Source organism: Streptomyces sp. NBC_01077, from assembly GCF_045162855.1.
Classification (GTDB): Bacteria; Actinomycetota; Actinomycetes; order Streptomycetales; family Streptomycetaceae; genus Streptomyces.
Map to the genome: position 1 here is coordinate 1,552,978 of NZ_CP108669.1, position 57,671 is coordinate 1,610,648.

Consider the following 57,671-nt stretch of genomic DNA (forward strand, 5'->3'; position numbering starts at 1 on the left):
GCGTCCACGTGCTCGTACTGGACAAGGAGGCGGAGCCGACCCGGCAGTCGCGCGCGCAGGGCCTGCACGTGCGCAGCATCGAGGTGATGGCGCAGCGCGGTCTGCTGGAGCGGTTCCTTCCGCTCGGGCACCAGATCACGGCCGGTGGCTTCTTCGCGGGGCTCGCCAAGGCGTGGCCGGACGGGCTGGACACGGCCCATTCGTATGTTCTCGCCATTCCGCAGCAGGTCACCGAGCGTCTGCTGACCGAGCACGCGACCGAGGTCGGTACGGAGATCCGGCGGGGCTGCGAGGTCGTCGGGCTCAGCCAGGACGAGCTGGGGGTGACCGTCGAACTGGCCGACGGCGAGGAGCTGCGCGCGCGGTACGTCGTCGGCTGCGACGGCGGCCGCAGCACGGTGCGCAAGCTGCTCGGCGTCGACTTCCCCGGTGAGCCCGCCCGGGTCGAGACGCTCCTCGGCGAGATGGAGATGACCGTATCGCCCGAGGAGCTGGCCGCCGTGGTGGCCGAAGTCCGCAAGACCCAGCTGCGGTTCGGTGCCATGCCCCTGGGGGACGGGGCGTACCGCGTCGTCGTACCCGCCGAGGGTGTGGTCGAGGACCGTGCGACCGCGCCGACCCTCGACGACTTCAAGGAGCAGCTGCGGGCGGTCGCCGGGACGGACTTCGGTGTGCATTCGCCGCGCTGGCTGTCCCGCTTCGGCGACGCGACCCGGCAGGCCGAGCGCTACCGGGTCGACCGGGTGTTCCTTGCGGGCGACGCGGCGCACATCCACCCGCCGACCGGCGGGCAGGGGCTCAACCTCGGTATCCAGGACGCGTTCAACCTGGGCTGGAAGCTGGCCGCGGCGGTCGGCAGCTGGGCGCCGGAGGGGCTCCTCGACAGCTACCACGCCGAGCGGCACCCGGTGGCCGCCGAGGTCCTGGACAACACCCGCGCGCAGATCCAGCTGATGTCGACCGAGCCCGGTCCCCAGGCGGTGCGCCGACTGCTCGCGGAACTCGTGGAGTTCGACGACGTCAACCGGTACCTGATCGAGAAGATCACGGCGATCTCGGTCCGCTACGACTTCGGCGGGGAGCACGAGCTCCAGGGCAGGCGCATGCGGGACCTGGAACTGAAGCAGGGACGTCTCTACGACCGGATGCACGAGGGCCGCGGACTGCTCCTCGACCAGACCGGCCGGCTCTCGGTCGAGGGCTGGGCGGATCGGGTCGACCATGTCGTCGAGGTCAGCGAGGAACTGGACGCGCCCGCGGTGCTGCTGCGGCCTGACGGCCACGTGGCCTGGGTCGGTGAGGACCAGCAGGACCTGATCGAGCACCTGTCCACGTGGTTCGGCGCGGCCACCGGCTGAGCGTGAAGTGCCGTTCCGGGGAGGCCGCGAGGCCTTCCCGGGACCGGTCGCGTCGGCCGTCCGTCCGAGGCGACCCGCGCGACCGGCAGAATGGTGGCATGACCATGGAGATCACCCCCGTGCGGGTGCTGCGCCCCGGCGACGTGCCGGAGTCGACCGTTCTGCCCGTCACGGACGGGACGGTGGCGCTCTGGCTGCTGCCGGTGGCGGAGGACCCCGCCGCGCCCGCCCTCCTGGACGCCGAGGAACGGCGGCAGTGGAAGGCACTGATACGGGAGGACCACCGGGCGCGGTATCTCGCCGCGCACGGGGGGCTGCGGCGTCTGCTCGGGCACTACCTGGGGATGCGGGCGGACGAGGTGGTGTTCGTCCGGGAGGACTGTCCCCTCTGCGGAGGGCCGCACGGGCGGCCGGCCGTGCGGGGCGGCGGGATTCACTTCTCGCTCTCGCACAGCGGGGACCTGGCGTTCGTCGGTCTCGCCGCGACGCCCGTGGGCGTGGACGTGGAGGTGCACCCGGAGGCCGAGGTGTCGGCCCTCGTGGCGGACAGCCTGCACCCTCGGGAGCGGGAGGAGTTCGCCCTGCTGCCCCTGGAGGACCGGCCGGCCGCCTTCGCGCGGTGCTGGGTACGCAAGGAGGCCTATCTCAAGGGCACGGGGGAAGGGCTGGTCGGGGGGCTCGATCGGACGTACCTGGGGATGGGACCGGAGCCGGCCACCGTACCGGGCTGGTCGCTGGCCGACGTACGGGTCGCACCCTCGTACGCGGCGGCCGTCGCCCTCTCACAGCAGTGACCGGACGGGACCACCTCTCGACGACCCCGGCGTCGTGGTGCCGAGCTTGACCTTGACACGGTGACAAGGTCTTCACTACGGCCAAGGAGGTGGTCCCGATGACCTTGCCCACACAGGGCACGGATGCGACGCCCGCTCTTCGGGGGCTGGAGGACAGCCGCTCGTCGGTGAGGCTGCGGGCAGCGCTGGCGGTCGGCACGACGCCCGACCCGCGGTTCGTCGGCACGCTCGTCGAGCGCTGCGCGGTCGAGCCCGAGTTCTACGTACGCGAAATGCTCACATGGGCCCTCACCCGGCACGCGCCTTCCGTGACGGTCCCGGAGCTTCTGCGCGAGGTCCGCTCGGAGCGGGCGCAGGCACGGAGCCAGGCGTTGCACACCTTGTCCAAGATCGGGGATCGGCGGGCGTGGCCGGGGATCACCCGGGCGCTGTTGTCCGACGCCGACGACGAGGTGGCGCGGAGCGCGTGGCGGGCAGCTGTCGTGCTCGTACCCGAGGACGAAGAGGCCGAGCTGGCCGATGTGCTGGCGGCACAGCTCGGGCGCGGCGGGCGTGACACGCAGTTGAGCCTCAGCAGGGCGCTGATCGCCCTCGGCGAGGTCATCATGCCGACGCTGCGCGCCGCGACGAGGGCACTCGACCCGCGTGTGCGGCAGCACGCGATCGCCACGGAACGGCTGTTGCGCGACCCGGACGCCGGATTCGAGCGCGCGATCGAGGAGGCGAAGCGCGTCGTCGCCCTCGGCGGGACCAGCCAGGAGGGGGGCTGAGGCATGTTGATCGGTGATGTGGCACGACGGTCCGGGGTCAGTGCCCGCATGCTCCGGCACTACGAATCGCTGGGCCTGGTGCGGCCGACGGGGCGCACCGGGGCCGGCTATCGCGAGTACTCCGACGAGGACATCCGGCGGATCTTCCATATCGAGAGCCTGCGGTCCCTGGGGCTTTCGCTGCGTGAGGTCGGGAGCGCGCTGGACGATCCCGGCTTCACGCCCTCGGAGCTCGTCTCCGACCTCATCCGGGGGGCGCGGGAACGCATCGCGGCGGAGACGGCGCTGCTCACGCGACTCCGTCGGATCGGCGCCGCGGAACCCGCCGGCTGGGAGGAGGTCCTCCAGATCGTCGCGCTCCTCCATGCCCTGGGGTCGGAGAGCGCCGGCAAGCGGCAGCGCGCGGCCCTGTCCTCGGTCGAGGAGATTCCGGTGCCGGTGGAAGCGCTGGTCGAGGCGGCGTTGAGCGAGACGGACCCGAACGTCGCCGGAGCCCTTCGGTGGGCTCTGGCGCGATCGGGCGACGGCGTGGCGATCGCGCTCCTCGCGGAGGGCCTCGGCTCACCGGAGACCGAGGTACGGGAACGTGCCGTGCGGGCCGTCGCCGAGATGCCGGACGACGAGGCGACCGCACTGCTGCGGGACACCCTCGCGCACACCGACATCGTGGTCCGCGGGCGCGCGGCTCTCGCGCTCGGGGCACGGGGAGTGGTCGAGGCGGTCCCGACACTCATCGACATGGTCGTGGAGGAGACGAATGACGTCGACGCCGCCGATGCGCTGAGCACGCTGGCGAGCCGCCCCGCATGGGCGGAGCAGATCGCCACGGGGCTCGTCGACCGCCTCGCCCACGACACCGTCGCATCGCCCGCGCGCCGACGGCTGGCACAGGCGCTGGCGGACATCCCGGGCAGCACGGCATCCCGCGCTCTGGCAGATCTGTCCCAGGACGAGGACCGCGCGGTCGCGCTCACCGCCGCGTACATCCTCACCCTGCGCGACGAGACCTAGGTCGTGTCCGGAAGGTCCCGTCCGGCCCCAGCGGCCGAACCTCAGGAAGACATCGCCGCGTGATCGGACTCGCTCCGGAGGACACAGAACTCTTTCACCACGGGCTCTGGGCCGGGTCAGTCGCGTCAGCCGGTTCAGCAGTCCACGGCCACGTCGCCCGGCGGCCTGCCTCGATGAGACCGATCATCCGGAACGCGGCGTCCGTGAGGCCGCCGAAGGTATGGCGGTGCGGACCCGTGGGAGCGTGCGCGGGCCGGTACCCCGCCAGGTTCCAGGTGTAGACCGGGATGTCGGCCGGAACCGGTTCGGCCGGGCCACCGGGGTCGTAGGCCGCGGCCTGCTCGTCGGTGACGATCAGGACGCGTTCGTGCTCCCGGTAGTGGGTCCGCACCGCCTTCGTGGTGTGGGTGCCCCCGAGCTTGCGGAACCTTTTCACGACCTCGAGTACCGGTTCCCCCTGCGTGAACGGCACCTCTCTGCTCGTCCAGCCGTACTCCACGAGGTCCGCCTGCTGGGCGCGCAGGGCCAGCGCACAACCGAACACGGCCGCCGCGTCCGCCCGGGTCAGTTCGGAGCGCTCGGAGACGGTGTCCCAGAACATGGAGTCGGACCGGTCCACCAGGATCAGCGTCCGGCCGGGCAGGGCCGGCACGTTGGCCAGGGAGTGGCCCAGTGCCTGTTCCAGCGCGGCCGCCCAGCGCCGCGACGGCGCGTGTTTGCGCGCGGACAGGTAGCGCATGGGGAACTGCCGGGACCTGGCAACCTCGTCGGCGTCCGAGATCCTGGCCGCGACCCTGCCCGCGGCCTCTGCCGAGATCTTCGCGGCGTCGAAGTTCCGCAGGTTCCGCAGCAGTGCCATCGGGCCCATCGCGGGGATCACCGCCTCCCACACCGCGGCGTCCAGCGGCCCGTGGAGCCAGCCCGCCAGGGCCTCCCACGTCAGGCCGGCCGCGGCCAGCCGCTCGCTGCCGTCCGGCCCGGTCACCACGGCCCGGCGCTCGTCCACGGGCAGTTCCATGAGGGCCCGGTGCGCCGTCAGCACGGTGTCGGAGGCCGGCGGAACCGCCGTTTCCGGGTGGTGACGGCGGTCCAGGGCGTACCGGAAGAGCGCGCCCTGCCACGGCTTGGCCGGGTCGGGGGAAGCGTGCACCAGGTTGAGCACGTCGCCGAAGCGGAACCCGTGGGACGCGGTGTCGTACTTCAGCAGGGACCGCGACGAGTACAGTCTGCGCACGGCGTCGGCGATGCCCCGCTTCACGGGTTGCGGCACGTTCCGCCCGTACGCCGAGGTCCAGTGGGCGAGCAACTCCCCGGGCTCGTCGGCCCGTTGGAGCACTGCATCGACCACGGAACGGTTGGAGGGGCCGCCGGAGGCCTTCGCGTCGAGCCGGGCCCGTACGTACGCGGCGGCGCCCACCAGGGACGCCGTACGCATGTTGCCCTCGCCGCGCAGCCAGCGCAGCAGACCGGCCGTCCATTCGGGGTCCTCGACGGCGAGTCGGCCGACGAGCCGGACGTACCGTTCGTCGCGCTCCGCGCCGCTCTCGTAGAAGGTCCGCTGCGCGACGAAATTGCCGACGGCCAGCAGGAAGAGTTCGTCACGGGGTTCCCGGACGAAGGCCGGTCCGCCCTCGTACGTGTGGAACTGCTGCGGGGTGGGCGCGTGGCGAACCGGCGGCGGCTGAGGCATCGCGCGGGCGGCCGCCGAAACGTGCGGGGCCACGAGCATCTCGGACCAGACTTTCGAGACGCGTCGGGTGTAGCGAGGCAGTGAATCCCCCCGGATCCAAAGGAAAGGGACAGAAGGCCCCGGGAAGAGTCCACCTGGGCCGAGGCGGCCGCGCCCACCGAGATCAGAGGTGGCGGCGGCGTCACTTGGTTTTCGGAAGAAGTAGCCGCAGCCGAGCGCATCGGAGGCGCGGTCGCGGGATCAACTTATGCGGGCCGATCCGCTACGCACCACCTATTAAATACCTCGGGCCCCCTCAGACGTCCTTCACGAACACGACGCCTTCGATGTCGGCCAGGTGCACCGGGTCGAGCGGCGCGTAACCGAACCAGGGGGATACGCGCGGCGCGGGCAGGGAGTGGCCGAGGGTGGCGGCCAGATCGCGGGCGTCGACGACCGAGCACTTCTCCGGGCCCGCGTACAGGAGTCCTTCGACGGTGTCCTGCCGCGGGGTGTCCACTCCCTGGTGCCGGATCGTGCCCAGTGCCGTCGCCAGGAAGGCGTACTCCTCGCCCAGTTGGGCGCTCACGATCGCGCCCGCGCTCCACCACTCGACCGGCAGGCCGCCCATCCGCATCGTGCTCTTGTTCCGCTGGAGATGGCCGTTGTGGGCGTGGACCAGTACCGGGGCCCGGTCGACGGGGGCTGCCGAACCAACGGCCCCGGCCGCAGCGGCGTCGGCGTCGACACCCGCGACAGCCAGGAGGTTGTCGGCCATCATCCGGTCCCGCAGGCTCACCAGCCGCGTCATGCGGCTCGGTGAGGTGTCGGCCATCCAGTAGTGGTACCGGAGCAGGCCGGTGGCCGTGCGGCCGTACAGGCGCGCCCGGTCCCAGTCGTCGCGCGAGCTCGTCGCGATCAGGTGCGGCCTCTGCCCGTCGAGCAGCGCCACCAGGTCGTCGGCGAGCAGGCGCAGCTCCGTCGCATCGGCCGACTGCCCCACGGACCGGGACGGGTCCATCATCGCGGCGGGATGTGTCCACCGGTCGTCAGGGCCGAGCAGGCGGTCGAGCGTTTCCACGGTGCAGGTGACGTCGAGCAGGTCCGTCTCCACCCGGCTGGAGAGGTAGCCGTGGAGTGCGGTGAGAGCCTCCCGGGGGCTCTCGGCGCCGGTGATCTCCAGCGGGCCGTCGAAGCCCGCGAAGCGGAGCCGGTCGGCCGCCGGGCGGCCGTCGTTGAAGGCGCGCATCCAGCGGACGAGGTCGCGGTTGGCAGCCGACGCGCCCCAACCGTGGCTGAATCCCTCCTCCATGACCTCGTCGAGGGTGCCTGCGCCCGTGGTGACGTAGTCGTCCACGAGGAGACCCCTCAGGCAGTCGCTCTCGATCGTGATCGTCCGGTAGCCCTCCTGCTCGACGAGTTGCCGGAACAGTTCGTTGCGTACGTCGAGGAGCGCGTCCTCGCCGTGCGTGGGCTCGCCCAGGGCGAGCAGCCGCGGCCTGCCCCGGAGCAGGCCCATGACAGCGGCGGCGTCGACGGCATGGGTGACGTCCTTGATGTCGGTAGCCATGCCTTCAACGGTATCGTTGAACACTCGGTTGAGACTTTTGCACGATATCGGCGAGATCATGGGACGAAACCTTCAAAGCGTCGTACAGCTTCGGCCCGTCGACCTGGCGCGCGAGCACGGTCTGTCCACGCAGGCGATCCGGAACTACGAGGAGGCCGGCGCTCTTCCGGCCGCCGCCAGGACGCCCTCCGGATACCGCAGCTACACCGCGCTGCACGCGGCCGCGCTCCGCGCCTTCCTCGCCCTGCTGCCCGGCCACGGCCACCGGACGGCGACGGCGATCATGCGGGCGGTGAACGAGGACGCGGCCGAGGAGGCGTTCCGTCTCATCGACGAGAGCCACGCCCTGCTCCTCGACGACCGCCGGACCCTGCGGGCCGTGGAGAACGCCCTCCGCGACCTTGAACCCACCACCGTCACCGCGACCGAGCCCGGCGGCACACCCGTCGCACCGGGCGCCACGTTCATCGGCCCCCTCGCGGAGAAGCTCGGCATCCGGCCCGCGACGCTGCGCGCCTGGGAGCGCGCCGGGCTGGTGCGTCCGCGCCGCGATGCGCTCACCGGCTACCGCGTGTACGACGAGGCCGACGTACGGGACGCCCGCCTCGTCCACCAACTCAGGCGTGGCAGCTATCTGTTGGAGCAGATCGCCCCGCTGATCACCCAGGTGCGGGCGGCCGGTGGTCTCGAGCCGTTGGAGGCCGCGCTCGGCGACTGGCGCGACCGGCTGTCCGCGCGCGGCCGGTCGATGCTGGCCGGGGCCTCGGCGCTTGAGGCGTACCTGCGCGAGCGTGAGCGCGACTGAGACCTCGACCGCAGCGAACACGGGCCATGGCCATGGGCCATGGCCCACCAACCGGCCGGGTGCCCTCACCCGCGCCCTACGGCCGGCGCGTCGCCGCCACCCGCCACGTAACGCCGCAGCCCCGCGACCGACACCTCCTCCAGGCTCTCCGCGAAGATCCGCCCCGGCCGGGCCGGCACGGGGAGCATGGACGGGACCACGAGGACCGTGCAGCCCGCCGCGTCGGCCGAGGCGGCCCCGTCCGGGGAGTCCTCGACGGCGACGCAGGCCGCGTCCGGTACGCCGAGCCGTCGGGCGGCCGCGCGGTACGGGTCGGGGTGCGGCTTCGTACGTACGGTGTCGTCGGCCGAGAGGGTGAAGGCGAAGGGGACGTGCGCGAGCGCGCCCCCGATCACCGAGTCGACCACCGACCGCGGCGACGCGCTCACCAGCGCGAACGGTACGCCCTCCGCGGCGAGTTCGGCGAGGAGTCGCCCCGCGCCGGGACGCAGCGGCGCTCCCCGGTCGACCCGCTCCTGGAAGGCGGCGGTCAGGGCCGTCGCCACGCCGTCGGCGTCCGGGGTTCCGGTCACGCGTACGAGGTGGGCGGCGGTGTCCTCGACGGCGCGTCCGACGACCTCGGGTGCGTCGGCGTCCGTCAGCCGGTGGCCGATCCGCGCGGCGATCTCCACCGTCGCGTCCCACCAGAGGACCTCGGTGTCGACCAGGGTGCCGTCCATGTCGAAGAGGACGGCGGCGAGTTCGGTCACCGCTCCGCCCTCGGCGCGACGAGCGCGGGGTGCGGGGCGAGGCCGAGCGTGACGCGTGCGCCGGGGGTCAGCGTGGTCGCCTCCCGCGAGGACAGGTCCGCCTTGACGCGCGTACCGGCGTGGTCGAGGTGGACGCGGGTGACGGAGCCGAGGAAGGAGGTGGAGACGACGGTCGCGTCGCCGTCGGCGGCCTCGGTCACGGTGACGTTCTCGGGGCGGACCAGGACGTCGACCTCGCGGAGCTTCGGGGCCTCACCGTCGACGGGCAGCCGGGTGCCCGCCACCTCGACCTGGCCGGAGTCCGTCAGGACGCCGGGGAGCCGGTTCATGGTGCCGACGAACTCGGCGACGAAGGGCGTCGCCGGGCGGCGGTAGAGCTCGGCCGGAGCGGCGCACTGCTCCAGTCTCCCGGCGTTGAGGACGGCGACGCGGTCGGCCATGGACAGCGCCTCCTCCTGGTCGTGGGTGACGAAGACCGTCGTGATGCCGAGGGAGAGCTGGAGGCGCCGGATCTCCTCCCGCAGGCTGAGCCGGACCTTGGCGTCGAGCGCGGACAGCGGCTCGTCGAGGAGCAGGACGCGGGGCCGCAGGGCGAGCGCCCGGGCCAGTGCCACGCGCTGCTGCTGGCCGCCCGACATCTGGTGCGGGTAGCGGTCGCCGTGCTGGGGCAGGTCGACGAGGTCGAGGAGCTCGGCGGCCCGGGCGCGCCGTTCGGCCGCCTTGACCTTCCGTACGCGCAGGCCGAAGGCGACGTTGTCGGCGGCGGTGAGGTTGGGGAAGAGGCTGTACGACTGGAAGACCATGCCGGCGTCACGGCGGTTGGCCGGGACCTGGGTGATGTCGGCCCCGTCGACGAGGACGTCGCCCGCGTCGGGTCGCTCGAAGCCGGCGAGGACGCGGAGCGCGGTGGTCTTGCCGCAGCCCGACGGGCCGAGCAGGGCGAGGAGTTCGCCCGGTTCGACGGTCAGGTCGAGTCCGTCGAGGGCGGTGGTGCTGCCGAACGTACGGCGCAGGCCCCGGAATTCGACGCGTGCCCCGCCGACCGCGACGGGCTCCGTCCGTTCCGCTGTTGCTGTGGACGAGGACATGGGTCAGGACTCCTTGGGCGAAGTGCGGGACGTACGGGAACCGCGGGGCTTGCGAGGGGAACTCGGGGTGCCGGGCGTGCTCGTCGGCGCCGTTCCGGCCCGGGAGAGGGCGAGCAGCAGGAGCCAGGTGATGACCAGGCTGAGCAGGGACACGGCCACCGACATCCGGGCGTGGGCCCCGGAGATGGACACGATCCACACCGCGAAGGGCCGGAAGCCGAGCAGCGAGGCGATGGTGAACTCGCCGAGGACCAGGGCCAGGGTGAGGAACGCGGCGCCCGCGAGCGAGGAGCGCAGGTTGGGCAGGATGACGCGGAACATCACGTACGGCCAGCTCGCCCCGCAGTTGCGGGCGGCCTCGACGAGGGTGGGGACGTCGACGGCGCGCAGTCCGGCGTCGAGGGAGCGGTACACGAACGGCAGGGCCATGACGGTGTACGCGAGGACCAGGACGAAGGGGAAGCTCTCGTTCTGCACCGCGAGGAAGGTCTGGTAGAGCGGGGTCCGCGAGAGGTGGTCGGGGCCCCAGCGCAGGACGGTGCTGATGCCGGTGACGAGCGCGATCGGCGGCACCACCAGCGGCAGCATGCACATCACCTCGACGACCGGCCGCAGCCGGGGCGCCCCGAGTCGTACGGCCACCAGGGCGGGCACGGCGAGCACCAGCGCGAGGACGATCGTCGCGGCGGCGAGGCCGAGGGAGAGCAGGAGGCTCTCGGTGAAGCCGTCGGCGGCGAGGAGCGCGGTGTACGCCTCGAAGGAGATTCCCTGGCCCGGCGTGTGCACGGTGAACACGAACGAGGCGATCAGCGGGATCAGGAAGTAGGCGCCGCCGAGGCCGAGGACGACTCCGCGCCAGACGCGGGGCCGGCGCCGCGTCCTCGTGAGGGCGGCCGGCGGGGCCGTATCCGTGTCGGGCTTCGGTGCGGCCTCCCGGGCGGTGGGGGTCATCGCAGCCATCGGGCGCTCCTGCGCTGGAGGGGGAGGTAGACGGCCATGACGAGTCCGGCGATCAGGATCATGTCGAGGCCGAGGGCGAGGGCGACGTTCTCCTGGCCGACGAGGACGTTCCCGGAGAGGGCGTCCGCGATCTTGAGGGTGACCAGGGGGACGGAGCCGCCGACGAGCGCCGCCGCGGTGGCATGGGCGGCGAAGGCGCTGCCGAAGAGCAGCACGAACCCGCCGAGCAGGGAGGGCGCGAGAACGGGGATGCCGACGTGACGCCAGTACTGCAGACCGCCGGCGCCCGCGTTCTGCGCGGCCTCGCGCCACTGGGGCCGCAGTCCGTCGAGGGCGGGGAGGATCACCAGGACCATGAGCGGGATGAGGAAGTACAGGTAGACCACGGCGAGGCCGGTGAACGAGTACAGGTTCCAGCCGAGGCTGCTCAGGTCGGCGAGCTGGGTGACGACGCCGGAGATGCCGACGGTCGCGATGAACGCGAACGCGAGGGGGACGCCGCCGAAGTTGGCGAGGACCCCGGAGGCGGTCAGTACGGCGTTGCGCAGCGCCTGGGAGCGGGAGGTGACCACGGCCTGGGCGATGAGGACGCCGAGGACCGAGGCGATGAGCGCGGTGAGGGCGGAGAGCTGCACGCTGCCGACGAGAGAGCCCAGGTAGGGGCCCTGGAGCGAGCGGCTCAGGTGCTCTCCGGTCAGGGCGGTGGCGCCGGTGTCGGGGTCGGTGCGGGTCACGGCGCCGTACAGGAGGGCACCGAGCGGCAGCCCGAAGCACAGCCCGGTGAAGGCGATCAGGGGGAGGGCGGCGAGCCAGGTGCGCGGGCCGCGCCGCCGGCGGCGGGTGCCGCCGGCGGTTCCCTGGGCGGGAACGGTCCCCGCGGGAGTGGTTCCCGCGGAGGGGACGGTTCCCTCGGAGGGGACGGTTCCCTCGGTGGGGGTGGAGGAGGCGGAGGGCATCAGGAGACGGCCTTGTCCCACTTCTCGGCGAGGGTGGCCTTGGCCTTGTCGAGCTCGGCGGAGGCCGGGAAGGCGGGGGTGCCTGCGACGGCGGGCAGCTTGGCGACGAAGGTCTTGTCGGCGGTGCCGTCGGCGGTCATGGCCGGGAGGAGTACCGGACGGGCGTAGCCCTTGAGCCAGAGGTTCTGGCCCTCGGCGCTGTAGAGGTACTCCATCCACAGGCGGGCGGCCGCGGGGTGCGGGGCCTCCTTGTTGATGGCCTGCGAGTAGAACTGGGCGTACACGCCGTCGGTGGGGACGGCGACCTGCCAGTCGACGCCCTTGTCCTTGAACTGGTCGGCGTAGCCGGCGTTCAGGTAGTCCCAGTCGATGCTGATGGGCGTCTCACCCTTCTCGACCGTGGCCGGGGTGGACTCGACGGGGATGAAGTTGCCGCTCTTCTTCAGCTCGCCGAAGAAGTCGATGCCGGGCTGGATGTCGGCGAAGGAGCCCTTGTCGGCGAGGGCGGCCGCGTAGACGCCGCCGAAGGCCGAACCGGACTTGGTCGGGTTGCCGTTGAGGGCGACCTTGCCCTTGTACTCCGGCTTGAGCAGGTCCGCGAAGGTCTTCGGGCAGTTCGGAACGCGCTTGGCGTCGCAGCCGATGGAGACGTAGCCGCCGTAGTCGTTGTACCAGCGCCCGGCCTCGTCCTTCTGGGCGGCGGGGATCTTGTCCCAGGCCTCGACCTTGTACGGGGCGAAGAGGCCCTCCTCGGCGCCGCTGCGGGCGAAGGCGATGCCCAGGTCCAGGACGTCGGGGGCGCGCTTCTGGCCCTTGCGGGACTTGACGGCGGCGATCTCGTCGGCGCTCGCGGCGTCCGGGTTCTCGCTCTCGATCTTGATGCCGTACTTCGCCTCGAAGGCCTTGATCAGTTCGCCGTAGTTGGCCCAGTCCGGCGGGAGCGCGATGACGTGGAGCGCGCCTTCCTGCTTGGCCGCCTTGACGAGGGCGTCCATGCCGCCGAAGTCCTTGACCGACGCCGCGGTGGCCGCCTTCGCACCGTCGCCGGCGGCTCCGGCCGCACCCTCGGGTGCGGCACCGCAGGCGGTGACGGTGGTCAGGACGGCGGCGCCGAGCAGCACGGCGGCACCGCGGAGGGGGGTTCTGCGCACGGGTTCTCCCAGAGGCGAGTGAAGGAACTTGTCTGAACAAGCCGCCCTTAGTTCGCCCTTACATCCTGTCCGCGAAGTGAACGGAACATGTCCGGCTCCAGGCGCCTCCCGGAAGAGCCGGGTGCGGTGAACACCAGGTGAATGCAGTGGACTTGGAGCTTCGCGCGAACTCACCGCGAAGCCGTTCGGTCGGGTTAGGCTGACCCCCGCACAACACACGCTGTGACCAGCTGCGCACAGCCACACACGAAAAGGGGGATGCCGTGACGGCGCTCTACGTGGAGATCGCGGAGGGACTCCGCCGCTCGATCCTCAGCGGCGAGTACGGCGTCGGCTCCCGCCTGCCCTCCGAGAGCGACCTCGCCACCCGCTGGGTCGCATCACGCGGCACCGTACGCCAGGCCGTCGCCCTGCTCACCTCCGAAGGGCTCATCGGCTCCCGCCAGGGAGCCCGCCGCATCGTGCTGCGCAGGGAGCGCCGGCACAGCTTCGCCGAGCTCCACAGCTTCGCCCAGTGGGCCCGGACCATGGGCTACCGGGCGACGAGCCGCTTCCTCCACCGCGAACGCCGCACGGCCACCCCCGAGGAGGCGCGCCGGCTCGTCCTGCCGGAAGGGGCCGGAGTGCTGGACGTCCTGCGCCTGCGACTCCTGGACGGCGAACCCGTAATGGTGGAACGCACGGCGTACGCGGGCTGGGTCGCCCCCACGGTCGAGGCGCTTCCCGTCGACTGCGCCTCGATCATGGACCGCATGGCGGAGGACGCCGGAATCGTCGCCCACTACGGCGAGCACCTCATCGACGCCGTCCCCGCCGGCAGCGACGACGCCCGACTGCTCCGGGTCCGCCGGGGAAGCCCGCTCCTGCGTCAGCGCCATCTGACCAGCAACCCGGACGGCCGCCCGATCGAATGGACCGAGGACCGCTACCGCGCGGGCAGCGTCACCTTCAACGTGAGCAACTCGGTGGGCACGGCACCGCTGGTCAGGGACCCGGGCTCGCTGCTGATGTGAAACGACGAAGTGGTGGCCGAGATCGCTCTCGACCACCACTTCGTACGACGATTCGTCGTGTCCGAGGGGGGACTTGAACCCCCACGCCCGATAAAGGGCACTAGCACCTCAAGCTAGCGCGTCTGCCATTCCGCCACCCGGACAGGGTGTGCGTCGCGGTGAGTGATGATCACTCGCGGCGACAAGATGAAATATATCAGGGGTCCGACCTGCGATTCACCCCTGTTTCCCGTGGTCAGCGGCTCGGGGCCCTTCCAGGGAAAACGACCACGGAGAGTCATCGAATACACGCGCAGCGCGGTCGCGGGTGCTTCACTGGCGGCATGCCATTCCAGAGCTACGGCGTGCTCGCGGGAACCCTCGACCGTGCCTACCGGGACGACCCGGACGACCAGGGCCGCTGGTTCCACGTCAATCTGAAGGTGGACGCGCCCGCCGGGCAGTACCACTGCGCCGTCGACGTCGACAGCCACAAGTCCAACGTGGGGGTGCAGTGGAAGACCTTCACCCTGAAGGCCTCCGTCGTCGGGCCGGCCGCCGCCCTCTACCCCGGCTTCCACGACCTCGCGCCCTCCCCCGACTCCGGCGCCATGGACTATCTGCGCCATCCGGAACTGGTGGACCGCACCGGCGTCCTCTTCGAGCGCCGCCCCCCGTCCTGGCTGCAGGAGCTCCTCGACCTGCTGGGCTCGCGGCCCTGGCAGGCGGGCACCAACGTGGACGCCGCCGACGCGCTGGAGCCGATGCTCGTGCCGGGGCGGCGCACGCTCGTCTTCGGCGAACCGTTCGTGAACGATGCCGAGGGAGACATCGGCATGCACAACATCCACCAGAACCAGGGGGACCCGTTCGGCTCCCAGTGGTGGCCGGAGAACGGCATCTGGCAGGACGGCGCGACACTCACCCAGCGCCCCGACGGCCGCTACGACGTCTTCCTCAACAAGTTCTCCAGCCAGGCGGCACGGACGGACATCGCGGGGCACCCGGTCGGATGAGGGAGCGGACGCCGGTACCGCCGGCGGGCCCGGCCCCGCCCCCCGGCCTCAGCTGCGGGCGAGTTCTCCGCTGAGCCTGCCGTGCAGGGCCGCGCTCGGGCCGTTCAGGCCGGTGATCTCCACGGTCTTGCCGCGCTGGGCGTACTTCGTCTCGATCGCGTCGAGGACGGCGACGGACGAGGCGTCCCAGACGTGGGCCGCCGAGAGGTCGATGACGACCCGGTCCGGGTCGGTGGCGTAGGCGAACCGGCCGACGAGTTCGTTGGCCGACGCGAAGAACAGCGCGCCGGTCACCCGGTAGACCACGGTCGTGCCGTCGGGATCGGTCACGGAGGTAAGCCCGGCGTGGTGGGCGACCCGCCTGGCGAAGATCACCATGGCGGTGACCGAACCGCCGACCACACCGACGGCGAGGTTGTGGGTGGCTACCACGCACCCCACGGTGATCACCATGACGGCGACCTCCCCGACCGGCATCCGCTTGAGGGTGCCCGGGGCGATGGAGTGCCAGTCGAAGGTCGCGAAGCACACCATGACCATGACGGCGACCAGGGCGGCCATGGGGATGTCGGAGACGACCGGCCCGAACAGGATGCAGAGCACCATCAGGAAGGCGCCCGCGAGGAACGTGGACAGCCGGGTCCGGGCGCCGGACACCTTCACGTTGATCATCGTCTGGCCGATCATGGCGCAGCCGCCCATGCCACCGAAGAAGCCGGTGACGATGTTGGCGATGCCCTGGCCGATGGACTCACGGGCCTTGTCGGAGCGGGTGTCGGTGATGTCGTCGACGAGCTTGGCGGTCATCAGGGACTCCATCAGACCGACCAGCGCCATGGCGAAGGCGTACGGCGCGATCGTCGTCAGCGTGCCCAGGGTGAACGGAACGTCCGGCAGGCCGGGCACCGGCAGCGAGGACGGCAGGGCGCCCTTGTCCCCGACCGTGGGTACGGCGATCCCGGCAGCCACCGTCACGACGGTGAGGACCACGATCGACACCAGGGGCGCGGGAATCACCCGGGTGACCTTCGGGAGGAACACCAGAAGGAGCAGGCCGGCGCCGACGAGCGGATAGACGGCCCAGGGGACGTTCCGCAGCTCGGACACCTGGGTCATGAAGACCAGGACAGCCAGCGAGTTCACGAACCCGACCATCACCGAGCGCGGGATGAACCGCATCAGCTTCGCCACCCCGAGCGCGCCCAGGACCACCTGGACGACACCGGCGAGGATGACGGCGGCGATCAGGTACCCGAGGCCGTGCTCACGGTTGAGCGGTGCGATGACGAGCGCGACGGCCCCGGTCGCGGCGGAGATCATCGCCCGGCGTCCGCCGACGATCGCGATGGTCACGGCCATGGTGAACGACGAGAACAGGCCGATCGCGGGATCGACCCCGGCGATGATCGAGAACGAGATCGCCTCGGGGATCAGCGCGAGGGCGACGACCAGACCGGCCAGTACCTCGGTGCGCCAGACCTTCGGATCGGTCAGCCAGTCGGGGCGCAGACGCGCGACGGAAACACGGGCGGGCGAAGAGGACAAAGGAAGGGGAACCTGTCACGCGTGGGCACGCCCCACGGTGGACGGTCCGGGGCATGGTTCTGATCTACGCCGGGAGCGCCATCGGCCCCGACACGACAACGGCGGGGCGGCAGTCTGCCTCCCTCGCCGCCGGCAACTCTACCGGGGCACCGGGTACGGACAGGGCCGGGGCGCATCGCCGCCCCGGCCCCGTCGGCCCGTCGACCGGTCGGACGGTCGAGTGGCCGAGTGATCGTTACGGTGCCATCTCGTACGTGCCCGACAGCGCTTCGACGCGCTCCCAGACCCGGGCCGAGCGGGCCTCGTCGACGACCGGGCGCCGTACGGCCCCCAGCGCCCAGAGCTGCTGCTGCTCGGTGGCGGAGTCCTTGCCGTGCAGCTCGACGGCGTGGGCGGAGAAGTCGCGTACCAGCACGGCGAACAGCTCGTCGAGGACGTCCTCGTCGAGATCCGTCAGGCGCGCCTGCTCCAGGACCAGCTGGCCGTGGACGACCAGCGCGAAGAGCTGGCCGACGGCGAGGAGGAGGTCGAGGTCGCGGCTCTGCGCCTCGTCGGGCGCGGCGGTGCGGACGAACTCGCAGAGGGCGTCGGCCTGTTCGCGGAAGCGGGCGACGTTCGCGACTCCGGCGTACGCGTCGTAGGCCGGGCGCCAGTCGTGGAAGCGGACGGATCCCAGGCCGCGGGCCGGTCCCTGGCGGAAGAGGAAGGTGTCGTCGGCCGCGTCCAGGCGGGTCGGAACGGGCTCGTAGCCGGCCGGGTCGAGCAGGTGGTTCCGCATGAACTTCAGGATCAGCGCCAGGTTGACGTGGACCGTGCCCTCCAGCTTCGGGAGGCCCCGGATCTCGACGGCCGCCTGGGCGAAGTAGTTGTCCTTCTCGAAGCCCTTGGCGGCGATGACGTCCCACATCAGGTCGATGACCTTCTCGCCCTCCGTGGTCACCTTCATCTTCGTCATCGGGTTGAAGAGGAGGTAGCGGCGGTCGTCGGGACCGGCGGAGCGGAAGTAGTCGACGGCGCGGTCGCTGAACAGCTTCATGCCGACGAGCCGGACGTACGCGTCGGCCAGCTCGCGCCGCACGTGCGGGAAGGCGGTGACCGGGCGGCCGTAGAGGATGCGGTTGTGGGCGTGGGTGACGGCCTCGTACATCGCGTGTTCGCAGATGCCGATCGAGGCGGTGCACAGGTTGAACTTGCCGACGTTGACGGTGTTGAGGGCGGCGTCGAAGGCGGCGCGGCCGGTGTGCAGGACGTCCTCCGCCGCTACGGGATAGTCCTCCAGGCGGAACTCGCTGACGTACTTCGAGGAGTCGACGACGTTCTTGACGAGGTGGTACGCCGGGTGGCGGCTGTCGGCGGCGAAGAAGACGTAGCCGTCGGGGCCCTCGATGTCGGTGCGGCGGCCGAAGACGGAGACGAGTCCGGCCGCGTTGCCGTTGCCGATGTAGTACTTGGAACCGGTGGCGCGGAAGCCGCCGTCGGCCTCGGGCTCCAGAAGCATGTCGGTGGAGTAGATGTCGGCGCCGTGGGTCTTCTCGGAGAGGCCGAAGGCGAACACCTCGCCCTGCGCCAGGAGTTCGGCGGCACGGGCGCGGGCGGCTGCGTTGTCGCTCTGCCAGACCGGGCCGAGGCCGAGGATGGTGACCTGCCAGGCGTACCAGTAGTCGAGCCCGTAGAAGCCGAGGATCTCGTTGAGGGCGGCGATGCGGGCGGTGTCCCAGCGCTTGTCCTGCTGCCCCTCGGGGGCGTCGGCGGAGGGCGTCAGGAAGGTCTCGAACAGGCCTTCCTTGGCGGAGAAGGCGAGGAAGTCCCCCAGCCAGGCCCGGGTGCGGTAGTCCTCGATCAGCCGGCGCTCGCCGCGCTCCTCGAACCAGTCGACGGTGGCGCGCAGCAGCCGCCGGGTCTCGGGATCGAAGTGCGCGGGGTCGTAGGTGCGCGGGTTGAACAGCAGCGAGTCGGCCATGTGCTCCATCTTTCGGTCCGGTGGACGAGGGGGGTCGTGACGGTTCGGGGGCGCGTCTCAGCGCGCGGCGGCGAGCCGGTGGAGGGTGGCGAGGACGTCGTCGAGCCAGGCGAGCGTCATCCGCTCGTACGCGATGCCGCCGCGCAGCACGACGTGCTGGAGCTCCCGCCCCGCGTCGAGCGGGCCGTCGGGAGAGCCATCGGGAGGGCTGCCGAGAGCGCTGCCGGGCAGGCCGTCGGCCGCGCCGGGCGCCTCCGCCCTCGCCTCCGCCTCCGCTCCCGTGAAGTCGCGTTCCTCGCCGGCGAGGTAGTGGGCGAGCCGCTCGGCGTGTGCGCGCCGGTGCCGCTCCACCTCCTGGATCAGCGCGGCCGGGTCGTCGAAGGCCGCGCCACGGATCTTCACGGCGAGGTCGTGCCGGATGCTCTCGGGCTCGACGGGTTCGTGCAGCCAGGACGACAGGGCGGCCCGCCCCAGGTCCGCGACGGAGTACTCCTTCTTGTCCGGGCGGCCGTGCTGCGGCACGTCCCGCACGTCGACCCAGCCGTCGTTCTCCATCCGCTTGAGCACGCGGTAGATCTGCTGATGACTGGCGGTCCAGAAGTACCCGATGGACCGCTCGAAACGCCGGGCCAGCTCGTAGCCGGATCCGGGCTTCTCCAGCAGGGACACAAGAATCGCGTGTTCGATCGCCACACCCGGAATCCTTCTATGCAACTCGTTGCATAGGCAAGTCCACCCGCCCGGGTGAGACGCGGCTCACCGCGGGAGGTGGCCCGCTCGCTACGCCGTGGTGCGTTCGGCTCCGGACCCCGGTCAGCTGCGGGCGGCCGCCCTGTCGAGTTCCTCGTCGAGGGCCATCGCCGCGGTGATGAGGGCGAGATGGGTGAACGCCTGGGGAAAGTTGCCGAGTTGTTCGCCCGTGGGACCGATCTCCTCCGCGAAGAGGCCGACGTGGTTGGCGTACGTGAGCATCTTGTCCATGGCGTAGCGGGCCTGTTCGAGGCGGCCCGCCCGGGCGAGGGCCTCCACGTAGAGGAAGCTGCAGAGCGAGAAGGTGCCCTCGGAGCCGCGCAGGCCGTCGGGGGACGCCTCGGGGTTGTAGCGGTAGACGAGGCTGTCGGTGACGAGCTCGCGGTCCATGGCGTCGAGCGTGGAGAGCCACGAGGGCGCCCTCGGGGAGATGAAGCCGACCAGTGGCATGAGCAGCAGGGACGCGTCGAGCACCTCGCTGCCGTAGTGCTGGACGAACGCCTTGCGCTCGGGATTCCAGCCGCGTTCCATCACCTGGACGAGGATCGCGTCCCGTTGCGCGGTCCAGCGGGTCAGATCGGCGGGGCGCGCGTACTGGGTGGCCAGGCGAATGCCTCGGTCGAGGGCCACCCAGCACATCATCCGGCTGTACGTGAAGTCCTTGCGGCCGCCGCGGGTCTCCCAGATGCCCTCGTCGGGACGGTCCCAGTTCTCGGAGAGCCAGTCGAGGAGTGCGGCGAAGCCCTTCCACCCTTCGTAGCCGGCCAGTTCGACCAGGTCCGTCGAGTGGGTCATCGCGTAGGCGAACTCGCCGTAGATGTCGAGCTGCAGCTGGTCGGCCGCCCCGTTCCCCGCGCGCACGGGAGAGGAGTCACGGTAGCCGGACAGGTGCTCCAGGATCTCCTCGGTGAGGTGGGGATCGCCGTCGACCCGGTACATGATCTGCATCGGCTCGCTGCCGGGCGGGCGGGGCACGCGCAGCCGGTCACCGAGCCAGTGGCGGAAGGCGTCGGCCTCCTCGACGTAACCGAGGTCGAGCAGGACACGCACCGAGAAGGACGCGTCGCGGATCCAGGTGTAGCGGTAGTCCCAGTTCCGCTCGCCGCCGATCTGCTCGGGGAGCCCCATGGTGGCGGCGGCGATCGGCGCGCCGGACGGGGCGTAGATCAGCAGCTTCAGGGTGATGGCCGAGCGGTTGACCATGTTCTGCCAGCGGCCCCGGTAGCGGCAGCGGCGGATCCACCCGTGCCAGAAGACGCGGGTCTCCTCCAGGGCCGCCTCCACCGCCTGCGCGGTGACCGGCTCGGGGGCGGCGGCTCCCGGCGAGGAGGTCTCCAGGACGATTCCGGCGGTCTGCCCCTGCCGGAGGGTGACGGTGGCATGGACGTCCTGCCCGTCGGCGTCCAGGGGGACGCTGCTCCGCAGGTGGACGTCGAGGCCGGGGCCGTGGAAGGTGGCGGCGTCGCCGTCGAGCGTGAGGGTGTGCGGCGCGCGCCCGTAGTCGAATCGCGGCCGGCACCGCACGTCGAAGGTGAGGGTCCCGCGCACCACGCGCAGGACCCGCACGAGGCGGTGCCGGTCGGTGGGGACGTCCGGCCGGTCGTTCACCGGCATGAAGTCGACGACCTCGCCCACCCCCTCCGGGGTGAGGAACCTGGTGATCAGGACGGCCGTGTCGGGCAGATAGAGCTGGCGGACGGTCATGTCGTCGTGGGCGGGAGCGATCGTGAAGTGGCCGCCGCGCTCCTGGTCGAGCAGCGAGGCGAAGATGCTCGGCGAGTCGAAGCGGGGTGCGCAGAACCAGTCGACCGCGCCGTCGTCGGAGATCAGGGCGGCGCTCTGCAGGTCGCCGATCAGTCCATGGTTCGCGATCGGGGGGTATTCGGGCACCAGCGACCTCGATTCTCCCGCAGCGCCGGACCTTCGGTGCCACTCCTCGGGTCCACGCAACCCGTAGCGGGCCGCTTCGGCAACGCGAAGGGACCGACCGGGCGAACCCCGCGTACACCCCGTCCCCCGCGCGCACTCCCCTCTCTGTAGTCCGACCGGTCGGTATGTCGCTCGTGACTGCCGGACGCCCGGCCGGCGGGCGCCTCGCGGAAGCGCCGCGGGGAGCGCACCCCACCCGCGCAGCCCCCGGCTATGACGGGAACCGGACACCCTGCCCGCCCGGACGGAGGGCGCGATTCCGGCATTGAGGGGCGTCCGCAGCTGGACCACGACCCCGTGGGCGCCCTTCTCGCCGCAACCGGAGGGACACTCGCACGGCCCGGACGCCATCCGAGACCGCGACCGGATCTGTGCGCGCGCCACTCCCCCGGCGAAGATCCCCGGGGTCCGCCCGCCGGGCTGCCGTTCCGGCGGTGCGCAAGGCGCGGAAGCGGGAGGTTCCGGCGGGTTGAACTGGGGAATCGGTAGAGACCCTTCCGGTTTCTCGGCCGGACGGTTCCTCATCGACTTGCGTCGCACAGGCGGCATCTAAAGGGGTGTCAGCAAATTTCCGCAAGCGTTTGCGTGACCCCACCGGACCGCTCCGGCCACGACCTCCACTCGGAGCGGATGGACACCTCTCGACCCTTGGACCACCTGAACGCGCGTAGATAGGCCGAAAGGCGTTCTTGCCGCGAGGCCGCCCGGATTCGAGGATTCCCCTGTCGAGATTGACAGGTCCATGGCAACCACAACTCCCCTGCCAGGACCTGCCCGCTCGGCACCGACGGGATCGCCCACCCAGCGATTCCCCCACTCCCCCACCGGAGGATCCAGTGAACCTCAAGCGTCTGTCCCCCCTTGGCGGCGCAGCCAAGGGCGCACGGCTCGTCGCCGTGGCTTCCGCCCTGCTCGCCGCCTCGGCGCTTGCCGTCCCCGCCTCGTCCGCCTCCACGGCCGTGGAGGGCCGGGCCACCGCCTCCCAGCTCGCAGCCGCCGACCAGGCCGTACGCGGGGCCGACGTGCCCGGCACCGCGTGGTACACCGACCAGGCGACCGGGAAGGTCGTCCTCACCGCCGACTCCACCGTCTCCGCCGCCGAGATCGCCAAGATCAGGAAGGCGGCCGGCGACCGCGCCGCCGACCTGGAGATCAAGCGGGCGCCCGGCACGTTCAACAAGCTCATCGCCGGCGGCGAGGCCATCTACGCGGGCGGCGGACGCTGCTCGCTCGGCTTCAACGTCCGCAGTGGCTCGACCTACTACGCCCTGACGGCCGGTCACTGCACCAACATCGGCAGCACCTGGTACACCAACTCGTCCAGCACCACGGTGCTCGGCACCCGGGCCGGTACCAGCTTCCCGACCAACGACTACGGCATCATCCGCCACTCCAGCGCCTCGGCCGCGGACGGCCGCGTCTACCTCTACAACGGCACCTACCGCGACATCACCGCCGCGGGCAACGCCTCCGTCGGCCAGTCGGTGCAGCGCAGCGGCAGCACCACCGGTGTGCACGGCGGAACCGTCACCGGCCTCAACGCGACCGTCAACTACGGCGGTGGCGACATCGTCTACGGTCTGATCCAGACCAACGTCTGCGCCGAGCCCGGCGACAGCGGCGGCGCGCTCTTCTCCGGCACCACCGCGCTCGGCCTCACCTCCGGCGGCAGCGGCAACTGCTCCAGCGGCGGCACCACGTTCTTCCAGCCGGTGACGGAGGCACTGAGCGCGTACGGCGTGAGCGTCTTCTAGCTCCCGCGGCCCAGGGCCCCACAGGATCCGCGGAGGCGGCGGCCTCCGCGGATCACTTCGGTCGGTTGCCATCCCCTGTAGTCGCCGCCCACCGCCGGCAGGTTGCCGAGTCAGCGATCCAGTTCCTCGTGGGCGGTCTCCGGCAGCCGGAGGTACACCACCGAGGAGACGAGGCACAGGGCGGCCACGTACCAGGGGAAGAGACCGGGGCGGTCCAGCTCCTTGAAGAGCGTCCCGACGTACGGTGCCGTGCCTCCGAAGAGCGCCACCGTCAGCGAGTACGGGAAGCCGATCCCGGCCGCCCGCACGCGCGCGGGGAACATCTCGGCGTTCACGGCGGCCGAGATCGAGGTGAAGCCGGTCAGCAGCACCATGCCCGCGCACTGCACCAGGAGGAGGGAGAGGAACGAACCGTCGAGCGCCCGCAGCAACGGCACACCGAGGACCGCGAAACCGATGCCGAAGAAGAGCAGGGACGGTTTGCGGCCGAACCGGTCGGAGAGCAGTCCGCCGACCGGTTGCAGCAGCGCGAAGAACGCCAGGGAGAGAGTCCCGGCGAGCAGTGCGTCCGCCTTGTCGATGCCGGTGTTGAGTGTCGCGTACGTCGGCAGGTACGAGGTCCACGTGTAGTACGCGAGGGTGCCGCCGGCCGTGATGCCGCCGATCAGCAGCGAGGCGCGGGGGTGGTGGCGCAGTGCGTCGAAGAGCCCCGGCCGGGGGGCCTCCCGCTGTGCGACGCTCCGCGTCTCCTCCGCGCCCCGGCGGATCCAGAAGCCCGCGAGGCTGAACACCGCGCCGAGCAGGAAGGGGATCCGCCAGCCCCAGTCGTTCATCCGGTCGTCGCCGAGCCGGCTGATGAGCAGGGCCGCGATGCCGGAGGCAGCGAGCTGTCCGGCGGAGGTGGAGACGTACTGGAAGGAGGAGAAGAGGCCGCGCCGGCCGGGTCCTGCCGACTCGACGAGGAAGGTGGTCGACGCCGCGAACTCCCCTCCCACCGACAGGCCTTGAAGGAGTCGGGCGATCACGAGCACGACGGGGGCGAGGACGCCGGCGGCGGCGTACGTCGGGGTGAGACCGACCAGCAGGCTGCTGCCGCCCATGAGCAGGATCGTGACGGTGAGGGCGGTCCGCCGTCCGCGCCGGTCCGCGAGCGCGCCCATGAGGAGTCCGCCGACGGGACGCATGAAGAAGCCGACCGCGAAGACGGCGAAGGTCGAGAGAAGGGGGACCAGGGAGTTTCCGGAGCTCTTGGGGAAGACCTGGTTCGCGAGGTAGGCGGCCAGGAAGGTGTACGCGTACCAGTCGTACCACTCCACCGCGTTGCCGACGGAGGCCGCGAGGAGCTGGCGTAACGGGCGCCGGGACGGACCTGCTGTCGGGACGGTGGAGTCGGGGGTTGCGTCGGGGCCTGTGCGGGGGGTGGGGTCGGGAGTGCTGTCGAGGCGCGTGGGAGGCGTGTCTGTCATGATCACGCCCTGCCCCGACTCGCCCCTCCGTACGCTTCAGTCGACCGGCCAGGTGTGGGCCGGCGCGTTCATGTGCATGTACTCGATGTACTGCCGCGTCATCCGCCGCAGCGCCTCGTGTCGGTCCACGTGGTCGATGTCGTGGATGTGGTGGAACATCTCGGACTGCCACACCGCGCCGTTGCGGCCGCTGACGCACCGCTGCTCGATGACGCCGAGGAGCGGCTCCCGCCTGGCCGCCTCCAGGCCCATCCGTTCGAGCCCGCGGTCCGCGAGCGGCAGCAGGCGCCGCAGTACCAGCTCGGTCACCGGAACCTCACCCATCCCGGGCCAGTACAGCTGTGCGTCGATGCCGTGGCGGGCGGCGGTGTGCAGGTTGTCCTCCGCCGCCGCGAAGGACATCCGCGACCAGACGGGCCGGTCCTCGTCGACCAGGGCCCGGATCAGCCCATAGTAGAGGGCGCCGTTCGCCAGCGTGTCGGCGACCGTGGGCCCGGCGGGCAGCACCCGGTTCTCCACGCGGAGGTGCGGGACGCCGTCGACCACGTCGTAGACGGGGCGGTTCCAGCGGTAGACGGTCCCGTTGTGCAGGGTGAGCTCGGACAGCCCCGGGGTCCCGCCCCGGTCGAACGTCTCCTCCGGGTCCTCGTCGTCACACAGGGGCAGCAGCGCCGGGAAGTACCGCCCGTTCTCCTCGAAGAGGTCGAAGACGGAGGTGATCCATCGCTCGCCGAACCACACCCGCGGCCGCACGCCCTGCACCTTGAGCTCGTCGGGCCGGGTGTCGGTGGCCTGCTCGAAGAGTGGGATACGCGTCTCGCGCCACAGCTCCTTGGAGAACAGGAACGGCGAGTTCGCCGCCAGGGCCACCTGCACGCCCGCCACGGCCTGCGCGGCGTTCCAGTAGTCCGCGAACTCGTCCGGCGACACCTGCAGATGGAACTGGGTGCTGGTGCACGCCGCCTCCGGCGTGATCGTCTCCGCGTGGGTCCGCAACCGCTCCACCCCGTCCACCGAGATCAGCAGGTCCTCGCCCCGCGCGGCGAAGATCTGCTCGTTCAGCAGGTGGTACCGGGGGTTCTCGGAGAGCGATTCGGGGCCCGCGTCCTTCAGCTCGAGCGTCGGCAGGATGCCGATCATGACCAGATGCGCGCCGATCCCCGCGGCCTGCTCCTCGGCGTGGTTGAGCGCGTCACGAATCTCCTGCTCCCAGGAGTCGGGGCCGCCGCCCGCGCTGAGCCGACGCGGTGCGAGGTTGATCTCCAGATTGAACCGGCCCAGCTCGGTCGACCAGGAGGGATCCGCGATCGCCTCCAGGACGTCCATGCTGCGCATGGCCGGTTCGCCGGCGGCGTCCACGAGGTTCAGTTCGATCTCCAGACCGACCTGCGGCCGCTCGAAGTCGAACCGCGACTCCCGCAGCATCCGGGCGAACACGTCGAGGCAGGAGTGCATCTTGTTCCGGAACCGGCGGCGGTCTTCACGGGTGAACTCCAGCGCCGGAACGTCACGTCCCATCGGTCCCTCCCGAGCTCGTCGGCACGGACCCCCACCCTCCAGCGTCCCACTCCCGGGGCGGCCCAACCACCGAAGCGGACCGGATCCGCTCGCGAGGAGCGCGTCGGCCCGCGAGGCCCCGGAAAGCCCCCGGTGCGTGTCAGTGCCCGGGCGTAGGCTTCGCTGAGTCGCCGTCGCTCGGTAGGGCCGGGGCGGGGCGGACGAAGCGGGATGGAACGGGGGCGGGGGCGTATGACGGCTGGGACGACCGGTACGGACGGCGCAGCGGGGACGGCAGGGTCGGCACCGAGGTGGGGATCGACCCTCGACTCCGTCGTCGTGTACGCGCGGGGGGCGCTCTCCCGCCGCCTGGCCCGGGGCAGCATGCCCCCGGACGGCCGGGTACGCGTCACCGGACTGCCGCGCACACTGGACCCCGGCTCGCTGCGGGCCCGGGTCCTGGGCGCCTCCGGGGTACGGGTCACCGAGGCCCGGGTGGAGATCGAGGCCGAGCCGCTCGGCGCCGCCACCGGCGCGCCCGAGGCGCTGCGTCGCGAGGTCGAGCGGCTGCGCGACGCGCACGCGGCGGCGGAAGGACGCCGGGACCGGCAGCAGAGACTGATCGCCGAGGTCGGCGGGGTGCGCCCGGTGCCCCCGACCCGCAAGCGCGACGACCCGCACCGCCGCACCCCGGTCGACGCGTGGCTGGAGCTCGCCGACTTCGTCGACGGGCGGCTCACCGCCCTGCATGCCCGCCTCGCCGAGCTGGAGGAGGCACTGCTCCACGCCGGTCACCGACTGTCCGTCGCGGCGGACCGACTCGACCGCGCTTCCACCGACGCCCCGTCGCCACACGTGGAGACCACGGTGTCCGCGGTCCTGACCCTCGTGGGGACCGGTGACCCCGAGCCGGAGGGCGGGCACCCGGCCGAGGTGGAACTGGAGTTGGAGTACGGGGTGCCCGGCGCCGTCTGGGTGCCGGCCTACCGTCTCACCCACCGTCAGGGCGACGGCACCGGCCGTCTGGTGCTGCGCGCCTCGGTCGCCCAGCGCACCGGCGAGGACTGGACCGGTGTACGCATCGCCCTGGCCACCGCCGACCTCGGGCGCCGCACCGACCTGCCGAAGCTCCGCTCGATCCGGATCGGACGCCGTCAGGCGGCGCCCGCGCCGTCCGGCTGGCGGGAGCCTCCGGCGGGGCTCGCCGACCTGTTCGCCGGATACGTGGCAGCCGGCCCGCGCCCTCTCACTCCCCGCGCGCCGGGGGCGGCCGGGGGCGATGCCTCCGTGCCCCCGGCTGTCGGGGGGAGCTTCGTCCCCGCTCCCGTACCGCCGCCGCTGGCGTCGACCTCCGATTGGCAGCTGGCTCCGCCCGCACCACAGGGCTACGGCGCACAGCTACCGGCGCCCGGCAGCGCGTACGGCTCCTCGCCCGAGGCCTTCCGGCGCGAGGCCCCCGACGTCGCTCGACGTGCGCCCGCGCAGCCGGGCGGCAGGCCACGTGGCGGCGGGGCGGGCTTCGCGGGCGCCCCGGCCCCCGCGGCGATGGCCCCTGCGGCTCCCGCGCCCCCCGGCGCGGCCGCGCCACCGCCCCCGCCTCCGCCGCCCGGGCCGCCTCGGCCGAGCGGCGACGAGCTCGACTACGCCGCTCTGGTGCTGTCCGGCCCCGACGAGCTGGGCGCGCGCAGAGGCCGTCTGTTCCCGTCATCGCCCTTCGACGCGGTGGCGGCCGAACACCGCCGTCACGCCGAAGCGGTGGCCTCGCTGCCGCTGCCCGGACACGCCGTGCGGCCCCGCGAGTCGGCGGGTTCCTTCGACCACCGCTTCGATGCCGCCGCCCGCGCCGACGTACCGTCGGACGGCACCTGGCACACCGTCACCGTCGGGGAGATTCCCGTCGGTCTGCGCACCGAGTACCTCTGCGTGCCGTCGGTGGAGCAGACGGTGTACGCGACCCTGGTGCTCTCCAACGCCACCGACCAGGCACTGCTCGCCGGGCCGGTGGAGGTCACCGTCGACGACGACTTCCTGCTGACCACCGCGCTGCCCACGCTGGCCCCCGGTGGCGTCCGCCGGGTGGGGCTCGGTCCTGCCGAGGGAATCCGGGTGACCCGCCGGACGAATCTGCAGGAGTCGACCGCCGGCCTGCGCAACAACGTCACCGTGCTCGACCACCGCGTCCATGTGGAGCTGGCCAACGGGCTCGCGAGGCCCGCGACGGTCGAGATCCGCGAGCGGGTTCCGGTCTCCTCCGACGCGGACATCCGCATCGAGGAGCGGGCCCGGTGGACGACGCCCGAGGACGGCGCGGGGTCCGAGCAGCATGCCCCGGGCACCCGCGTCTGGTGGGTGGACCTGCCCGCCGGTGGCACCGCCGCCCTCGACGGCGGTTACGAGATTCGCATCCCGGCCGGCAAAGCCCTGGTCGGCGGCAACCGCAGGAGCTGAGACACACCATGTCCACCGCCTCGAAGACGATCGCCGGCGCCGGCACGTCCGTGCCCGCGGCCCCCGTGCCCGTGACCGCCGCCCCTGTCACCGCCGTCACCTGCCTGGAGGACCGCGCCCACGTCGAGCGCGCCGTCCGGCTCGACCTGGCGGCCGGGGTCCAGCGGCTGCGCCTCGGTCCGGTCACTGCGCTGGCCGTCGACCGTACCCTCCATGCCGAGCTGACCTCCGGTCACCCGGCCACCGTGCTCGACGTGCGCGTCGTCCGCAGCTGGGAGCCGCGCGCGCCGCGGCCGCCGGCCGAAGACGACTCCGCGCTGCGCCACCGCGTCCACACCCTGGACGAGGAGCGACGCGCCCTGGAACAGCAGCGCGACCGGCTGCAGGCCCGCCTCGACCTGCTCGGCCGGCTCGCCGCCGACGTCCTGCGGGACATCGGTGAGGGCGCCGGCTCCGGGGAGTCCGAAGGGCCGCGCTGGGCCCGCGAACTGGACCGGGTGGACGCCGAGCGCGACACGCACGGCGAGCGGCTCCGTGCCACCGACGCCCGGTTGACCGCGCTCGCCGCCGAACTCGGGGAGATCCGGCGGGCCATGGACCTCTCCGAGGAGGAACCCGCCGAGCTGGTGGCCCATGTCGAGCTGACCGTGGAGGCCGCGGCCGCCGGGCCGGTGGGGCTGCGCCTGAGCCACCTCGTGCCGTGCGCGCTGTGGCGGCCCGCCTACCGGGCCGTGCTCGACGGTGCCTCCCTGACCCTTGAGACCGATGCGATGGTCTGGCAGCGGACGGGCGAGGACTGGAGCGACGTCAGGCTGACCCTGTCGACGGCCCGGTCGGCACTGGCCACCGAACCGCCGTCGCTCGGCGAGGACCGGCTGACGCTCAAGGAGCGCACGGCGTCGGAGCGGCGCACCGTCGACGTCGAGCTGCGCGAGGAGGAGATCGGCGACCTCGGTCCGGTGCCGGTCCTCGGCCTGCCCGGGGTGGACGACGGCGGCGAGACGCGCGTGCTGCACTCCCCCGTGCCGGTCTCCGTGCCCTCGGACGGTCGCGCGCACCGGGTGCCGCTCTCCGTCTTCGGCACGGCCGCGAGCAGCGAGTACGCCTGCTCTCCCGAGGTGTCGCCGCTGGTGACCCAGGTGGTGCGGTTCGACAACCTGTCCGGGCACGTCCTGCTCGCCGGGCCGGTCGACCTGGTCCGAGGCAGCGGCTTCAGCGGCCGGGGCACGCTGGACTTCACCACCCCCGGCGCCCCGGTCGAGCTGGCCTTCGGCAGCCGCGACGACCACCGGGTGGTCCGGGAGACCGAGGAGTCCCGCGACACCGCCGGGATCACCCAGCGGACCGTGGTCACCCGCACGGTCCGGCTGCACCTGTCCCGTTTCTCGGCCCCCGGGGAGTCGGACGAGCGCGTGGTCGTCCTCCGGGAGCGGATCCCGGTCTCCGAGGTGTCGGCGGTGGAAGTACGACTTCGCAAGGAGGCGTGCTCCCCGGCGCCCGACGCGGTCGACGCCGAGGGCATCGCCCGCTGGGACGTCGCCCTCCCGCCGGGCGGCCGCCGCACGGTCACCCTGGTGTACGAACTTTCGGCGAGCTCCAAGGTCGCCGGCCTCTGACGGCGATCCGCGAGAAAGGGCACCTCATAGGATTTCACTTTCCTCGCACGAATTCCGAGGCCTGAAAAGTCGTCGGCCGCCGAACCCGGCCGCCGATGCCTTTTCGGAATCCGCCTGCTTGTTACGCGGTGGTGCCCTGCGTGTTCTCTTAGCGGTGCGGTCCGCAGTGCGCGACCATACGGACGCCGAGTCGCCGTGCTCGACACCTGAAAAACGGACGACGTCACGAGCATGCGGCCGGCAGACGGAAACATCGCGACAGGAAGAAGGACGGACGTGTCCGGCAGCGAAAGCGAGAACCCGGCAATCCCCTCCCCGGCCCCCAAGGAGACGCCCCCCAGGACGAACCGGGACTGGTGGCCGAACCAGCTGGACCTCCAGGTCCTCCACCAGCACTCGCCCCAGGCCAATCCCATGGACGAGGACTTCGACTACGCGACGGAGTTCGCGACCCTCGACGTCGACGCGCTCAAGCAGGATCTCTTCGAGGTGATGACGGCCTCGCAGGACTGGTGGCCCGCCGACTACGGCCACTACGGGCCGCTCTTCATCCGGATGAGCTGGCACGCGGCGGGGACGTACCGCATCGAGGACGGCCGGGGCGGTGGCGGCTCCGGCGCGCAGCGTTTCGCCCCGCTCAACAGCTGGCCGGACAACGCGAGCCTCGACAAGGCGCGCCGACTGCTCTGGCCGGTCAAGCAGAAGTACGGCCGGAAGATCTCCTGGGCCGACCTCCTGGTATTCGCCGGTAACTGCGCCATGGAATCCATGGGATTCAAGACGTTCGGATTCGGCTTCGGCCGGGAGGACATCTGGGAGCCCGAGGAGGTCTTCTGGGGGCCCGAGGACACCTGGCTCGGAGACGAGCGCTACACCGGCGACCGGGATCTCACCGGTCCTTTCGGCGCCGTGCAGATGGGCCTGATCTACGTCAATCCCGAAGGCCCCAACGGCAATCCGGATCCGATCGCCGCGGCCCGGGACATTCGCGAGACGTTCGGGCGCATGGCCATGAACGACGAGGAGACGGCCGCGCTCATCATCGGCGGCCACACCTTCGGCAAGTGTCACGGCGCGGTCGATCCCTCGTGCATCGGTCCGGAGCCCGAGGCCGCCCCCATCGAGCAGCAGGCCCTCGGCTGGCGGAACACGTGCGGCAGCGGCAAGGGCGCCGACGCGCTCACCAGCGGCCTGGAGGGCGCGTGGACCACCGCGCCGACGGCGTGGGACAACGGCTTCCTGGACAACCTGTTCCGGTACGAGTGGGAGCTGACGACGAGCCCGGCCGGTGCTCAGCAGTGGACCCCCAAGGATCCCTCGGCCCAGGGCACGGTGCCCGACGCCCATGATCCGTCGAAGCGGCACGCCCCGATCATGCTGACGACGGACCTCTCGCTGAAGCTCGATCCGATCTACGCTCCGATCGCGAAGCACTTCCACGAGAACCCGGACAAGCTCGCGGACGCCTTCGCCCGCGCCTGGTACAAGCTGCTGCACCGCGACATGGGGCCCGTCTCGCGGTACCTCGGCCCGTGGATTCCCGCGCCGCAGCTGTGGCAGGACCCCGTCCCCGCGGCCGACCACGCACTGGTCACGGACGCGGACGTCGCCGAACTCAAGCGCCGGATCCTCGACTCGGGCCTTTCCGTCTCCCAGCTGGCCACCACCGCGTGGGCGTCGGCGGCGAGCTTCCGCGGCACCGACAAGCGCGGCGGGGCCAACGGGGCACGGATCCGGCTCGCCCCGCAGAAGGACTGGGAGGTCAACGACCTGCCCGAGATCGCCGGGACGGTAGAGGCCCTCGACCGGATCCGGCAGGAGTTCGACGACTCCCAGGCCGGCGGGGTGAGGATCTCGCTCGCCGACATGATCGTCCTGGGCGGCTGCGCGGCCGTCGAGCAGGCCGCGAAGAGCGCCGGGCACGGCATCACGGTCCCGTTCTCGCCGGGACGTACGGACGCCTCGCAGGAGCAGACCGACGTGGAGTCGTTCGCCGTGCTCGAACCGCGGGCGGACGGGTTCCGCAACTACCTCCGGGCGGGCGAGAAGCTGTCGCCGGAGACCCTCCTCCTCGACCGCGCCGCCCTGTTGACGCTGACGGCTCCCGAGATGACGGTGCTCGTCGGCGGCATGCGGGCGCTGAACACCGGCTTCGGGCAGTCCCGGCACGGAGTGTTCACCGACCGGCCGGAGACCCTGACCAACGACTTCTTCGTGAACCTGCTCGACATGAGTACGGAGTGGAAGCCGTCGACGGCGACCGAGAACGTCTACGAAGGCCGGGACCGCACCACGGGCGAGGCCAGGTGGACCGCCACCGCCGCCGACCTCGTCTTCGGCTCGCACTCCCAGCTCCGCGCACTGTCCGAGGTCTACGGGGCCCGGGACGCGGGAGAGAAGTTCGTACGTGACTTCGTCGCCGCGTGGGACAAGGTGATGAACCTGGACCGGTTCGACCTCTCCTGAACCAGGCGTCCCGGCCGGCCGGAGACCGGCCGGCCGGGACGGCACGAGTGAGGGCCGGGGCGGCACGGTCGGGGCAGGGAAAGGGGGCTCACTCCTCCAGGAGGCGGCGGGCTTCCGAGAGGAGGCGCAGGAGTTCGGTGCGCGCGGGGTCCTCGTGGGCGGCCGGCGCCGCCCCGCGTGGTGCGTGGGTGGTGAGGACGTTCAGAGCCACCGCGGCTTGCCGGGCGAAGAGGCTCAGCAGGTCGAGCTCGGACAGGCTGGACCGGGCCTGCGGAGAGGGGTCGAGGACCTCCAGTACGCCCAGGACCCGGTCCCCGTGCACGAGCGGGGCGGCCATCAACGCGTTCGGCACGAAGCCGGTGGACTCGGCGACGTCCCGGTCGAAGGACGTGCTGTCGTGCAGGTCGTCGACCACCATCGGCTCGCCCGAGGCGGCGACCCAGCCGGCGATCCCCCGGCCCGCCGGGAACCGCCGGCCCACCAGGAACTCCTGGCCCTGCCCGGAGACGGCCTCGAAGACGAGCTCGTCCGCTGCCGCCTCAAGGAGCAGGATGGAGCTCGCCTCGGCACCGAAGATGGCGCGCGCGGTGTCCACCACCGACTGCAGGAGCTCCGCCATGGCCGGATCGGGCCGGGGTGTGGGTGACATGGCGGGGGCGATCGTCTGAGCCATGGGGGTTCCCTTCCGGCGCCGGTCGTTACCGGCGGCCGTGGACACGGACGTTGGCGGCGGACAGGTACAGGGCGTTCTTCAGCTGGAACGGCGTCAGCCGCGGGCGGCTCGACAGGATCCGCGCGCAGAGCCCCGCGACGAACGGGGTGGCGAAGCTGTTGCCGGACGTGCGGATCGACGTACCACCGAGCCACGCCACCTGGACCCTCTGGCCGGGGGCGAAGAACTCCACCGGGGGCTCGGGGTTGTAGAGGTGGAGGTCCGGGTCGTCCTCCTGGTGGCTGCCGACCGAGATCACCGACGAGAAGCGCCAGGGGAAGCTCTCCACATGCGTGTTGTGTGCGGAGGCGACGATGACGGTCTGCTGGAAGTACGCCTCGTCGGCCAGTCGGCGCAGTTCCTCCACGAAGCGGCCATGGCTGGTGGAGAGGCTCAGGTTCACCACGTCGAACCGCTGGCGCACGGCCCACCGGATCCCTTCGAGCAGGATGTCGCCGCTGCCGGAGAACCGCTCGCCGAGCACCCGGATGCTGGACAGCTCGCAGTCCGGGGCGGTGCGCCGGATGATCCCGGCGCAGGCGGTGCCGTGACCGCAGGCATCGCCCTCTTCGGTCTCCTCGACGTGGACCCCGTCGTCGTCCTTGAAGACGCGCCAGGACTGGGCGACGGGGCCGACCATGGGGTGGTCCTGTTCGACGCCCGAGTCGACCACGCAGACGCGTACGCCACGCCCGGTGCCGCCGAGGAGACCTCCCTCGGGCGATTCCGGAGGGTGGTCGGCCTCCACAGGTACGTCGGCGGGGCCCCGTCCTCGCAGGCCCCAGGTGAGTCCGGCGGCGGGGGCCGGTCGCTGGCCGAGGGTCATCGCGGTGCCTCCTTTCCGCTTCCGTGGGTGGGTGGGACGGCGGGGCCGTGACCGAGCGGGCCGGCGTGACCCCGCGAGGCCGCAGCGGCAGTCATGGCCTCGGCCTCGCGGACGGCGGGGAGGTGGCCCTTGGCGGCGAAGCTCCGACGGGCGCGCGTCGCCGCCTCCGCCGCATCGGCCGGGCGGCCCAGCGCGAGGGCGGTACGGGCCGAGTCGAGGGCGGCGAGGCCCTGGACGATGGGCGAGTCGGTGCGGGCGGCGGTGGCGAGCGCCCGGGCGGCCAGCCGGGTGGCGGCCGCGGAGTCCCCTCGTACGGCGGCGATCCGGGCGCGCAGGCCGTCGAGATCGGCCGACTCGGCGCGCGGGCGGGCCGGTTCCGAGCGCTCCGCCGTCGGTTCCAGCTCGGCGAGGGTGTCGTGTGCGGTACGCCAGTCGCCGAGGTCGAGGCGGATGCGGGTGGCGTCGACGAGGGCACTGCGCAGCAGCCCCGTGGCGCCCAGTGCTCGCGCGGCGGCAGCGGCCCGCTCCAGGCTGAGGAGGGCCTCCTCGTGGCGGCCGGCCAGGTCGGCCACGGTCGCGGCGAAGATCGGCAGGAAGGCGTCGGTCTCGGCATAGCCGAGCCGGAGCGCGAGCTGTTCCGCCTCGGTGAGGCAGGCGAGCGCCCCGTCACGGTCGTCGTGGAGGGCAAGCACGACGGCCAACGGGCAGTTGAGCGTCAGCCGCACGGCGCGGCGGCCGGCCCCCTGCTCGGCGAGGAGCGCGCGGCAGCGGACCACGGCGTCCGCGACGGGCTGGGGGCCGCGCCAGAGCGACACCCCGGTCGCACCGAGGGCCGCGGCCCGCTCCGGCTCGGCGTCGGCCCGTACGGCGTGCCCGAGGGCCCGGTCGAGCAGCCGCTCGGCCTCCCGGTGCCGGCCCTGCTCCTGAGCGTGCTGGGCGAGCCGCAGGCAGGCCCGGGCCTGCCCGAGATCGTCACCGGCGGCAGCGAAGACGGGCAGGGTGGCACGAGCGACCTCGACCGGCGACTCACCCGGCCCCGTGTGAGCGACCTCGACCGGCGACCCACCCGGCCCCGTGTCCCGCCCCTCCCGGGCACCGCTCCGAGCGACCGGACTCACGTCGGCGCACGGACTGCCCCCGGACGGGGCCGCCTCGGCCGGGCTCGCCCCGGGACGGCTGCGCTCGGGCCGGCTGCCCTCCGAACGCCTCCCTGACGATCCGCCGACGGACGCCAGGCCCAGACGGGCGTGCGCGGCTTCCACCGCGTCCGCGCCTGCCGCCGGGGCCTCGGCCAGGACCGCTTCGAGCAGCGCCCTGCCTTCCGGAACCCGCCCCAGGTCGAGCAGCGTCTGGCCGAGTCGCCGTCGTGTCGCCGTCCTGCCGGGCTCGCCCGCCGTGTACCGGGCCGTGGCCCTGCCGAGCAGATCGGCGGCCCATACGGGGTCGGCGTGGGCCAGCGCGAGGCGCCCGGCCTCGGCGAGCGCGTCGGCGGCGCGCCGGCGCAGCCCGTCGGTGTGCGCGTCCTGGGCACCCAGCTCGAACCGGTAGCGGTACGCCTGTTCCAGATGAGCCCCGACCGCGGCGCTGCCCCTTTGACGGACCGTTTCGAGGCGTGCCGCCCGTTCGTGCCGGTCGGCCCGGTCCTGCTTGGACTGGCTGGTGTGGACGACCTCCTGGACGAGCCCTCCGGCGAAGCGGAACGCCCCGCCGTCCGGCCTGATCAGACGGTGCCGGACCAGCCGGTGCAGGGTGGTCCGGAGCTCGGACGGGGTCCACGACTCGGTGGGATTTCCGCCGAGCGCCGCGAGTTCGTCGGCGGTGAAGTCGCCACCGAGGACGGATGCCAGGCCCAGGGCCCGTTGTTCGGGCGGTTCGAGCGCGTCGATCCGGGCGCCGATCAGGGCCTGGAGCGGCAGCGGGACACTGTCCGCGTCGACGGGGTCCCCCGCGACCAGCAGTTGCTCCAGGTGCAGCGGGTTTCCGCCGACCCGCGCCAGGACCTGAGCGGCGAGCGGCTCGCTGTCGGCCGTTCGCCCGGTCAGCTCGGCCGCGAGGAGCTGTGCGTCGGCGTCGGAGAGACCGCCGAGCAGCACGGCGTCCAGGGCGAGTTCGGGGCGCACGTCGAACAGGTGGGGGCGAGTGAGCAGGACGACGAGGACGGCCGCGTCGGTGAGTGCGCGCTGAAGCCGGTCGAGGGCGTCGAAGAGCGGCTGCGCGGCCCAGTGGCAGTCGTCGATCACCAGGACGAGGGGCTGCGCCTCGGACAGCTCGGCGAGGACCTTGGCGAGTGCCGCGCAGGTGTCCGCCGGGGACGGGTTGGGAGTCCCGTCGAGGAGCAGCCCCTGATGGAGCAGGTCGAGTTCGGGGGACGGTACGACCGTGCCCACGCGATGCAGCAGGCCGGCCACGGCGTCGGCGAGCGGCCCGAGACTGGGCTGCTCGCCACGGGCCCGACAACGCCCGACACCCTGAAGGGGGCCACGGGCTGCGGCATGCGCCGGCGCGGGTGCCGGGCCGGAGACCGGGACAGGGGCCGAGGTCGTGGCCGAGCCCGGGGCCGGGGCCGACCCCGAAGCAGGTGCCGGACCCGAGGCCCTTACTTCGGCCAGGCCTTGGGCCCCTTCCGGCCCCGTCGCGCTCGACGTCGCCCGGTGGAGCCACTCTCGTACGAGGCGGGTCTTGCCCTGGCCCGCCTCACCGCTCACCACCAGTCGATCGACCCGGCGGGTGCGGACCACCCGGTCCAATGCCTGGTCCAACAGCGCGAGTTCACGTCCGCGGCCGACGAAGCCGACGTCGAAGCGGCGGAGTGTCTCCGGGGCGGCCTCCTCGTCCAGGCCGATCAGGCGGTGCGCCGCGACCCGGTCCCTCTTGCCCTTGAGCAGGAGAGGGCCGGTCTCCGTCGTCCGGATCCCCGGCCCGGCGGCCGACAGGGTGCCGGGCCCGATGAGGATCTCCCCGGCGGCGGCGTTCTGTTCGAGGCGCGCGGCGACGTTGACCACCTCGCCGGAGACCATCGCCTGCCGCTGCGTGGCCGAACCCGTCACCGCCTGCCCGGTGTTGATCCCGATCCGCATCTCCAGCCGTACACCCACGGCCTCCTCAAGACGCGCGTTGAACCCGGTGAGCGCCTCCCGCATCGCCAGGGCCGCGGAGGCCGCCCTCCGGGCGTCGTCCTCCCGGACCGTCGGCACACCGAAGACGGCCATCACGGCGTCCCCGATGAACTTCTCCACGGTGCCGCCCTGCTCCTCGATCCGCAGCCGCATCAGGTCGAACCAGCGGAGCGTGACCGACCGCAGGGTCTCCGCGTCCAGCGCCCCGGAGAGCGCGGTGGAGCCGACGAGGTCGCAGAAGAGGACGGTCACCACCTTGCGGCCGGTCGGCCTGGCCGTGACCGGCCCGGGGGCGCACGGACTGCCGCAGGAAGGGCAGAACCGGGCTCCGGGCGGCAGTGGGCTCCGGCACGAGGCGCAGGACATGGATTCCTCCGGTGGGCGGGGGACGGCGGGGGCTGCCGGGGTCAGAACAGGGCGCCGCCCGCCACGTCCGCATGGGCCTGCACCTCGGGCGCCGCCGCGTCGAGCCGTCCCCTGATGTCGACGAGCAGCGCCAACTCCTCCGGGGTCAACGCCCGGACGACTTCCTGCTGTTCGTCGCTCAGGGCGTCGACGTCGAAGCCGGCGGCGGCCAGCGCCTCCAGGCTGGGCCCGGGCCGTGAGTCGCCGGTCGAGGCGCTGCCGTGCGCAGTGGCGTTGTCGGTCATGCGTGTCCTCCGGGGTCTGCGGCGAGGGCGAGGAAGAGCCGGGTCAGCAGGTGGGCCGTGTGCAGCGCGCTGACGGAGACCGCGGTCTGCTGGGCGGGGGTGGGCGCCAGCCCGTCGAGCACCCGGTGCAGGTCGTCGAGGTGGCCGCCGTCGAGCTCCGCGTGTTCCCTGAGAGTGCGGAACGCGCCGCCGGGCAGTCCGGTGACCTCGGTGAGGCGGTCCGCGAGCCGGGGCCCGGGGGCGTTGCCCTCCAGGACCGCGATGTAACCGAGCAGCGTGACGGGATGCTCGTGTTCGATCCGGTAGTACTGCGCCCCGGCGAGCTCCACGACGACCGGGTGCGGCACCGCGGCCGGACCTGCACCGGCGGCGGCCAGGTCGTCGAGCAGCCAGGCGTCGTGGTCGCGTTCCTCCTCGGCGTGGCGGATGTAGTACGCCGCCAGGCGCCGCGCGGCCGGGTCGTCCCGCTCGGCGCACCGCTCGGCGGCCCGCACGAGAAGCGGCACCGAGGCCCGTACGAGTGGATGCATGGCGGCCAGGTAGCGCACGTACCGCTCCCGCAGTCCGTCCGGTCGCCAGAGAGCGGAGGTCGCGGCTCTCAGGACGGGCGTGGTGGGCGAGAGTTTGGTCCGGAGCGCGAGGGATGCGGTGGCGTTCATCGGCAGCTCCTCTCCTCTGCAGTGAGCGACGCGCGGGCGGGCAGGGGCTCTGCGGCGGGCAGGGACCCTCCCGCCGGGGACCCTTCTGCGGGCAGGAGTTCTTCCGCGGGCAGGGGCTCTTCGACGGGCGCCAGTTCTTCTTCTGCGGGCGGGAGTACGTCGCCGGCCGACGGTTCGACCAGGTGCGCGTATCGGGCGCAGCCCATGCGCCGTACCAGAGCGGCGGGTCCGGCCGCGCGCTGCTGCTCCGTGGTGAGCCGGTCGAGGAGTTCACCGACCCGGCCGCCGGCGTCGCGCGCCGCACCCGCGAGGACGCCCGGCCGGTCGGCGAGCGCGTGACAGCTGCGGCAGTAGCCGGCCGGGGCCGGCGAGGTCTCGTAACGGGCGTGCAGCCGCCGGGGTCCGACGGCGCGCAGCATCCGCAGCACCGGGGAGCCGAGGGAGCGCTCGCGGACGGCCGGCCAGTCGTCGTCGGCGATGTGTCCGAGCCGCAGGTGCCGGGGTACGGGACGCAGGTCGACCGTCCACTGGTTGCAGCAGGCGGCCACGGTCCCGTCGAAGGCGACCACGGGCCAGGCGGCGAGGGCGCACGGCGTCGCCAGGGTGCCGTCGGGTCCCGACGGTGTCGGCCGGACGAGGCCCACCGCCCGGCCGAGCGGCCGGACCTCGTTGACCAGCATCGGCATCCGGGCGCCGAAGACCCGGCGTACGTCGGCGACGACGTCCGTCAGATACGGGTCGTCGGCGTCCGTGCCGGTGAGGTGGATGCTCGTGTCGACCCCGGCGTCGAGTACGGCACGGAGGGCTCGCAGCACGTCGGCGCGCGGGACCTCGCGCTCGTGGTGGACGTCCAGGCTCGCCGAGAAGTGGTCGAGGGCCGTGATCGCTCGCATGATCCGGTCCGGAACGCGTCCGCCACGGGCGAAGAACATCCCGCTGAGCAGCGCGACCCGGGATCCTTTGGCGCGCGCGAGGCCGGCCAGGCGGGTGACCGGTTCCGGCAGCAGAAGTGGCTCGCCGCCGGTCAGCATGACCACCTCGGGACGGTCCTCGGCACCGAACGAACCGATGAAGCGCAGGAGTTGCTCTTGGTCGGGCGCCTCGGAGACCGACAGCGAGGAGCCCGTCGAGCAGTGCGCGCAGCTCATGGGGCAGCGGCGGGTGAGCGCCACGAGGAGACCGCCACAGGGCACCGGCCGCAGACCGATGAGCTCCGCCAGGTCCATGTCCGCCTCCTCCTCGGTGAGTGTCGGCTCCGCACTCGTACCGCGCGCGGGGCGTGCCTGGATCGTGGTCCCGGTCGGCAGAATTCCGGTTCACGAACGCCTGGGGATCGGTTAATGCGCAGGTCCGCGTAGGCGCGGACGCGCTCACGCCGGCCGGACGCGGCCGCGTGGCAGGGCGCGCGGCCCGTTTCCGGGGTCGTTCCCCGCCCGCGTCGTCGGCGTATACCGGCGTCGAACCGACGACCAGGCGTTCCCATACCGCCGCTTCGTACGTTTTTCTCAGCCGGCGCGGCGACGCCGTCAATCGAGGAGGACGAACATGCCCGAGAACACGAACCCGAAGCCGATCGAGGACGAGGACATCGAGGTCGTGGCGCACGGTGAGGACGAGGAGGCCGAGGCCGGCTGCATCGTCAACAACTCCAGCGACATCTCCTAACGCGACTCGTCGCGTCCTGAGTCCTGAGTACCTCGCGGGCCGCCCGGTTCTCGGCAGATCGTGCCAGGAACCGGGGGGCCCGCGGCCACTCGCCGTCCCACGTCCACCGCCCGCCGGATCCCGAGGGAGCGCGCGTCGTGAAGATCCTGCTCTGCCCGCTCAGCGACGGCGGCTATCTCTACCCGGCGATCGCAGCCGGGCGCGAACTGCGGCGCCGGGGCCACCAGGTCGGCGTACTGGCCAGGTCCTCCGCCGCGCCCGGCGTGGCCGAGGCCGGACTGCCGTTGCTGACGGCGGAGGAGTTCGGTGGCCCTCGGGCGTTCTCCGCCACCTGGTGGGGTGAGACCGGTGCGGCGCAGTACCGGGCGATCCTGCGCGCGGCCCGGGAGACGCAGGCCGATCTCCTCGTCACCTCGGTGCTGTGCAACGGCGCCCTGCTCGCCGCCGAGGCCCTGGACGTTCCGGTGGTCGTGGTCGGGCTCTCGGTGCACCTGTGGGACTACCGCAGGGGCGGCGACGGGGAGCCGCACCTGGGCAGGACCCGGGAGAGCCGGACCCTCGACTGCCGAGCCCTCTACACGGCGACGCGGGAGGAGATGGGCCTGGCCGGGCGTGCCTCCCGGTGGGACGACCCGCTCCTCGGCGACGCGCTGTTGCTCCGTGGGGATCCGGAGCTCGAATTCCCGGACGCGGAACTCCCCGAGCGGGTACGGCACGTGGGACCGCTGGCCTGGGAACCGACTCCCGGACGGACGGAGGTCGAAGCGGTCGGGGATCACCTGGCGCGGTCCGGCAAACCCGTCGTCTACGTCCACCTGGGCCGCTTCTTCGGGGGCAGGAGCCTGTGGCCGCGGCTCAACGAGGCGTTCACCGGGGGACGGTTCCAGGCCGTGGTCGAGCAGGGCAGGTCCACCGACCCGCGCCCCGCTCCGGACGCCGACATCGTGCTCGTACGCGAGCCGTGGATGGGTCCGTTCGTCGACCGGGCCGAGCTCGTGCTGGCCAACGGAACCTCCGCACCGGTGCTGTCGGCCCTCCTGCGCGGCCGTCCCCTGGTGCTCTCGCCCAACGGATCCGAACAGCCGCTGCTCACCGGCGCCTGCGTGCGGGCCGGTGTGGCCGTGCGCGACCCGAAGACCCCGTCCGTGGACCTGTCGGCGCTGCTGGAGTCGGCGTGGCGCGACGAAGGCCTGCGGACCCGAGCCCGCGCGCTCGGCGCCAGGCTGGCCGCGGTGGACAGCGCGGCCCGCGCGGCCGACATCGTCGAGCGGGTGGCTCAGGCATCCGCGACCCCGAAGGAGAACCATGAGTACGCGATCAGTCGGCCTCGATGAGGCCGTGGCGAGTCTGTCCATGGGTGCGCGGCACTGGATCGCGCGGCATGCGGGGTACCTCGACTCGCCCGCCGGTCACGCGGAGCTGCCGGTGACCCCACGCGTCAAGGCCCTCCTCCAACTCGCGCTGCTCTGCCGCTACTGGGGGAAGTCCACGCCCGCGGAGGCCGCGCTGAGCGAGGCCACGTCGATCGTTGAACGGGCCTGGCAGCGACCGGACTTCCCGCATCTCCTCACCCTCGACCGACGCTACGCGCGGCAGTTCGAGCTGATGTACGCGGGGCTGGCACCGGCCGGGACCACTCCCCGTACGGCGTCCTCCCCCGCCGGAGCCGTCACCGACGCGCCCCGTGCCGTCCTCGACCGGCTGGCGGGCGACGGCTATCTGGCACCGCGCCGGAAGCCCCCGTATCTCCATCTGGAAGCCAGGTTCTACGCCGATCTCGCGGGCGCCGACCATGAGTTCGCCTCGTACGAGGAGCTGTACGCGGCCAGCCTGCCGGCTCGCGCCGCCACCCTGCCGGTGGCCGACCTGGACGTCTGCGTGGTCACGCACACCGTCTTCTACCTGAGCGACTTCGGCTTCCGCGATCCCGGCCTGACCGAGGAGTCCCGGGAGCAGGCCCTCCAGGTCGTGGAGCGGCTCACGCACCATTGCCTGGGACTCGGCGAGTGGGACCTCGTCGGCAAGCTCGTACTCGCGCAGTACTGCCTCGGCGCGGATCCCCTGAGCACGCCCTCCGGGGCGGCCGGCATCCGGATGCTCGCCGAGGTCCAGGCGCCGGACGGGGCGATCCCCGGGAAATCCGTCGTGAGGCGCGCCCCGGCGGACGCGACGCCCGTGGAGTACTTCAGGAAGTCCTACCAGGCGACCCTCGTCACCGCCCTCGCGACGCTGATCGTCGCGAACGGCCGTCCCGACGGGCGCTCCACCGCAGGAGCATCGGCAGGACGGGAGGCGACACGGTGAGCATCGACCAAGCAGCAGGCGTCGGCCAGGCAGTGGGCATCGGCCAGGCAGTGGGCATCCGCGACGCGGCAAGCTCCGGCCAGGCAGCGAGCCTCGAACGGCCGGCAGCGATCGGTGACGCGGCGAGCCCCGACCTCGCCTCCTCCGGCGCCCGTCTCCTCCGGGGCGAGCGCAACTGGTGGTTCCTCGGCCCCGGCGGGGTGGCCCGTCTCGGCGCCCGGCACGTCACCGGCGACGGATCCCTGCACCCCGAGGCGGAGCAACGGCTGCGCGACAGCGGCATGTTCACCCCTGCCACCGTCCGCGCCTACGCGCTGACCGTCCTCACCAGCACCCACTGCAACCTGGGCTGCGGCTACTGCTTCCAGAACACCGCCCAGGACCTGGCGGGCGGCAGCCGGCCGCCCCGGATCGCCCGGACCCGACTCACCTCGGAGACGATCACCTCGATCCTCGGGTTCACCGAGCGCCAGATGGCCGCCGTGGGCCTGGAGAAGCTCAGGATCCTCCTCTTCGGCGGCGAGCCCCTCCTCAACCCGCGCGGCTGTCTGGAACTCCTGGAGCGGGCCGCGGACATCGCTCCCACCTCGGCCTGGATGATCTCCAACGCCACCCTGCTCACCCCGTCCCTCGCGCGCCGGCTCCACGACCGCGGGCTGACGTCCGTCCAGGTCACCTTCGACGGCGACCGCGACGACCACGACCGCATCCGGGTCGGCAGGGCGGACGGCAGCGGCACCTTCGACAAGATCGTCCGCAACATCGTCAAGGCCTCCGAGGTCTCGCCGCTCCGGTGGACGCTCCGGGTGAACGTCTCCCAGGAGACCTTCCACGGGGTCGACGCGCTGATCGACCGGCTCGCGACCGCGCTCGACCCCGCACGGTGCACGCTGTACTTCGCCCGGGTCGGCGACGTCGGCGTCGGATACGCCAACAGCCTCCTGCACACGGGTGAGCTCTCGGCCGCCTTCACCCGGTGGCAGCGCCGGGCGCTCGACCTCGGCTTCACCGTGAACCGTCCCGGCGGCCGGAAGACCTGCGTCACCTGCGGTCACGCCGACGGCCGCTACGGCGCCGTCGTGAGCGCCGACGGGACCCTCGCCAGCTGCTGGGAGACCGCCGGCAAACCCGACTGGGAGGTCGGCACGGTCGCCGACGGCTACCTGCCCAGCGCGGTGACCGGCGACCGCTGGATCGCCTGCCAGGACCTCTACAGCTACGACGAGGACGCCCGTACGCTCGCCAGGTTCCGTGACACCGTCGACACGGCCCTGCTCGACCACCTGCACGAGACGGGGCGCCTGTAGCCATGCCCTCACCTCTGGAGCAGCTCTCCGCCGGCGCGCTCGACTGGCTGGGCGGGAACCTGGACCTCTTCGACCCGTTCTCGGCGGGCGCCCGGTCGGCGACGCACGGAAAGGCGAAGGCCGCACTGGAGTTGGGGCTGCTCTGTCACCGCGCGGTACGGCCGAACGACTCCTCGGACCCCTTGAGCGGGGCGGCGGCCCTCGTACGGAAGCTCTGGCAGGATCCGGAGTTCCCGCGGCTCTTCGACGACATCCCCGCGTACACCTCCACGTACCGACTGATCTACGCCGCGCTCGCCCCCGACGGGATCGACGACACGCACTGCCGGGCGGCGCTCGCGCTTCTCGGCCCCGACCTCCTCTCACCGCGCGGGAAGTCGCCGTACCGGCGCGTCGAGATCCGTTACTACGCGGACAAGGCCGGCGTCCGCCACGGCATCGAGCCGTACGCCGAACTCCTCCCGCAGAGCCCGCTCGTCGGCCACCACACGGCCGGACCCACCGACGCGGCCTCGAAGGACGCGGTGGAGCCGCTCACCACCCCGCAGGCGTACGCCCTGACGCACACCGCCTTCTACCTCGGCGACTTCGGCCGCGTCGCCCCCGGCATCGTGGACGGCGTCCTGGAGCACGCACGGGACCTGGTCCGCCGCATGCTGCTCCACTGCGTCGAGCACGACCGCTGGGACCTGGCCGCGGAGCTCGTCCTCACGCAGTTCGTCCTCGGGGAAGATCCGCTGCGGACGCCCTCGGGAGCCGCCGCCGTGGAGTGCCTGGTGCGCGCCCAGCGGCCCGACGGGGCGATCCCGGCGCGGTCGGCGGCGCTCATGGCGTCCCCGTCGGCCACGGTTCCGACGCCCGCCGGCGAGTTCTTCCGGAAGGCGTACCACACGACCCTCGTGACCGCTCTCATGGCGTCGATCGTCTCCTCGTCGAGGCGGCCGTCATGACACCGCGCCTCATACTGATCAACCGCGACTACACCCGGCTCTGGTTCGGTCAGGCCGTCTCGTCCGTCGGGGACGCCGTCTTCAGCACCACCCTGGTGCTGTGGGTGGCCACCGTGCTGGCGAAGGGCGAGTCGTGGGCGCCGATGGCGGTCAGCGGCGTCCTGATGGCGTCCAGCGTCGCCGTCCTGGTCATCGGCCCCCTCGCGGGCGTGTTCGTCGACCGTTGGGACAAGCTCGCCACACTCCTTCGCACCGAGGTCGTGCGCGGAGCGCTCGTGGTGGTGCTGACCGTCGTCTCGTTCCTGCCGACCGACGCCCTCCCGGCAGGGGTCTGGCTCGCCCTCGTCTACACGACCGTGCTCCTGCTGCACGCGGCCGGCCAGTTCTTCTCACCGGCGCGCTTCGCGATCCTCGCGGATCTCGTGAAGGGGGAGGCCAACCGCGCCCGGGCGGCGGGCATCGGCCAGGCGACCGGCGAGACGGCCTGGATCATCGGCCCTCCGATCGCCGCGCCGCTGCTGTTCACCGCCGGAATCCAGTGGGCCCTGCTCTTCAACGCGCTGTCCTACGCGGTGTCGTACGTCGCGATCCGGTCCATCGAGGTACGTCCGCAGGCCCCCGAAGCAGCGGGGAAGAACCCCGCCCGCAAGCCCCCCGGGAAACAACAGACGAGTCTGGGCCGGGAATTCGCGGACGGCGTGCGCTTCTTCGCGCGCAGCAGGTTCCTCGTCGCGCTGCTTCTGCTCGCCGTCATCGGGCAGTTCGGAATCGGTGCGCTCAGCACGCTCAACGTCTTCTTCACCACCGACAACCTTCACGCGGACGCCCATCTCTACGGATACATCGGCATGGCCATGGGAGTGGGCGGTATCACGGGCGCGTTGAGCGGGGGCCGCGTCGTGCAGTGGCTCGGGGCGCGGCGGAGCACCTGGATCAGCCTCCTGGTGAGCGGTGTTCTCCTGATCGCCTACTCCCGGCAGACCACCTTCCTCGGCGGCATCGCGCTGCTCTTCGTCTTCACCGTTCCGCTCACCGTGCTGAACACGGCGATGGCACCGCTGCTGCTCGCGGCGGCGCCCCCGGACTTCCGCGGCCGGGTGATGGCCGTGTTCTATCCGGTGACGAAGCTGGCGTCGATGCTCGCCGCGGTCCTGTCCGGCTGGCTCGCCGGCTCCGTCCTGACGGACGTCGCGGGCTCGGTCGGTGGTGTCCGGTTCGGTCCCATCGACACGATCTTCGCGGTGTCCGGGGTGATCGTCGTCCTGTCGGGCGTCTTCGCGTGGCTCGCCCTGCCGGGCACGGAGACCGCCGAGACGACCGCGGAGAGGTCCGTGGAGGGCGCCGGGACCGGTGCCAGGAAAGACGCCGGGACAGCCTCCGCGGTGACCGTCGACGTCACTCCGCCGGCCGGGGCCCGCGGCCACCGTCCGCCCGACCACGACCGAGGGAGCCCGGAGTGACCACCGACGCCCGACCGACACGGCGCCCGTACCCGCACGCGGAGCGGCAGGACGTCGTCCAGGAACTCCACGGGTTCCGCGTCCCCGACCCGTACCGCGGGCTGGAGGACGCCGAGGCGGCCTCGACGCTCCGCTGGAGCGCGGAGCAGGAGACGCTGTACGCGGCGGAGCGGGCGGCCTGGCCCGACCTGGACCGGTGGGAGGCGGAGGTGGCGGCGCTCGGCGCCGTCGACCGCGTCCGGACGCCCAAGGTCCGCGGCGGCAGGGTCTTCTGGCTCCGGCAGGACGCGGGCCAGGAGCATCCGGTGCTCGTGGTGGCCGAGGCCGGGGCGGGCACGGCGGAACGGGTGCTGCTCGACCCCAGCGCCCTCGACCCGTCCGGTCGCACCGTGCTCGACGCCTGGGAGCCGTCCGTGGAGGGCGATCTGCTGGCCTGTCAGGTGTCCCGGGACGGCACGGAGGACTCGCTGCTCCGGGTGATCGACGTGGCCACCGGGGAGGTCGTGGACGGGCCGCTGGACCGGGTGCGGAAGTCGTCGATCGGCTGGCTGCCCGGCGGTGCCGCCTTCTACTACGTCCGGCACCTGGACCCCCGGCTGAACCCGGGCGAAGGGCGCTACCACCGCCGAGTCTGCCTGCACCGGGTCGGAACCTCACCGGACGCCGACCCCGTGGTCTTCGGGGAGGGCCGGGACAGAACCCAGTTCTACAGCGTCTCCGTGACCGCGGACGGCCGCTGGCTCGGCATCACGGCCACGCTCGGCACCGGCCGCGGCACCGACCTCTACCTCGCCGACCTGTCCGCCGCCCCGCTCGACCGCCCGCTGCTCCGGCCGGTTCAGGAGGGGATGGGTGCCGCCACCCGCCTGCACGCGGTGCCCGGCACCGGGCCGTCGGACCGGGTATGGCTGCGCACCGACCGCGACGCCGCTCGCGGTCGCGTCGTCGCGTGCCGGCCGGACGAACTCCACCTGGGCCCAGACGCCTGGGACGAGGTCGTCCCCGAACGGCACGACGCGGTGCTGACACACCTCGTCGTGCTCTCCGGTCCGGAGCTGAAGCACCCGCTCGGCCTGGCCGCCTGGACGCGCGACACGGTGGCCGAGGTGACCGTGCACGACCTGGTCGAGGGCCGGCAGGTGGCCACGGTCCCGCTTCCCGGCACCGGCGCGGTCGGCGATTTCTCGGCCGGTGCGTCCGGCAGTCACGAGGCCTGGTTCGCGTACACGGATTTCGTCACTCCCGTGCGAGTACTCCACTTCGACGCGCGCACGTACCGCGTCACGCGCTGGTCGCGGGACGCCACCGCAGCGCCGCCGGTCGGCGGCGCTGCGGTCGGCGGCGCGGTCACCCGCCAGGTCGCGTTCCCGTCGCGGGACGGGACGACGGTACGGATGTTCGTGATCTCCCCCACCGGACGCCCGGACGGGCCGCGCCCGGCGCTCCTCACGGGGTACGGCGGCTTCGGCCGCACGATGTCGCCCCGCTACCGCGCCCAGGTCCTGGCCTGGGTCAGGGCGGGTGGGGTGTTCGCCTGGGCGGGGCTGCGCGGCGGCGGTGAGGAGGGCGAGGCGTGGCACCGGGCCGGCAGCGGGGAGCACAAGCAGAACACCTTCGACGACTTCGCCGCGGCGGCCGACCTGCTGATCACGGCGGGCTGGACCGAGCCCGGCCGGCTCGCGATCATGGGCGGTTCCAACGGCGGGCTGCTCGTCGGCGCGGCGCTCACGCAGGAGCCGGGGAAGTACGCCGCCGTGGTGTGCTCGTCACCGCTCCTGGACATGGTCCGGTACGAGCTGTCCGGCCTCGGCCCGAGCTGGACACCGGAGTACGGCAGCGCGCAGGACCCGGCGCGGTTGCCGGTGCTGCTCGGTTACTCCCCCTACCACCGCGTCACGCCCGGGACCGCGTACCCGGCGGTGCTGCTGACCGCCGCGGACGGCGACACCAGGACCGACCCGCTGCACGCCCGCAAGATGTGCGCCGCACTCCAACACGCCTCGTCGGGCACAGGCCCGATCCTGCTGCGGCTGGAGCGAGGAGTCGGCCACGGCGACCGCTCCGCGTCCCGCGCGACGGCCCTCCAGGCGGAGTGCCTGGCCTTCCTGGCGACTCATGTGGGCCTCGGGGCGCCGGGCTCCCCGTAGCGGAGGGCGCGGCCGTCGGTGGATCGGAGCAGCCGCAGCGGTCAGCAAGCCTCTCGGGCGAGATCCTCGAATGCCTCTCTCGTCATCGTGCCCCGGTGGGTGAGAACCTCTCCGGCCGGCACCCCTGCGAGTTGTCGGGCGTCGAACGTCACTGAGGCTCTGTAGGCATAGGAGTCACCGGGATCGGCGAAGTCGAGCTCGTACGAGTAGCCCGGTCGCAGCGTCTGCTGACCACGGGTCTCGGCCGCCCACTGCGGGGGCGGCGCGAACAGTGGAAAGTCCGCCGCCTTGTGCGCACCGCGGGTTTCCCAGCCGATCCAGGGCTCCTCCGTCGGGGTCGCTTCCGGTGCGGTGCCGTGCGCCGTGCCGGGCGTGGCCTCTTCCGTAGCACGCGTCTCGCTGCCACGCAGGCCGGGACCCCGCACCAGACCGTCGTTGTCGCAGGATCTCAGCAGCGCGTGCGCGGTGCCCTGCCGGTCCACGTACACCGCCGCGAGCGGTCGTAGCTCCGGCGAACACCCCGCCACAGACAGCATGATGGCGCCACTCACCACCGCGACACGGCATCCGCGCCCTCTCGTGCCCGCCCAGACCCCCACGACCCGCTCCTCCCGTACGCGTCCGCCCGGCCCGAAGTCTCGCATGCGACGATGCACGGGGGCGCCGGACCGGTGGCTGTCAGGGCGCACCGCTCACCACCCGCCGCCGCTACGTCAGCACCGGGGTCCCGTAGCCCGCGCCCCGTGCGTACAGCCGCATCAAGTGCGGCATGTCGTACTGCGCCGCGTGCGCGGTGACCTCGCCGCCCGGCGACGTGACCATGCCGGCGTCGATGAGCGCCTCCACCACCCGCACGGCGTGCCGCTCGTCGCAGCCGAGGGCCTCCGCCGCCTCCGTCAGGCCGAACGGGCCGTCCCCGGTGCCCGTGGCCAGGCGTCCCGCGTCCCGGCCGCACTCCTCCGGCAGCGTCTCCCAGCCGCGGGCCAGCCACTGCCGTACCGACACGTCCCCGGAGGTCAGTTCGTCCAGGGCTCCTCCGGGGTCGGTCAGCCGGTCGGCGAACTCCCTCAGCGGTACGTGGCGGAGCACCGCGAGCCGCATCCCGCTCACCCGGACCGCCAGCGGCGATCCGCCACACGCGCGCACGATCCGCAGCGCGGCCTCCCGGTCCGCCCGCACCCGCCGCCGGCCGACGAGCCCGGCAAGGAGTTGTACGGCCTCGGCGGTGTCGAGCGGCGGGACGGTGACCCGGTGCACGGGCGCCAGACCGCCCAGTTGCCCACGCGCGGTGAGCAGCACCCTGCCCCGTCCGCCGCACGGGAGCAGCGGTCGTACGGCGCGTTCTTCGGGCACGTCGTCCAGGATCACCAGCACGCGGTGGTCCGCCAGCCACTGCCGCCACGCCCCGGGGCCGGAGAGGCCGGTCTGCCCGGTTCGTTCGCCGAGCTCCGCGAGTACGGCGGTGAGCGGGCGCGTACAGCCGTCCGCGTCCCGGAGGGAGACGCAGAACCGCCCCTCGGGGAACGGGTTGCCGAGCAGGTGCGCCGCACGTACCGCCAGCGTGGTCTTCCCGGCCCCGGCCGGCCCGGAAAGGAGCACGACACCGCCCGCGTCACCGTCCTCCAACAGGTCGAGGAGGTAACCGAGTTCCTCCCCCTGCCCGGTGAAGTCGACGAGGTCCGGCGGCAGTGCGGTCGCCGGCGGCCGGTCGCCGACGGGCGCCCCGCCCGGCGCTCCGGCAGCCGCGGCCGTCCCGACCCGGGGCTCCCCCGCGAGGATCGCCCGGTAGCGCGCGGCCATGGCACCGCTCGGCTCCAGGCCCAGTTCCCGGGCGAGCAGCTGCCGGTAGTCGTCGTACACGGCGAGCGCCTCCGGCTGCCGACCGGACCCGCTCAGCGCGCGCATCCAGGCGGACCTGAGCCGCTCCCGCAGCGGGTGCCGCTCCACCAGATCCCGCAGCCCCTCGACCACCGCTGCCGAGCCACCCAGCTCCAACTCCGCCTCCGCCCAGCTCTCGTACGCCGCCAGATGGCGCAGCCGCAGCCGTTCGGCCTCCTCGGCCAGCGTGGGCGACTGCCGGAGGTCGTCGCCCAGCGGCGGCCCCTGCCAGAGGTCGAGGGCCTGCCGCAGCAGTCGGGCGGCCGAGTGGGACGGCTGCCCCTCGGCGGCCCGCACCAGGGAGCGGAACCTCAGGAGGTCGAGTTCGTCCTCCGCCACGCGCAGTACGTATCCGCCTCCGGTGTGCGTGAGCCGGGGCCGATCCCGGTCGTCGCCCTCCCCGAACAGCGCGCGCAGGGCGCTGACGTACACCTGGATGTTCTTGCGGGCGGTACGCGGGGGCTCCTCCGGCCATACCGCATCGGTCAACGCGTCCACGGAGACCGGGGAGTTGGCGGACGCGAGCAGGGTCGCCAGCACCATGCGCTGTTTCAACGGGCCGAGGGGCAGGGCCTGTTCGTCCCGGTGGACCGCGAGCGGGCCGAGGACGGAGAACCGGAGTGTGCCGGGTGACGCTGCGGGCTGCGCGGACGGACTCGGCATCGAGCGAACCTCCGTATGGGGACGGGAGTTGGTCGGTCCGCCTGATGATCCACCGCCCGAGAGTCTTCACACATCGGTGCCGGACCCTCACAGTCGCGCCACAGGCGACCGTGTCCTGGGGGACCGGACCCCCATAGGGGCGGGAACTTCCCCCATTCCGGGTCCGCCGACCCCCTACATCCCTGGTCCGCCACCGGGGGCAGCCCCGACCTGTTGCCCCCACCTGGGGTGGGACAGTCCCCGGGCCGCCCGCCCACCCGCCCGCCCGGATCAGCCCGACGGCGACCGGGCAGAGGCACGTGACGCTCCCTCGTCCTCCGCCCGCTCCGCCGACAGCGCGCACAGCGCTGAGCGGTCCAGGCAGCCGGTCTTGGCCATCAGGCTCGCCATGTGCTTCTCCACCGTCCGGGGCGAGATGCACAGCCGCTGGGCGATCTGCAGATTGCCCGGCCGTTCCATGAGCAGCACGAACACCTCGTACTCGCGCGGGGTGACGCCTGCGGTCCGCAGCTCCGCGGGGATCCGCTCCCGGCCGCCCCGCCGCTGCGGAACGCTGACTCCCGCCTGCCGCAGGACCGCCCGGCAGGCGCCGGCCACCGGTTGGACGCCCGCCTCGTGGAAGTACTCCTCGGCGGTCCGCAGCCACGCGACCGGTTCGCCCCAGGAGTCGGCGAGCGCGGCCTCCGCGACCAGCCGCAGGGCGAGATGCCAGGCCTGCGGGAACACGGCCGCCGCGCGGCCGGCCTCCGCCACGGCGCGCCGCGCGCCGTCCCGGTCGCCGTCCCGGCCGCGCAGGACCGCGTCCGCCATCCCGAGGAACATCCGGTTCCAGGCCAGCTGCCCGCCCGGTGAGGCGAGCGCCTCCCGATAAGCCTCCCGGCCCCCGCCACTACGGCCTCGCGTACCGTCGCCATCGCCGTCGCCATCGCCGTCGCCGTCGAGGATCCGTAACAGCGGGCGGAGCCCGTACCGCCCGCTGAGGTAGAAGAAGCTCGGGTGCTCCCGCTCCCAGGCCAGGGCCGCGTCGAGCTCGGCCGTCGCCCGTTTCCGGTCCTCCGCCATCAGCGCGCCCACGGCCTGGCACAGTCCGCGCTGCAGGGGCACGAGCATCGACTCCTCGCCGCCCGCCCGGCGGAACCGGACGAGGGCCCGTTCCTGCTCGCGGACCCGCCCCTGGTGGGCGGCGAGCGTGGCGTCGACGAGCAGCAGATAGCGGTGTGCCGACAGGTTCTGGAGGCGGGCGCTCGCTTCGACGGACCGATCGACGATCTCCCGCGCCCGGTCCCATCGTCCACCCAGCACGCTCTGCATGGCGAGCAGCCCGTCGACGGTCTGGAGCACGGCCAGCGAACCCAGTTCATGGGCCGCCGCGCGGGCGGTCTCCAGCTGGGTCGCCTCCCCGGTCCTCATGAACGCGTTGGTGCCGAGCCGCACCAACGCCTCGGCCCGGGACACCGCGAGCCGGTGTTTCTCGGCGACCTCCAGCATGCGCACCAGGCAGGCGTCGGCCTCGTCGAACCCGCGCTCTCGCGACAGCAGGGCGAGGAGTTGCCACGCCTGACAGGCCACCACGGGCCGGCCGCGTTGTTCAGCGGTGAGTGCGGCGCTCCTGGCGGAACGTTCCGCCTCCTTGAGCCGCTCGCGCCCGTCCCGGCCCGCGGAGCCACGTCCGTCGCCCCGGCCGTCTCGGCGATCCGGCTCCGGCAGCAGCGCCAGATGGCCCTCGACCACCACCAGCGCCGCCTCCTGCTCCGGGCGCGGCTCGGCCCCGAGCAGCGCGCGGGCCGCCCGGATCCGGCGGCGTGCCTCTTCCTGCTGCTCTGCCATGGTCGCGACCCACGCGACCTGGGTCTGCGCCTGGGCCCGTTCCTCCGCCGCGCGGGACCCGGCGGGCACCGGCGGAAGGTCGTCGAGCAGTGCGGAGGCCGCGTCGACTCGCCCGGACTCGGCCTGGGCGATGGCGAGTTGGACTGTCACCTCGTCCCGCTCACCGTCGGCCGCGAGCCCCCGAGCGCGCTCGAGGAGCACGGCGGCCGAGCCCGACGCACCGGCGTCCAGCATCTGCCGCCCCACCTGGGCGAACTGCCGGGACGCCGCCACCTTGTCACCCGCCGCCAGCCGCAGGGTTGCGACCAACTGACTCTGCTCCCCGGACAGTTCACCCGACAGATCGCTCGAGTGACCAGTCGAGAGCGACACACCGGCGGACTCCTCGATGGCCGAGGCCGCACGCCGGGCGAGCGCGGCCTGTTCGGCGGGCGGCAGCGAGGCCCTGAGCGCGTCCGCCGTGAGGACGTGGCGGAAGGTGTAGTGGTCGTGGGCGGCACCGTCCGGGGCGATGATCCCCGCCTCGGAGGCGGACCGGAGGTGGGCGAAGAGCGCCCGGTCGTCGAGACCGGTCACCGCCCTCAGTGCTCCGACGGAGAACCGGCCGCCGAGCGTCGCGGCGATGAGCAGCAGTTCGCGCACCGGTTCGTCGAGCCGGGCCAGCCGGCGCGCCCAGCTGCGTACCGCGCCGGTGGGTACCGTCGCCTCGCCGTGATCGGCGAGGAGCCATCCGCCGTCCGCCCTGCTCAGCCGCCCCATGTCCAGCAGGTCGGCCAGCAGGACCTCCACGAGGTACGGGTTCCCACCCGCGCGCTGCGAGAGGTGCCGATGCGCGTCCGGGGGCACTTCACCGGGGGCCGCGTCCAGACACGCGTCCACCATGTTCCGTACAGCGGTCTCGCCCAGCGGCCCCAGCTCCGTCACCGAGGCGGTGTTGCGCAGCTCCGCGGCGAGCGCGAGGTCCAACGCCGGGCCGGGGTCGGGCCGGAGCGTTCCCACCAGCAGGACCGGGAGGTCCGCCACGTTGTCGGCTACGTACTCGACGACCGCGATCGTCTCGGTGTCGGAGTCGTGCAGGTCCTCCAGGAGGATCACACAGCCCCGCTCGCGCCCCAGCACCGCGAGCAGTCTGAGCAGCGCCTCGGCCAGTTCGACGAGCGAGATCGCGTAGCCGGGCGCGGCCGTGGCGGACCGCCATTCCGGCACCAGACCGGCCAACGCGGGCCGGTAGGGGTCGAGTTCCGGGTCGTCCGGTGCGCCGGCCGCGCGGAACCGCGAGGACAGCGCCTCGACCAGCGGCCGGAAGGGCACGACGAGCCCGGTGGCCGTGGCACGGCCGCGCAGCACCGGCATGTCCCGGTCGTAGGCGCGGAGGGCGCACTCGCCCGCCAGCCGGGACTTGCCGATCCCCGCCTCGCCGACGAGGAACACGGCCCGCCCAGCGCCCTTGCGGGCGCTCTCCAGGGCCTCACCAAGTAACTCGATCTCGGCGTCCCGCCCCACGATGACCGACGACGTCGCACGCATGTCCGCAGGCTACTTGAACCTTTTCGCGCACGGCAGTGGGCCGGGGAGCCCCCCGGCCCAAGTCCGTTCGATCACGGTGTCATCCGCGCCCCGTCGCCAGGTGACCCGCCCGTTCTCCTCTCAGGACACCGTGATGGTGCCCGTGGTGTACGGCATGTCCCACGAGGCGACCGTGTCCGAGTCAGCCGTTCTGAGGAGCCGGCTGCGCCGCCCCAGCTGGCCGCCGGTGCCGAGCGTCACCTCGCCCACCGGGTCGTCCTGGGCCGCGGTCTCCGCGCCGGCGCCGCCGTTGACGTACGTCACCGAGTCACTGATCTGCATGGTCCTCACTCGTCCTTCGTGTCCGCGGGAGTGGTGGTCGTGCGGATGGTGCGGGTGTGCGTGTGGTGCGGATGGGCGTGTGGTGCGATGTGGCTGGTCGAGCGGACGGGGTGAGCTGTCGGCGCGTACCCCTGTCGACGCGCCCCGGTCGGGAGTCGTCGGTGTGTGGTCTGTGGTCCGTGGTCTTCGGTCGACGGCTTGGCTCAGCGGTCGTACGTGGTGCGGATGCGCTGTCCGTACACCCCCTGGGTGGCGTGGAGAAGGAGGAGCGACGGCACGCGCTCCGGGAACCCCGCCCGGAGGAGTCCGTGGCCGATTCCCGCGAGACCGGTCAGCAGGCCGGGGTGCGGGACTCCGTCCGGGGCGCCGCTCCTGGCACCGTTCTCCTCGGCGGAGGCGAGGAGGGCTCCGGCCCGGCGGATCCAGTGCGGGCGCGCCTCGGGAAGCGCGGTGTGGCCGAGGAGTTCGCAGATGCCGGCCTCGCCGTGGCACAGGCTGTCGTCGGGAGCCGGCCCGTCCTGGCCCAGCCGCTCGACGGTCCTGCGGGTCCAGGCCGCGAGGTACGGGTCGTCCAGGGCGCCGGGCGCGTCCAGCACGGCGAGCGCGATGCCGGCATCCCCCCGGCACCAGGCCGATGCCCGGGCGGTGCCCGCGGCTCCGACGCCCTGGGGGGAGGCGGAGGCTCCCCCGCGGCCCCCGCCCGGGGTAGGGGCGGGGACTCCCCTGCGGCCCCCGCCCGGTCCCCAGCCGTGGTCGGCCGCCGGGACCACGCCGGGTCCCCGGCATGCGTCCGGTCCACGGCCCGCAACCGATGCCGCCGATGCCTGACCCATGCCCGAGCCCGAGCTCAGGCTGCCGGCACGTCCCCGCGCCGCGTCCAGACCCACGCCCACGCCCGATCCCGGGCTCCCGTCCGGCGGCTCCCCACCGACGGCCGCCCGGATCGCGGACAGACCCGCGAGCCTGTACCGCTCGGCGGCCCGGCCCCCGGCCCCGACAGTGGCCTCGGCCTCGGCGAACCGCAGCAGGGCCCATCCGATGCCGGCCGCCCCTTCAGCGAAGCCCCTCCCGACGACGCCGAGATCGACACCCGTGGGACCGCGGTCCCTGGGTCCGACATCCGTGGGACCGGCGTCCGTGGGACCGGCGTCCGTGAGCACGGCATCGATCAACCGGTCCGCGCACCCCCGCGCGGCCCGGAAGATCTCCAGGCCCTCGCCCGCACCCACACCCCCACCCGCACTCCTCCCATGCGCGGCCAGCAGCGCGACAAGCCCGCCCGCAAGACCCGCGCCCACCCCGTGCTCCGGCTCGACCCGGGTCGCCGCGACGACCAGCCGCAGCGCGGCGGACGCCCAGGCGTCGACCTCCGGATCCTCCAGCAGCCGGGCCGTCTCGCCGAGGGCGTACGCGATGCCGCCGAGCCCCGAGAAGGCCCCCGAACCCACCGCACCGAGCTCCTCGGGCCTGGCGCGCAGCACGTCGAGCAGTCCGGGCAACGGCGCCAGCGCCGTACGGGCCGCCTCGGCATAGTGTCCGGCGCCGGTGAGGGCCGCCAACTGGGCCAGGAACAGCGCCGGTCCGGTGTAACCGTCGGCCAGGTCAGCCGCCATCGGACCGATCCGCCAGTACCGGTCGTCAAGGAGCTCCAGGCCGATCCAGTTGCTGCGCGGTCCTTCGCGGTACGCGAGGGAGACCAGCTGGTCCCCGACGGACCTGGCCGCCGAGAGCAGCCGCTCGGGCTCGGGGGCGCGGCCCGCGGTGCGGGTGCGCCGCCCCCCGGCCGGCCGGTGTGCGGGCGCGCGGGAGGTCGTCGCCATCGCGGCCCGTACGATCCATTCCTGGTCCTGTCGGTCGACCGTGTCCAGAGCCCGGAGCTTCGCGGCGACGCGGGTGATCCCCGGCAGGTCCGTGCGGTCGGCCGGCGGCTGCCCCGGCGCACCCCAGAGGTCGTCCCGGCCGGGCCGGGCAGTGAACAACGGCACGTCTCCGGCCCAGAGTTGGGCGATCTCCTCGTCGATCAGGCCGGGCGCGAGGACCGGGCCGAACTGATCGGTCCGCAGAGTCTCCAGCACCCGCTGCCGTGCGCAGGCGTCCTTCAGGAGACCGGGGTGTGTCGACTCGTCGAGCAGCATCGTGTACACCCAGGTGGGACGCACCACCACCCGCACCTCGTCCTCCTCGAACGCCTTCAACAGGCCTCCGCCTCCGAGGAGTTCGTGTCTGGCCGCGCCGATCGCCGTGTACCCGGCGCGGAACCCCGCGCAGAGCTCGTCGATGTGGGCGCCCGGCTCGACGGGCCCGCCGTCCGCCAGCCGCGGCCGGTTGGCGGATTCCCCGAACTTCCCTGCTCTGCGTACCAGTCGCATCCGGTCGGTACCGGCGTCGGCGAAGTCCGCGCGCTCCACGGGCGACACGCCCTCGCGGCCGCCGCCGACGGCGGACACGTCCAGCGCGCTGTGGTCGCCCACCAGGAGCTGAGGCAGCAAACCGACCCGGTACACGGAGTCGTGGAGCGCGCGGGCGGCGGGGTCTTCCGTGCCGGAGCCCGGCAACGGCGGGTGGAAGAGGGTCTCCACGTCGACGAGGACCGGGTGGGCGCCGACGGCGATCAGGTTCTCGTGGTGCAGGTCGGTCCCGTCGAGCAGGTGCAGCAGCGCGAGCAGCGCGCCCTGGCGGCGGTAGAAGGTCTCGATCTCCGCCACGGAGGCGCAGGGTCGCGCGGCGACGAACTCCACCCACCCGTACGCACCCCGGTCCAGCAGCCTCAGGGTGCGGAGGTCCGCGGAGTCGGGGAGCCCGTTGAACCAGCCGACGAGGTCGTTGAAGTGGCGGTGCACGGCGAGGGGGCGTGGCTTGTACACCAGCCGGGTCCCGTCGGCGAAGCGCAGCAGCATCACACTGCGCCCGCCCCGGTGTCCGTCTCCGGCGCCCGGCTCGATGCCCACGAGCAGCCCCGGGTCGCCACCGGATTCCTTGAGCAGGTCGGCGGTCAGCAGGGCGTGGTCGTCCGCCAGGCGTTCCAGCGCCTCCGCCACCGCGTCCGCCGCGTCGAGCGCCGCCCGCCCCAGGATCCGCGCGAGGACCGGCCGCCCGGCCAGCAGGTCCGACAGGCCGCGCCGGGACGCGGTACGCGCCAGGAAGTTCCGGAAGCGGGCCCCCGTGTCGTCCCCGTCGAGCCGCCCGGCGCTCCGCGCCTCGTGCAGCTCAAGGACCAGCGTCCGCGCCGCCGCCCGCGCCAGCCTCCCGCTGAGCTGCCGCTCCAGGTCACCCCGTACGGCGGTCATGTCCACGAGCTCGCGAGCCCGGCCCGACACGCGCCACTCCCACCGCTCCCCC

The 57,671-nt window shown here is 72.7% G+C and carries 41 protein-coding genes and 1 tRNA gene (2 of these 42 only partly in view); 17 read left to right on the plus strand and 25 right to left on the minus strand.

The window, feature by feature from the left end:
• The 4 genes from rox to OG462_RS07000 all read left to right on the plus strand — a co-directional run.
• Positions 1–1,358, plus strand: the 3' portion of a protein-coding gene (gene rox, locus OG462_RS06985) for a rifampin monooxygenase (protein ID WP_406055500.1). It extends 70 nt beyond the left edge of the window; 1,358 of the gene's 1,428 nt are visible here — the last part of the coding sequence; its start codon lies off the left edge, out of view; it ends in the stop codon at positions 1,356–1,358.
• Positions 1,359–1,456: 98 nt separating this feature from the next.
• Positions 1,457–2,152, plus strand: a complete 696-nt coding sequence (locus OG462_RS06990; protein ID WP_406055502.1) for a 4'-phosphopantetheinyl transferase family protein — start codon at positions 1,457–1,459, stop codon at positions 2,150–2,152.
• A gap of 98 nt (positions 2,153–2,250) precedes the next feature.
• The gene (locus OG462_RS06995; protein WP_406055504.1) at positions 2,251–2,922 is read left to right on the plus strand and encodes a HEAT repeat domain-containing protein; all 672 of its coding nucleotides are present in this window, start codon (positions 2,251–2,253) and stop codon (positions 2,920–2,922) included.
• A gap of 3 nt (positions 2,923–2,925) precedes the next feature.
• Complete coding sequence (locus OG462_RS07000) at positions 2,926–3,933, plus strand: HEAT repeat domain-containing protein (RefSeq protein ID WP_406055506.1); 1,008 nt, start codon at positions 2,926–2,928, stop codon at positions 3,931–3,933.
• A gap of 94 nt (positions 3,934–4,027) precedes the next feature.
• Here the strand turns inward: OG462_RS07000 and OG462_RS07005 are convergent, their stop codons facing one another.
• Together OG462_RS07005 and OG462_RS07010 are read right to left on the minus strand one after the other, a co-directional pair.
• Entirely contained in the window at positions 4,028–5,623 is a 1,596-nt protein-coding gene (locus OG462_RS07005; protein WP_406066400.1) for a TROVE domain-containing protein, read from the minus strand.
• Between the two features lie 295 nt (positions 5,624–5,918).
• The gene (locus OG462_RS07010) at positions 5,919–7,172 is read right to left on the minus strand and encodes an erythromycin esterase family protein (protein ID WP_406055508.1); all 1,254 of its coding nucleotides are present in this window, start codon (positions 7,170–7,172) and stop codon (positions 5,919–5,921) included.
• Positions 7,173–7,230: 58 nt separating this feature from the next.
• Here OG462_RS07010 and OG462_RS07015 point away from each other — a divergent pair, with 58 nt between their 5' ends.
• The gene (locus OG462_RS07015; protein WP_406055510.1) at positions 7,231–7,977 is read left to right on the plus strand and encodes a TioE family transcriptional regulator; all 747 of its coding nucleotides are present in this window, start codon (positions 7,231–7,233) and stop codon (positions 7,975–7,977) included.
• Between the two features lie 65 nt (positions 7,978–8,042).
• Here the strand turns inward: OG462_RS07015 and OG462_RS07020 are convergent, their stop codons facing one another.
• From OG462_RS07020 to OG462_RS07040, 5 genes are read right to left on the minus strand one after another with little or no spacing between them, the layout of a single operon-like run.
• Positions 8,043–8,726 carry an HAD family hydrolase gene (locus OG462_RS07020; protein ID WP_406055512.1) on the minus strand — a complete coding sequence of 228 codons (684 nt, stop codon included), beginning with the start codon at positions 8,724–8,726 and terminating at the stop codon, positions 8,043–8,045.
• Positions 8,723–9,814, minus strand: a complete 1,092-nt coding sequence (locus tag OG462_RS07025) for an ABC transporter ATP-binding protein (protein WP_406055513.1) — start codon at positions 9,812–9,814, stop codon at positions 8,723–8,725. The genes OG462_RS07020 and OG462_RS07025 overlap by 4 nt, the downstream gene beginning before the upstream one ends.
• A gap of 3 nt (positions 9,815–9,817) precedes the next feature.
• The gene (locus OG462_RS07030; RefSeq protein WP_406055515.1) at positions 9,818–10,774 is read right to left on the minus strand and encodes an ABC transporter permease; all 957 of its coding nucleotides are present in this window, start codon (positions 10,772–10,774) and stop codon (positions 9,818–9,820) included.
• Entirely contained in the window at positions 10,762–11,730 is a 969-nt protein-coding gene (locus OG462_RS07035) for an ABC transporter permease (RefSeq protein WP_406055517.1), read from the minus strand. Before OG462_RS07035 ends, OG462_RS07030 begins: the two co-directional genes overlap by 13 nt.
• Positions 11,730–12,848: an ABC transporter substrate-binding protein gene (locus tag OG462_RS07040; protein ID WP_406066402.1), complete on the minus strand. Its 1,119-nt coding sequence runs from the start codon at positions 12,846–12,848 to the stop codon at positions 11,730–11,732. The genes OG462_RS07035 and OG462_RS07040 overlap by 1 nt, the downstream gene beginning before the upstream one ends.
• A gap of 296 nt (positions 12,849–13,144) precedes the next feature.
• On the opposite strand from OG462_RS07040, the gene OG462_RS07045 reads away from it, so the two are divergent.
• Positions 13,145–13,894, plus strand: a complete 750-nt coding sequence (locus OG462_RS07045) for a GntR family transcriptional regulator (protein WP_406055519.1) — start codon at positions 13,145–13,147, stop codon at positions 13,892–13,894.
• A 58-nt stretch (positions 13,895–13,952) separates the two neighbouring features.
• Here OG462_RS07045 and OG462_RS07050 read toward each other — a convergent pair.
• Positions 13,953–14,037: transfer RNA gene (locus tag OG462_RS07050), tRNA-Leu, on the minus strand.
• Positions 14,038–14,217: 180 nt separating this feature from the next.
• On the opposite strand from OG462_RS07050, the gene OG462_RS07055 reads away from it, so the two are divergent.
• Positions 14,218–14,889, plus strand: a complete 672-nt coding sequence (locus OG462_RS07055; protein WP_406055521.1) for a DUF2278 family protein — start codon at positions 14,218–14,220, stop codon at positions 14,887–14,889.
• Between the two features lie 48 nt (positions 14,890–14,937).
• Here the strand turns inward: OG462_RS07055 and OG462_RS07060 are convergent, their stop codons facing one another.
• The 4 genes from OG462_RS07060 to OG462_RS07075 form a co-directional block, all read right to left on the minus strand.
• Positions 14,938–16,434, minus strand: a complete 1,497-nt coding sequence (locus OG462_RS07060; protein ID WP_406055523.1) for a SulP family inorganic anion transporter — start codon at positions 16,432–16,434, stop codon at positions 14,938–14,940.
• A gap of 235 nt (positions 16,435–16,669) precedes the next feature.
• Positions 16,670–18,394: an acyl-CoA dehydrogenase family protein gene (locus OG462_RS07065; protein WP_406055525.1), complete on the minus strand. Its 1,725-nt coding sequence runs from the start codon at positions 18,392–18,394 to the stop codon at positions 16,670–16,672.
• Positions 18,395–18,451: 57 nt separating this feature from the next.
• Positions 18,452–19,087 (minus strand): PadR family transcriptional regulator, encoded by a 636-nt coding sequence (locus OG462_RS07070; RefSeq protein ID WP_406055527.1) that lies wholly within the window; start codon positions 19,085–19,087, stop codon positions 18,452–18,454.
• 120 nt (positions 19,088–19,207) lie between these two features.
• Complete coding sequence (locus OG462_RS07075; RefSeq protein ID WP_406055529.1) at positions 19,208–21,034, minus strand: glycoside hydrolase family 15 protein; 1,827 nt, start codon at positions 21,032–21,034, stop codon at positions 19,208–19,210.
• Between the two features lie 875 nt (positions 21,035–21,909).
• On the opposite strand from OG462_RS07075, the gene OG462_RS07080 reads away from it, so the two are divergent.
• Complete coding sequence (locus OG462_RS07080) at positions 21,910–22,827, plus strand: S1 family peptidase (protein WP_406055531.1); 918 nt, start codon at positions 21,910–21,912, stop codon at positions 22,825–22,827.
• A 110-nt stretch (positions 22,828–22,937) separates the two neighbouring features.
• Here OG462_RS07080 and OG462_RS07085 read toward each other — a convergent pair whose 3' ends face one another.
• Positions 22,938–24,293, minus strand: coding sequence for an MFS transporter (locus tag OG462_RS07085; protein ID WP_406055533.1), 1,356 nt, complete (start codon positions 24,291–24,293; stop codon positions 22,938–22,940).
• 36 nt (positions 24,294–24,329) lie between these two features.
• Positions 24,330–25,811: a glutamate--cysteine ligase gene (locus OG462_RS07090; RefSeq protein ID WP_406055535.1), complete on the minus strand. Its 1,482-nt coding sequence runs from the start codon at positions 25,809–25,811 to the stop codon at positions 24,330–24,332.
• A 231-nt stretch (positions 25,812–26,042) separates the two neighbouring features.
• On the opposite strand from OG462_RS07090, the gene OG462_RS07095 reads away from it, so the two are divergent.
• The 3 genes from OG462_RS07095 (at position 26,043) to katG (ending at position 32,320) form a co-directional block, all read left to right on the plus strand.
• Positions 26,043–28,238 (plus strand): DUF4139 domain-containing protein, encoded by a 2,196-nt coding sequence (locus OG462_RS07095; protein ID WP_406055537.1) that lies wholly within the window; start codon positions 26,043–26,045, stop codon positions 28,236–28,238.
• A gap of 8 nt (positions 28,239–28,246) precedes the next feature.
• The gene (locus OG462_RS07100; protein WP_406055539.1) at positions 28,247–29,854 is read left to right on the plus strand and encodes a mucoidy inhibitor MuiA family protein; all 1,608 of its coding nucleotides are present in this window, start codon (positions 28,247–28,249) and stop codon (positions 29,852–29,854) included.
• Positions 29,855–30,130: 276 nt separating this feature from the next.
• On the plus strand, positions 30,131–32,320 hold the full coding sequence (katG, locus tag OG462_RS07105; RefSeq protein WP_406055541.1) for a catalase/peroxidase HPI: 2,190 nt from the start codon (positions 30,131–30,133) through the stop codon (positions 32,318–32,320).
• An 88-nt stretch (positions 32,321–32,408) separates the two neighbouring features.
• Here the strand turns inward: katG and OG462_RS07110 are convergent, their stop codons facing one another.
• The 6 genes from OG462_RS07110 to OG462_RS07135 are packed head-to-tail and all read right to left on the minus strand — an operon-like array spanning position 32,409 to position 39,509.
• Complete coding sequence (locus tag OG462_RS07110) at positions 32,409–32,993, minus strand: GAF domain-containing protein (RefSeq protein WP_406055543.1); 585 nt, start codon at positions 32,991–32,993, stop codon at positions 32,409–32,411.
• Positions 32,994–33,018: 25 nt separating this feature from the next.
• Positions 33,019–33,858: a S8 family peptidase gene (locus OG462_RS07115; protein WP_406055544.1), complete on the minus strand. Its 840-nt coding sequence runs from the start codon at positions 33,856–33,858 to the stop codon at positions 33,019–33,021.
• A complete protein-coding gene (locus tag OG462_RS07120; RefSeq protein ID WP_406055546.1) occupies positions 33,855–37,340 on the minus strand; it encodes an adenylate/guanylate cyclase domain-containing protein in 3,486 nt (1,161 codons plus the stop codon). Before OG462_RS07120 ends, OG462_RS07115 begins: the two co-directional genes overlap by 4 nt.
• Positions 37,341–37,381: 41 nt before the next feature.
• A complete protein-coding gene (locus tag OG462_RS07125) occupies positions 37,382–37,624 on the minus strand; it encodes an aroma-sacti cluster domain-containing protein (RefSeq protein ID WP_406055548.1) in 243 nt (80 codons plus the stop codon).
• On the minus strand, positions 37,621–38,283 hold the full coding sequence (locus OG462_RS07130; RefSeq protein WP_406055549.1) for a hypothetical protein: 663 nt from the start codon (positions 38,281–38,283) through the stop codon (positions 37,621–37,623). The genes OG462_RS07125 and OG462_RS07130 overlap by 4 nt, the downstream gene beginning before the upstream one ends.
• Positions 38,280–39,509: a radical SAM protein gene (locus OG462_RS07135; protein ID WP_406055551.1), complete on the minus strand. Its 1,230-nt coding sequence runs from the start codon at positions 39,507–39,509 to the stop codon at positions 38,280–38,282. Before OG462_RS07135 ends, OG462_RS07130 begins: the two co-directional genes overlap by 4 nt.
• 576 nt (positions 39,510–40,085) lie before the next feature.
• Between OG462_RS07135 and OG462_RS07140 the strand changes: the two genes are divergently transcribed.
• From OG462_RS07140 to OG462_RS07165, 6 genes are all read left to right on the plus strand, one after another.
• The gene (locus tag OG462_RS07140; RefSeq protein WP_406055553.1) at positions 40,086–41,282 is read left to right on the plus strand and encodes a glycosyltransferase; all 1,197 of its coding nucleotides are present in this window, start codon (positions 40,086–40,088) and stop codon (positions 41,280–41,282) included.
• Positions 41,254–42,252: a DUF6895 family protein gene (locus tag OG462_RS07145; RefSeq protein ID WP_406055555.1), complete on the plus strand. Its 999-nt coding sequence runs from the start codon at positions 41,254–41,256 to the stop codon at positions 42,250–42,252. Before OG462_RS07140 ends, OG462_RS07145 begins: the two co-directional genes overlap by 29 nt.
• A gap of 110 nt (positions 42,253–42,362) precedes the next feature.
• Complete coding sequence (locus OG462_RS07150; protein WP_406066404.1) at positions 42,363–43,559, plus strand: radical SAM protein; 1,197 nt, start codon at positions 42,363–42,365, stop codon at positions 43,557–43,559.
• Between the two features lie 2 nt (positions 43,560–43,561).
• The gene (locus OG462_RS07155) at positions 43,562–44,509 is read left to right on the plus strand and encodes a DUF6895 family protein (RefSeq protein ID WP_406055557.1); all 948 of its coding nucleotides are present in this window, start codon (positions 43,562–43,564) and stop codon (positions 44,507–44,509) included.
• On the plus strand, positions 44,506–45,969 hold the full coding sequence (locus OG462_RS07160) for an MFS transporter (protein WP_406055559.1): 1,464 nt from the start codon (positions 44,506–44,508) through the stop codon (positions 45,967–45,969). Before OG462_RS07155 ends, OG462_RS07160 begins: the two co-directional genes overlap by 4 nt.
• On the plus strand, positions 45,966–48,116 hold the full coding sequence (locus tag OG462_RS07165; RefSeq protein ID WP_406055561.1) for a prolyl oligopeptidase family protein: 2,151 nt from the start codon (positions 45,966–45,968) through the stop codon (positions 48,114–48,116). The genes OG462_RS07160 and OG462_RS07165 overlap by 4 nt, the downstream gene beginning before the upstream one ends.
• 41 nt (positions 48,117–48,157) lie before the next feature.
• Here OG462_RS07165 and OG462_RS07170 read toward each other — a convergent pair whose 3' ends face one another.
• From OG462_RS07170 to OG462_RS07190, 5 genes are all read right to left on the minus strand, one after another.
• Positions 48,158–48,643, minus strand: coding sequence for a hypothetical protein (locus tag OG462_RS07170; protein ID WP_406055563.1), 486 nt, complete (start codon positions 48,641–48,643; stop codon positions 48,158–48,160).
• A gap of 181 nt (positions 48,644–48,824) precedes the next feature.
• Positions 48,825–50,657 carry a BTAD domain-containing putative transcriptional regulator gene (locus tag OG462_RS07175; RefSeq protein ID WP_406055565.1) on the minus strand — a complete coding sequence of 611 codons (1,833 nt, stop codon included), beginning with the start codon at positions 50,655–50,657 and terminating at the stop codon, positions 48,825–48,827.
• Between the two features lie 270 nt (positions 50,658–50,927).
• Positions 50,928–54,011: an AAA family ATPase gene (locus tag OG462_RS07180; protein ID WP_406055567.1), complete on the minus strand. Its 3,084-nt coding sequence runs from the start codon at positions 54,009–54,011 to the stop codon at positions 50,928–50,930.
• 120 nt (positions 54,012–54,131) lie between these two features.
• Positions 54,132–54,332 carry a hypothetical protein gene (locus tag OG462_RS07185; RefSeq protein ID WP_406055569.1) on the minus strand — a complete coding sequence of 67 codons (201 nt, stop codon included), beginning with the start codon at positions 54,330–54,332 and terminating at the stop codon, positions 54,132–54,134.
• Positions 54,333–54,535: 203 nt separating this feature from the next.
• A protein-coding gene (locus OG462_RS07190) for a type 2 lanthipeptide synthetase LanM family protein (RefSeq protein WP_406055571.1) crosses the window boundary here: on the minus strand, positions 54,536–57,671 show its 3' portion. It continues 227 nt past the right edge of the window; 3,136 of the gene's 3,363 nt are visible here — the last part of the coding sequence; its start codon lies off the right edge, out of view; it ends in the stop codon at positions 54,536–54,538.

Bases quoted from the DNA above. Each gene is read 5' to 3' on its own strand.
- OG462_RS06990 (WP_406055502.1), top strand. From the start codon at position 1,457: ATGACCATGGAGATCACCCCCGTGCGGGTGCTGCGCCCCGGCGACGTG.
- OG462_RS06995 (WP_406055504.1), top strand. From the start codon at position 2,251: ATGACCTTGCCCACACAGGGCACGGATGCGACGCCCGCTCTTCGGGGG.
- OG462_RS07000 (WP_406055506.1), top strand. From the start codon at position 2,926: ATGTTGATCGGTGATGTGGCACGACGGTCCGGGGTCAGTGCCCGCATG.
- OG462_RS07005 (WP_406066400.1), bottom strand. From the start codon at position 5,623: ATGCCTCAGCCGCCGCCGGTTCGCCACGCGCCCACCCCGCAGCAGTTC.
- OG462_RS07010 (WP_406055508.1), bottom strand. From the start codon at position 7,172: ATGGCTACCGACATCAAGGACGTCACCCATGCCGTCGACGCCGCCGCT.
- OG462_RS07015 (WP_406055510.1), top strand. From the start codon at position 7,231: ATGGGACGAAACCTTCAAAGCGTCGTACAGCTTCGGCCCGTCGACCTG.
- OG462_RS07025 (WP_406055513.1), bottom strand. From the start codon at position 9,814: ATGTCCTCGTCCACAGCAACAGCGGAACGGACGGAGCCCGTCGCGGTC.
- OG462_RS07030 (WP_406055515.1), bottom strand. From the start codon at position 10,774: ATGGCTGCGATGACCCCCACCGCCCGGGAGGCCGCACCGAAGCCCGAC.
- OG462_RS07035 (WP_406055517.1), bottom strand. From the start codon at position 11,730: ATGCCCTCCGCCTCCTCCACCCCCACCGAGGGAACCGTCCCCTCCGAG.
- OG462_RS07055 (WP_406055521.1), top strand. From the start codon at position 14,218: ATGCCATTCCAGAGCTACGGCGTGCTCGCGGGAACCCTCGACCGTGCC.
- OG462_RS07065 (WP_406055525.1), bottom strand. From the start codon at position 18,394: ATGGCCGACTCGCTGCTGTTCAACCCGCGCACCTACGACCCCGCGCAC.
- OG462_RS07085 (WP_406055533.1), bottom strand. From the start codon at position 24,293: ATGACAGACACGCCTCCCACGCGCCTCGACAGCACTCCCGACCCCACC.
- OG462_RS07090 (WP_406055535.1), bottom strand. From the start codon at position 25,811: ATGGGACGTGACGTTCCGGCGCTGGAGTTCACCCGTGAAGACCGCCGC.
- OG462_RS07095 (WP_406055537.1), top strand. From the start codon at position 26,043: ATGACGGCTGGGACGACCGGTACGGACGGCGCAGCGGGGACGGCAGGG.
- OG462_RS07100 (WP_406055539.1), top strand. From the start codon at position 28,247: ATGTCCACCGCCTCGAAGACGATCGCCGGCGCCGGCACGTCCGTGCCC.
- OG462_RS07110 (WP_406055543.1), bottom strand. From the start codon at position 32,993: ATGGCTCAGACGATCGCCCCCGCCATGTCACCCACACCCCGGCCCGAT.
- OG462_RS07115 (WP_406055544.1), bottom strand. From the start codon at position 33,858: ATGACCCTCGGCCAGCGACCGGCCCCCGCCGCCGGACTCACCTGGGGC.
- OG462_RS07120 (WP_406055546.1), bottom strand. From the start codon at position 37,340: ATGTCCTGCGCCTCGTGCCGGAGCCCACTGCCGCCCGGAGCCCGGTTC.
- OG462_RS07125 (WP_406055548.1), bottom strand. From the start codon at position 37,624: ATGACCGACAACGCCACTGCGCACGGCAGCGCCTCGACCGGCGACTCA.
- OG462_RS07130 (WP_406055549.1), bottom strand. From the start codon at position 38,283: ATGAACGCCACCGCATCCCTCGCGCTCCGGACCAAACTCTCGCCCACC.
- OG462_RS07135 (WP_406055551.1), bottom strand. From the start codon at position 39,509: ATGGACCTGGCGGAGCTCATCGGTCTGCGGCCGGTGCCCTGTGGCGGT.
- OG462_RS07145 (WP_406055555.1), top strand. From the start codon at position 41,254: ATGAGTACGCGATCAGTCGGCCTCGATGAGGCCGTGGCGAGTCTGTCC.
- OG462_RS07155 (WP_406055557.1), top strand. From the start codon at position 43,562: ATGCCCTCACCTCTGGAGCAGCTCTCCGCCGGCGCGCTCGACTGGCTG.
- OG462_RS07160 (WP_406055559.1), top strand. From the start codon at position 44,506: ATGACACCGCGCCTCATACTGATCAACCGCGACTACACCCGGCTCTGG.
- OG462_RS07175 (WP_406055565.1), bottom strand. From the start codon at position 50,657: ATGCCGAGTCCGTCCGCGCAGCCCGCAGCGTCACCCGGCACACTCCGG.
- OG462_RS07180 (WP_406055567.1), bottom strand. From the start codon at position 54,011: ATGCGTGCGACGTCGTCGGTCATCGTGGGGCGGGACGCCGAGATCGAG.
- OG462_RS07185 (WP_406055569.1), bottom strand. From the start codon at position 54,332: ATGCAGATCAGTGACTCGGTGACGTACGTCAACGGCGGCGCCGGCGCG.